This is a genomic window from Devosia sp. GW821-FHT12F11 (genome assembly GCF_058806655.1).
Genome location: NZ_JBXAPX010000005.1, coordinates 108,647 through 164,795, shown reverse-complemented (window position 1 = coordinate 164,795; position 56,149 = coordinate 108,647). Strand labels below are relative to the sequence as shown.

The 56,149-nt window shown below is 65.0% G+C and carries 52 protein-coding genes (1 of these 52 only partly in view); 26 read left to right on the top strand and 26 right to left on the bottom strand.

What is annotated here, in order from left to right:
• Positions 1-553, bottom strand: the 5' portion of a protein-coding gene (locus tag AC1ROK_RS16255) for a gamma-glutamylcyclotransferase (RefSeq protein ID WP_492848722.1). The gene continues 71 nt to the left of window position 1, outside the view; the window shows 553 of its 624 coding nt (coding positions 1-553); it begins with the start codon at positions 551-553; the stop codon falls past the left edge of the window.
• A gap of 95 nt (positions 554-648) precedes the next feature.
• On the bottom strand, positions 649-840 hold the full coding sequence (locus tag AC1ROK_RS16250) for a hypothetical protein (RefSeq protein WP_492848720.1): 192 nt from the start codon (positions 838-840) through the stop codon (positions 649-651).
• A gap of 122 nt (positions 841-962) precedes the next feature.
• Between AC1ROK_RS16250 and AC1ROK_RS16245 the strand changes: the two genes are divergently transcribed.
• Positions 963-2,474 carry a winged helix-turn-helix domain-containing tetratricopeptide repeat protein gene (locus tag AC1ROK_RS16245; RefSeq protein WP_492848718.1) on the top strand — a complete coding sequence of 504 codons (1,512 nt, stop codon included), beginning with the start codon at positions 963-965 and terminating at the stop codon, positions 2,472-2,474.
• Between the two features lie 241 nt (positions 2,475-2,715).
• Here AC1ROK_RS16245 and AC1ROK_RS16240 read toward each other — a convergent pair whose 3' ends face one another.
• Positions 2,716-3,504: an SDR family oxidoreductase gene (locus AC1ROK_RS16240; RefSeq protein ID WP_492848716.1), complete on the bottom strand. Its 789-nt coding sequence runs from the start codon at positions 3,502-3,504 to the stop codon at positions 2,716-2,718.
• The gene (locus AC1ROK_RS16235; RefSeq protein WP_492848714.1) at positions 3,501-3,830 is read right to left on the bottom strand and encodes a nuclear transport factor 2 family protein; all 330 of its coding nucleotides are present in this window, start codon (positions 3,828-3,830) and stop codon (positions 3,501-3,503) included. The genes AC1ROK_RS16240 and AC1ROK_RS16235 overlap by 4 nt, the downstream gene beginning before the upstream one ends.
• A 97-nt stretch (positions 3,831-3,927) precedes the next feature.
• Here AC1ROK_RS16235 and AC1ROK_RS16230 point away from each other — a divergent pair, with 97 nt between their 5' ends.
• Positions 3,928-4,839 (top strand): LysR family transcriptional regulator, encoded by a 912-nt coding sequence (locus tag AC1ROK_RS16230; protein ID WP_492848712.1) that lies wholly within the window; start codon positions 3,928-3,930, stop codon positions 4,837-4,839.
• 455 nt (positions 4,840-5,294) lie between these two features.
• Entirely contained in the window at positions 5,295-6,656 is a 1,362-nt protein-coding gene (locus tag AC1ROK_RS16225; protein ID WP_492848710.1) for an MATE family efflux transporter, read from the top strand.
• Between the two features lie 296 nt (positions 6,657-6,952).
• On the opposite strand, the gene adh is transcribed toward AC1ROK_RS16225, so the two are convergent.
• Positions 6,953-8,473 carry an aldehyde dehydrogenase gene (gene adh / locus AC1ROK_RS16220; RefSeq protein ID WP_492848708.1) on the bottom strand — a complete coding sequence of 507 codons (1,521 nt, stop codon included), beginning with the start codon at positions 8,471-8,473 and terminating at the stop codon, positions 6,953-6,955.
• A 282-nt stretch (positions 8,474-8,755) separates the two neighbouring features.
• Here adh and AC1ROK_RS16215 point away from each other — a divergent pair, with 282 nt between their 5' ends.
• A complete protein-coding gene (locus AC1ROK_RS16215; RefSeq protein WP_492848706.1) occupies positions 8,756-10,645 on the top strand; it encodes a sigma-54-dependent Fis family transcriptional regulator in 1,890 nt (629 codons plus the stop codon).
• Between the two features lie 66 nt (positions 10,646-10,711).
• Here AC1ROK_RS16215 and AC1ROK_RS16210 read toward each other — a convergent pair whose 3' ends face one another.
• Positions 10,712-11,659: a LysR family transcriptional regulator gene (locus tag AC1ROK_RS16210; protein ID WP_492848704.1), complete on the bottom strand. Its 948-nt coding sequence runs from the start codon at positions 11,657-11,659 to the stop codon at positions 10,712-10,714.
• Positions 11,660-11,771: 112 nt separating this feature from the next.
• On the opposite strand from AC1ROK_RS16210, the gene AC1ROK_RS16205 reads away from it, so the two are divergent.
• Positions 11,772-12,833 (top strand): nucleoside hydrolase, encoded by a 1,062-nt coding sequence (locus tag AC1ROK_RS16205; RefSeq protein ID WP_492848702.1) that lies wholly within the window; start codon positions 11,772-11,774, stop codon positions 12,831-12,833.
• Positions 12,834-12,913: 80 nt separating this feature from the next.
• Here the strand turns inward: AC1ROK_RS16205 and AC1ROK_RS16200 are convergent, their stop codons facing one another.
• The gene (locus AC1ROK_RS16200; protein ID WP_492848699.1) at positions 12,914-14,305 is read right to left on the bottom strand and encodes a helix-turn-helix domain-containing protein; all 1,392 of its coding nucleotides are present in this window, start codon (positions 14,303-14,305) and stop codon (positions 12,914-12,916) included.
• Between the two features lie 144 nt (positions 14,306-14,449).
• Between AC1ROK_RS16200 and AC1ROK_RS16195 the strand changes: the two genes are divergently transcribed.
• From AC1ROK_RS16195 to acs, 3 genes are all read left to right on the top strand, one after another.
• Positions 14,450-14,677 carry a hypothetical protein gene (locus tag AC1ROK_RS16195; protein WP_492848698.1) on the top strand — a complete coding sequence of 76 codons (228 nt, stop codon included), beginning with the start codon at positions 14,450-14,452 and terminating at the stop codon, positions 14,675-14,677.
• A 170-nt stretch (positions 14,678-14,847) separates the two neighbouring features.
• Positions 14,848-16,143, top strand: coding sequence for an isocitrate lyase (gene aceA, locus AC1ROK_RS16190; RefSeq protein WP_492848696.1), 1,296 nt, complete (start codon positions 14,848-14,850; stop codon positions 16,141-16,143).
• A 70-nt stretch (positions 16,144-16,213) separates the two neighbouring features.
• Positions 16,214-18,154 carry an acetate--CoA ligase gene (gene acs, locus AC1ROK_RS16185; RefSeq protein WP_492848694.1) on the top strand — a complete coding sequence of 647 codons (1,941 nt, stop codon included), beginning with the start codon at positions 16,214-16,216 and terminating at the stop codon, positions 18,152-18,154.
• A gap of 200 nt (positions 18,155-18,354) precedes the next feature.
• Here acs and AC1ROK_RS16180 read toward each other — a convergent pair whose 3' ends face one another.
• Complete coding sequence (locus tag AC1ROK_RS16180; protein ID WP_492848691.1) at positions 18,355-18,981, bottom strand: TetR/AcrR family transcriptional regulator; 627 nt, start codon at positions 18,979-18,981, stop codon at positions 18,355-18,357.
• A 125-nt stretch (positions 18,982-19,106) separates the two neighbouring features.
• Here AC1ROK_RS16180 and AC1ROK_RS16175 point away from each other — a divergent pair, with 125 nt between their 5' ends.
• Positions 19,107-20,108 (top strand): NADP-dependent oxidoreductase, encoded by a 1,002-nt coding sequence (locus tag AC1ROK_RS16175; protein ID WP_492848689.1) that lies wholly within the window; start codon positions 19,107-19,109, stop codon positions 20,106-20,108.
• Between the two features lie 62 nt (positions 20,109-20,170).
• On the top strand, positions 20,171-21,157 hold the full coding sequence (acuI, locus tag AC1ROK_RS16170; protein ID WP_492848687.1) for an acrylyl-CoA reductase (NADPH): 987 nt from the start codon (positions 20,171-20,173) through the stop codon (positions 21,155-21,157).
• Positions 21,158-21,388: 231 nt separating this feature from the next.
• Here the strand turns inward: acuI and AC1ROK_RS16165 are convergent, their stop codons facing one another.
• The 6 genes from AC1ROK_RS16165 to AC1ROK_RS16140 all read right to left on the bottom strand — a co-directional run bounded on the left by AC1ROK_RS16165 (position 21,389) and on the right by AC1ROK_RS16140 (position 27,515).
• The gene (locus tag AC1ROK_RS16165) at positions 21,389-22,006 is read right to left on the bottom strand and encodes a helix-turn-helix domain-containing protein (protein ID WP_492848685.1); all 618 of its coding nucleotides are present in this window, start codon (positions 22,004-22,006) and stop codon (positions 21,389-21,391) included.
• 19 nt (positions 22,007-22,025) lie between these two features.
• Positions 22,026-23,015 (bottom strand): ABC transporter ATP-binding protein, encoded by a 990-nt coding sequence (locus AC1ROK_RS16160; protein WP_492848683.1) that lies wholly within the window; start codon positions 23,013-23,015, stop codon positions 22,026-22,028.
• Positions 23,012-24,076: an ABC transporter ATP-binding protein gene (locus tag AC1ROK_RS16155; protein ID WP_492848681.1), complete on the bottom strand. Its 1,065-nt coding sequence runs from the start codon at positions 24,074-24,076 to the stop codon at positions 23,012-23,014. The genes AC1ROK_RS16160 and AC1ROK_RS16155 overlap by 4 nt, the downstream gene beginning before the upstream one ends.
• Positions 24,057-24,932 (bottom strand): ABC transporter permease, encoded by an 876-nt coding sequence (locus AC1ROK_RS16150; RefSeq protein ID WP_492849247.1) that lies wholly within the window; start codon positions 24,930-24,932, stop codon positions 24,057-24,059. Before AC1ROK_RS16150 ends, AC1ROK_RS16155 begins: the two co-directional genes overlap by 20 nt.
• A 5-nt stretch (positions 24,933-24,937) precedes the next feature.
• Positions 24,938-25,879 carry an ABC transporter permease gene (locus AC1ROK_RS16145; protein ID WP_492848679.1) on the bottom strand — a complete coding sequence of 314 codons (942 nt, stop codon included), beginning with the start codon at positions 25,877-25,879 and terminating at the stop codon, positions 24,938-24,940.
• Positions 25,880-25,940: 61 nt separating this feature from the next.
• Entirely contained in the window at positions 25,941-27,515 is a 1,575-nt protein-coding gene (locus AC1ROK_RS16140; protein ID WP_492848677.1) for an ABC transporter substrate-binding protein, read from the bottom strand.
• A 136-nt stretch (positions 27,516-27,651) separates the two neighbouring features.
• Here AC1ROK_RS16140 and AC1ROK_RS16135 point away from each other — a divergent pair, with 136 nt between their 5' ends.
• Together AC1ROK_RS16135 and AC1ROK_RS16130 are read left to right on the top strand one after the other, a co-directional pair.
• A complete protein-coding gene (locus AC1ROK_RS16135) occupies positions 27,652-28,278 on the top strand; it encodes an isochorismatase family protein (RefSeq protein ID WP_492848675.1) in 627 nt (208 codons plus the stop codon).
• Positions 28,279-28,340: 62 nt separating this feature from the next.
• A complete protein-coding gene (locus AC1ROK_RS16130) occupies positions 28,341-29,504 on the top strand; it encodes an MFS transporter (RefSeq protein ID WP_492848673.1) in 1,164 nt (387 codons plus the stop codon).
• 280 nt (positions 29,505-29,784) lie between these two features.
• Here AC1ROK_RS16130 and AC1ROK_RS16125 read toward each other — a convergent pair whose 3' ends face one another.
• Together AC1ROK_RS16125 and AC1ROK_RS16120 are read right to left on the bottom strand one after the other, a co-directional pair.
• A complete protein-coding gene (locus tag AC1ROK_RS16125; protein ID WP_492848672.1) occupies positions 29,785-30,138 on the bottom strand; it encodes a hypothetical protein in 354 nt (117 codons plus the stop codon).
• Between the two features lie 19 nt (positions 30,139-30,157).
• Positions 30,158-31,627, bottom strand: coding sequence for an exopolysaccharide biosynthesis polyprenyl glycosylphosphotransferase (locus AC1ROK_RS16120; RefSeq protein ID WP_492848671.1), 1,470 nt, complete (start codon positions 31,625-31,627; stop codon positions 30,158-30,160).
• 200 nt (positions 31,628-31,827) lie between these two features.
• Here AC1ROK_RS16120 and AC1ROK_RS16115 point away from each other — a divergent pair, with 200 nt between their 5' ends.
• A complete protein-coding gene (locus tag AC1ROK_RS16115) occupies positions 31,828-32,337 on the top strand; it encodes a response regulator (RefSeq protein WP_492848670.1) in 510 nt (169 codons plus the stop codon).
• 181 nt (positions 32,338-32,518) lie between these two features.
• A complete protein-coding gene (locus AC1ROK_RS16110) occupies positions 32,519-32,854 on the top strand; it encodes a hypothetical protein (RefSeq protein ID WP_492848668.1) in 336 nt (111 codons plus the stop codon).
• A 6-nt stretch (positions 32,855-32,860) separates the two neighbouring features.
• Here the strand turns inward: AC1ROK_RS16110 and AC1ROK_RS16105 are convergent, their stop codons facing one another.
• Positions 32,861-33,148 carry a hypothetical protein gene (locus AC1ROK_RS16105; RefSeq protein ID WP_492848666.1) on the bottom strand — a complete coding sequence of 96 codons (288 nt, stop codon included), beginning with the start codon at positions 33,146-33,148 and terminating at the stop codon, positions 32,861-32,863.
• Positions 33,149-33,428: 280 nt separating this feature from the next.
• Here AC1ROK_RS16105 and AC1ROK_RS16100 point away from each other — a divergent pair, with 280 nt between their 5' ends.
• Both AC1ROK_RS16100 and AC1ROK_RS16095 read left to right on the top strand, forming a co-directional pair.
• Complete coding sequence (locus AC1ROK_RS16100) at positions 33,429-34,070, top strand: SH3 domain-containing protein (RefSeq protein WP_492848664.1); 642 nt, start codon at positions 33,429-33,431, stop codon at positions 34,068-34,070.
• Positions 34,071-34,092: 22 nt separating this feature from the next.
• Positions 34,093-34,560, top strand: coding sequence for a DUF2934 domain-containing protein (locus tag AC1ROK_RS16095; protein ID WP_492848662.1), 468 nt, complete (start codon positions 34,093-34,095; stop codon positions 34,558-34,560).
• Positions 34,561-34,605: 45 nt separating this feature from the next.
• On the opposite strand, the gene AC1ROK_RS16090 is transcribed toward AC1ROK_RS16095, so the two are convergent.
• The 3 genes from AC1ROK_RS16090 to AC1ROK_RS16080 form a co-directional block, all read right to left on the bottom strand.
• On the bottom strand, positions 34,606-35,778 hold the full coding sequence (locus AC1ROK_RS16090) for a glycosyltransferase (RefSeq protein ID WP_492848660.1): 1,173 nt from the start codon (positions 35,776-35,778) through the stop codon (positions 34,606-34,608).
• A gap of 7 nt (positions 35,779-35,785) precedes the next feature.
• A complete protein-coding gene (locus tag AC1ROK_RS16085) occupies positions 35,786-37,318 on the bottom strand; it encodes a GumC family protein (protein ID WP_492848658.1) in 1,533 nt (510 codons plus the stop codon).
• A gap of 123 nt (positions 37,319-37,441) precedes the next feature.
• Positions 37,442-38,893 carry a glucosamine inositolphosphorylceramide transferase family protein gene (locus tag AC1ROK_RS16080; RefSeq protein WP_492848656.1) on the bottom strand — a complete coding sequence of 484 codons (1,452 nt, stop codon included), beginning with the start codon at positions 38,891-38,893 and terminating at the stop codon, positions 37,442-37,444.
• A gap of 203 nt (positions 38,894-39,096) precedes the next feature.
• Here AC1ROK_RS16080 and wecB point away from each other — a divergent pair, with 203 nt between their 5' ends.
• The 6 genes from wecB (at position 39,097) to AC1ROK_RS16050 (ending at position 46,271) form a co-directional block, all read left to right on the top strand.
• Positions 39,097-40,251 (top strand): non-hydrolyzing UDP-N-acetylglucosamine 2-epimerase, encoded by a 1,155-nt coding sequence (gene wecB / locus AC1ROK_RS16075; RefSeq protein ID WP_492848654.1) that lies wholly within the window; start codon positions 39,097-39,099, stop codon positions 40,249-40,251.
• Complete coding sequence (gene wecC / locus AC1ROK_RS16070) at positions 40,244-41,605, top strand: UDP-N-acetyl-D-mannosamine dehydrogenase (RefSeq protein ID WP_492848652.1); 1,362 nt, start codon at positions 40,244-40,246, stop codon at positions 41,603-41,605. The genes wecB and wecC overlap by 8 nt, the downstream gene beginning before the upstream one ends.
• The gene (locus AC1ROK_RS16065; protein ID WP_492848650.1) at positions 41,602-42,393 is read left to right on the top strand and encodes a WecB/TagA/CpsF family glycosyltransferase; all 792 of its coding nucleotides are present in this window, start codon (positions 41,602-41,604) and stop codon (positions 42,391-42,393) included. The genes wecC and AC1ROK_RS16065 overlap by 4 nt, the downstream gene beginning before the upstream one ends.
• A gap of 225 nt (positions 42,394-42,618) precedes the next feature.
• Positions 42,619-43,314, top strand: a complete 696-nt coding sequence (locus AC1ROK_RS16060) for an EF-hand domain-containing protein (protein WP_492848648.1) — start codon at positions 42,619-42,621, stop codon at positions 43,312-43,314.
• 176 nt (positions 43,315-43,490) lie between these two features.
• Positions 43,491-44,348 carry an aldo/keto reductase gene (locus AC1ROK_RS16055; RefSeq protein WP_492848646.1) on the top strand — a complete coding sequence of 286 codons (858 nt, stop codon included), beginning with the start codon at positions 43,491-43,493 and terminating at the stop codon, positions 44,346-44,348.
• Positions 44,349-44,456: 108 nt separating this feature from the next.
• On the top strand, positions 44,457-46,271 hold the full coding sequence (locus AC1ROK_RS16050) for an alpha-amylase family glycosyl hydrolase (RefSeq protein WP_492848644.1): 1,815 nt from the start codon (positions 44,457-44,459) through the stop codon (positions 46,269-46,271).
• 33 nt (positions 46,272-46,304) lie between these two features.
• On the opposite strand, the gene AC1ROK_RS16045 is transcribed toward AC1ROK_RS16050, so the two are convergent.
• A complete protein-coding gene (locus tag AC1ROK_RS16045) occupies positions 46,305-47,195 on the bottom strand; it encodes an SDR family oxidoreductase (protein WP_492848642.1) in 891 nt (296 codons plus the stop codon).
• A gap of 171 nt (positions 47,196-47,366) precedes the next feature.
• Here AC1ROK_RS16045 and AC1ROK_RS16040 point away from each other — a divergent pair, with 171 nt between their 5' ends.
• On the top strand, positions 47,367-47,984 hold the full coding sequence (locus AC1ROK_RS16040) for a general stress protein (RefSeq protein WP_492848640.1): 618 nt from the start codon (positions 47,367-47,369) through the stop codon (positions 47,982-47,984).
• Positions 47,985-48,176: 192 nt separating this feature from the next.
• Positions 48,177-48,818, top strand: coding sequence for a hypothetical protein (locus tag AC1ROK_RS16035; protein WP_492848638.1), 642 nt, complete (start codon positions 48,177-48,179; stop codon positions 48,816-48,818).
• A 36-nt stretch (positions 48,819-48,854) separates the two neighbouring features.
• Here AC1ROK_RS16035 and AC1ROK_RS16030 read toward each other — a convergent pair whose 3' ends face one another.
• The 4 genes from AC1ROK_RS16030 to AC1ROK_RS16015 form a co-directional block, all read right to left on the bottom strand.
• On the bottom strand, positions 48,855-49,214 hold the full coding sequence (locus AC1ROK_RS16030) for a response regulator (RefSeq protein WP_492848636.1): 360 nt from the start codon (positions 49,212-49,214) through the stop codon (positions 48,855-48,857).
• On the bottom strand, positions 49,211-50,686 hold the full coding sequence (locus AC1ROK_RS16025) for a sensor histidine kinase (protein WP_492848634.1): 1,476 nt from the start codon (positions 50,684-50,686) through the stop codon (positions 49,211-49,213). The genes AC1ROK_RS16030 and AC1ROK_RS16025 overlap by 4 nt, the downstream gene beginning before the upstream one ends.
• A gap of 122 nt (positions 50,687-50,808) precedes the next feature.
• The gene (locus tag AC1ROK_RS16020; protein WP_492848632.1) at positions 50,809-51,858 is read right to left on the bottom strand and encodes a flavodoxin family protein; all 1,050 of its coding nucleotides are present in this window, start codon (positions 51,856-51,858) and stop codon (positions 50,809-50,811) included.
• Positions 51,859-52,157: 299 nt separating this feature from the next.
• Entirely contained in the window at positions 52,158-52,814 is a 657-nt protein-coding gene (locus AC1ROK_RS16015; RefSeq protein ID WP_492848630.1) for a PAS domain-containing protein, read from the bottom strand.
• Between the two features lie 205 nt (positions 52,815-53,019).
• On the opposite strand from AC1ROK_RS16015, the gene AC1ROK_RS16010 reads away from it, so the two are divergent.
• The gene (locus tag AC1ROK_RS16010; RefSeq protein WP_492848628.1) at positions 53,020-53,514 is read left to right on the top strand and encodes a hypothetical protein; all 495 of its coding nucleotides are present in this window, start codon (positions 53,020-53,022) and stop codon (positions 53,512-53,514) included.
• 472 nt (positions 53,515-53,986) lie between these two features.
• On the opposite strand, the gene AC1ROK_RS16005 is transcribed toward AC1ROK_RS16010, so the two are convergent.
• Positions 53,987-54,112 carry a hypothetical protein gene (locus AC1ROK_RS16005; RefSeq protein WP_492848626.1) on the bottom strand — a complete coding sequence of 42 codons (126 nt, stop codon included), beginning with the start codon at positions 54,110-54,112 and terminating at the stop codon, positions 53,987-53,989.
• A gap of 204 nt (positions 54,113-54,316) precedes the next feature.
• On the opposite strand from AC1ROK_RS16005, the gene AC1ROK_RS16000 reads away from it, so the two are divergent.
• A complete protein-coding gene (locus AC1ROK_RS16000; protein ID WP_492848624.1) occupies positions 54,317-55,900 on the top strand; it encodes a DUF6600 domain-containing protein in 1,584 nt (527 codons plus the stop codon).
• The last annotated feature ends 249 nt before the right edge of the window (positions 55,901-56,149 follow it).

The following is a 56,149-nucleotide window of genomic DNA, read 5'->3' as shown; positions in this document are numbered from 1 at the left end:
GATCGTCGCAGAGGCCCAGCTGCTCGAGGTGTAGTGCCGTCAGATACACGTACTGGGCCATGGAGCCGACGATCCCGACCGCACTCGCGATGGCGTCGGCAACCGCCTCGTCGGATAGGTGGCCGGTGTAGTCAGTGCCCTTTCCCGGGTGGGTAAATGCAAAAGCCCGGACCTTGCCCACCGAAGTGGCAACCGTCACCCAGCGAGGTGGAAAGGGCGGCTCTTTCCGGAGCAAACCCTCGAGATTGGCGGCAAGACCTTCGGACGGAAGGCGATAGACCATGCCTTTACACTGCCCCCCTCGATCAAGGGACAGCATGTATCCCGGCGCTTGCGGGTTGCCCCGGAAGCGGATGTCGGGACCCAGACAAAAGTCGCGATGCCAGCCGCGGACCACACCGGTCCGCTCTTCGACGTGGGTGAAGCGCTTGTTCCAGATAAGCGAGCCACAAGCGAAGAGCCACATGTCGTCACCTGGAGGCACCGCACGGATCAGGTTCTCAGTTACCGCAGCGTAGTAGCTGTCGGGCCGCGGCCCGCCGTCGAGCAGCATAGGACTTGGATCCTCGATCTTGCCGGGCAACAGCGCTAGGTGCGCCTCCGTGAGCCGCATTTTCCGATCGCGTCGCGCCATTCTCCGGCCCCCCCTCAGCTCAGAACGTGAATGGTCGTGAAGATGACGCAAAGAGCTACGCTCATGATGACCAGCCAATTGAGGATCGCGGGCATCTGGATGGGCTCATAAGTCGAGTCGTCGTCGCGCCGGTCTCGCACCCTCACCTCTTCCAGAATGGCGCCGGTGTAATACGCGTCGCAGTAGCCCTCGTGGTAGATGTACATTTGTTCGCCCTCCCGTCTACGGATAGAATGACGGGGGCAGTGTCGCAGGGGCACGCGCTGTAGTATTGAAGCGGCCCTCAATTGTTCCAAAGGACTTCCAAAGCGAGGCAATGGACGGGCGATTGAAATACGGCCCCTTCGAGTTCGAGCGCCGGACCCAGACAGTCTGGCGTGATGGCTCCGTCCTGCCTGCTCTGGGCACACGCGCTGCGACCCTGCTCGAAGCGCTGTTGACGCGACCGGGCGAGGTCCTGACCAAGGCCGAGCTGATGGACGCCGCGTGGAACGGCTTGGCTGTCGAGGAAGGCAACCTCACTGTCCAGATCGCCAATCTTCGGAAGGCTCTTGGTCCCTCGCCCGCAGGCGGCGACTGGATCGTCACCGTGCCCCGCATCGGCTACCGGTTGGTTTCGCACTCGTCGGGTTCCTTAGTCAGGCATGAGCGGACCTCGATCGCGGTCCTGCCGTTCGTCAACCTCAGTAGCGACCCCGAGCAGGCCTTCTTCGCCGACGGGCTAGCAGAAGAGATCATCGTCGCCCTCGGCAAGCTCCCGGGGCTCACGGTGATTGCGCGGAACTCAAGCTTTGCCTACCGCGGCAACGACATCGACGTGCGTAAGGTCGGTGGCGATCTCGACGTGCGCTACGTGTTGTCGGGCAGCGTGCGGCGCGGCGGCAACCGCTTGCGTATGAGCGCGCAGCTCGCGGACGCCGGCAGTAGTGCTCACGTCTGGGCGGAAACCTTTGATCGTGAGCTGTCGGACGTCTTCGCCATCCAGGACGAGGTGACGCGTCGGATCGTCGATGCGCTCCGGCTCACGCTGACCTCGGCGCAAACGGCAAGCGCGGCCGACGGTGGTACCAATAACGTCGAGGCTCTGGATCTGCTGATGCGCGGCCGCGCGCTCCTCAACGGACCGACGCAGAACCTGGAGGTTCACAGGCGCACAACCGACCTGCTTCAGCGCGCCATTGAACACGATCCAGTCTACGTCGATGCGATGGGTGAGCTCGCAATCGCATACAACTTTGACTACCTGAACCGCTGGAGCGACGACCCCGACCGCTCGCTTGGGGACGCGCGGAGACTCGCGGACAGGATGGTCGAGCTCGCCCCGAACCACGCCTTTGGTCGCTTCGTTTCGGCACTTACAGCTGTTCTGACCCACGATTTGGACCGGTTTCGTCAGGACTCTTCGGTGGTCATCGCGCTCAACCCGCAGGCATTGATTGCCAGCGATATCCAAGGCCACCTTTGCCTAGTAGATGATGTGCCACTACAGGCTATTCCCCACTTTGAGCGGTGCATGCGCCTCGACCCGTCGCTAGGCAGGACCCTAGTGTGTCTCCAGTTCCTCGGCAGGGCTTATTTCTACGGCGGTCGCTACGAGACAGCGGCCGCCCTGTTCCGAGAACGCATCCTACTGATGCCCGAGACCGACACGTCGCGTGGCTACCTCGCGGCCGCTCTCGGTCATCTCGGCAAGATCGACGAGGCGCGGCGGGTCTGGGCGGAGCTGATGACGATCAATCCGAGCTATGTCATGGCGGAGCGGCTTAACCGCACCGCCGTGCGGCCAAGGCAGACCAAAATGGTCCTCGAGGGCGCACGGAAAGCTGGGCTGCAGGTTTGAGCGCAGAAGCCGCCGGCTCGCGACGACTCTTTATGGCGCTAAGCGGTCGCTCGTCACATCGGGGTATACCCTGAGGTGGCGTCACCGGTGCGTCGCTCTACCTGTCACATCAGAGTTGGATCGGATCATTTGTGACACGCAAGCAGCGGGTCAAAACCCTGATGTGACCTGGCCGGTGTTGGCTATCGCGATGGCGCCTTTTGGCCCAAAGTGGTCTCCGGTTCCAATGGATATCCCTTTCCTAAACGGTCCTGATGGTGCCGCCATCGATGACAAATTCCGCGCCATGGATTGCGGCAGCACGAGCAGACGCTAGGTAGGCGATGAGGTCGGCCACCTCTTCGGGCTCGGCGCCGCGTCCGATTGAGATGCCGCCCAAGGCGTCGAGGACGGACTGACGAGCCTGCTCGACCGTGCCGCCGTTGGCGGTCCGCAAGATTTCGAGAAAGTCTGCGGTTGCTTCTGTCATGATCCAGCCTGGCGAGACCGAATTGACCCGCACGCCCTTGGGCCCGAGCTCTTTCGAGATCGACTTGCTGTAGGTTCTCAGCGCGGCCTTCGCGGCGGCATAGCCCGTCGTGGATTCAGGCAGAGGCAGTACCGACTGGATTGAGGTGATATGCACGACAGTACCTTTGCCCCGCTCAAGCATCTTCGGGATCAGCAGGCGGTCGAGCCGAACGGTCGCCAACAGGTTCAGGTTCAGTTCTGCGAGCCAGTGGTCATCCGTCAAAGCGGTGAAACCACCCGCAGGTGACGTCGACCCACCGAGGACGTGAACGAGAATGTCAATGCCGCCCAGACGCTCAAGTGCCGCCTTGGTCAGCGCATCGCTGCCCTCCGCAGTGGTCAGGTCCGCCGGGACATATTCGACGCCTTCGATAGGGTCCTTGATCGTGCGGGCGGCGGTGACGACACTGGCTCCGCCGGCAACAAAGCGCTCGACCGTGGCGCGGCCCAAGCCCTTCGTGCCACCACTGACGAGCACGCGCTGGCCGGCGAACTCGCTGGGATCTGCCAGGGCGTTCATACCGTGGTCTCCAGGGTCTTGATGGCGTCGTTCGCCAATGTGAAGCGATAGGTGAAGTGGATCGGGCTGCCCGGGAAGTCGCCGTGAGCTGGACCTTCCAGTACGACATGGCCGTCTTCTTTCCGAACCGTTTCAGGCGTGAAGATCGCCTTTACCGGGATCACCTCCTGCTCGAACAAATGGCGGATCGCCGCCTTCCCTTCGAAGTGCTTGCCGTTGTCGATGAAGACGGCGTCCGGCAAAAAAGGCGTCAACATGCCGTCGAGATCGAGACGAGCATTTGCCTCGATAAAGTCGGCGATCGGCTTGGCTAAGTGCAGTGACATTGGTCATCTCCGTGGTGGTGATGACGCTAACTTAGTGATGGACTTTTCGCCTGATAATCGAGACAAAGCGGCATAGCGTGTCACGGAAACCGGGATAATGTCTCGTCATTCGCTGATCGAACTTGAGGCGGTTCTGGCCATCGTCCGCTGCGGCTCGTTTCGGGCAGCGGCGCTGGAACTTGGGATGTCGACCACGGCCGTCAGCAACGCCGTAGGAAAGCTCGAGCGGGCACTTGACGTGCGAATTTTCAATCGCACCACCCGCAGCGTCTCGCTTACCTACGCGGGGCGGATCTTCGTCGCACAGATCAAGCCGGCGCTCGAAGGCATCCAAAAGGCCATGAACACGGCACGCTCTCAACAGGAGACGCCGTCCGGGACCTTACGCATCAATGCCTTCGCGACGGCAGCGCGCGAGATCATGTCGCCACTGGTCTTGGGCTATCTGCGGCGCTATCCCCAGGTTCACATCGACATCGTGACCGAGGGGCGGCTCATCGACGTCGTAGCGGCGGGCTTCGATCTGGGAGTGCGCAGCGCGAATCTCGTGCCCAGTAATGCAATCGCGATACCGCTGGGGCAGACACGAAGCATTGTGGTTGCCGCATCGCCCGGCTTTTTCCAGGACCGCCCTATCCCCCGCGTGCCGCAGGACCTGCTCTCTCTCCCCTGCATTCGCGGGCGGCTTCCTGATGGCGCACTGCTCCGATGGCGGTTCGAGAAGGAGGGCGAGCAAATACAGCTCGACGTGGAGGGACCGATCACCCTGGACGAAGCCTCACTTACGCGGATCGCGGCGGCGAACGGCGTGGGCGTCGGGTACTTCATGGAAAGCGATGTCAGAGAAGACATCGCTGCGGGACGGCTCGTGCGCATTCTCGAAGACTGGACGCCGCCGCTCGTGCCGCTATGCCTCTACTACTACAATCGACGCAATTCTTCGGCGGCCTTCCAGGCATTTATTGCGCTCGCGCGGGACGTCTCGGCTGGAAAGCTGGCGCAGCCTTAGGTCTGGTGCGGGTCAGCGCTGCTGCGCTGTACGGTATCGCGTCAGGGACCGCTTTTGGCGCTGAGCGGACGCTGCCCGATGTCCGCTTCTGGCCCAAAGCGGACCTGTCACAGCGACGGCTGCTCATTGCGGTCGCTCAGTCTTGAGTCAGGTATCCCGAAGCGGGCATTCGTCTTCATGCCGGCGATTGCAGCTCTGCGCCCGAGTTCGGCGTCAGAAGCGCACGGCATCCTCCCCAAAATCGACACCATCCGCGCTCGCGGCTTTGCGTATCCGACGGCGCCTTGACAACGGCGTTGCTGTGGAGCACTGAGCATTCGGTTGCTGACGCCCGCCGCTCGCCGGATAGTCCGATGGTAAAGTTCAGCCCTGGAAGAACCTGATCGCTCCTCTTAAGGCGGTTCATGGCAAAGCGAGCTCCCATGAGATGACCCGCCCTTAACGAGGCTGCTCTCATGCCCCCCGCATCCGATGGGTTCACCCGGGACCCAATCGCGAAGGTTGTCCTTCGCACCGCACTTCCTATTGTTTTTTTGACCAGCATCAATGGTCTCCTGACCGTCGTCGACGCCATCCTGCTTGGCGCTTTTGTCGGTCCGGAGGCACTCGCCGCCGTCACTTTGATGTTCCCCGTATCCATGCTGCTGGTGGCGGTCTCCACCATGGTGTCGTCGGGCATGGCCAGCATCGTGGCGCGTCAGATCGGCGCCGGTCAACTGCAAGAGGCAAAGGCCACCTTTGCCGGCGCTCACGGGTTGTCCGCCCTGATCTGCTTCATCCTGGGCGTGGCTTTCCTGGCCTTGGGTCAACCAGTGATCGCCGCTGTTACAGCGGACCCGGTGCTCGTCGCCATGGGGCATCAGTTCCTGACGATTTCCGTGCTGACCTCACCAATCATGTTCCTCGTTTCCGTCCATTCTGACGCGCTGCGCGTTGAGGGCAAGATCGGCTTCATGGCCCTGGCGGGGCTTCTGGTCTCGGTCGGGAATATTGCCTTCAACATCCTGCTCATTGCCGGCCTCGGACTCGGTGTAGCCGGATCGGCTTGGGGCACGGCGGCGGCGCAAGGCGTCGCTCTTGTGGTGATGCTGGTGTTCCGCCTGGCCGGCAAAGCACGCCTGCCGGTGCCGGCGCCGGACCTGAACTGGCGGTCGAGGTGGATGGAAATCCTTGCGCTGGGGGCACCGCGCAGCCTGAGCTTTCTCGGGATTGCCCTTGGCGCTGCGGCGACCATCGCGTCGGTAAGGCTTCACGTCACGACCGGCGACGATGTGATCATCGCTGCTTATGGCGCCGTCACGCGGATGATGACCTTTGCCTACCTGCCATTGCTGGGACTGAGCCTTGCGATGCAGGCTGTGGCCGGGAACAACTATGGCGCTGGTCATAAGGACCGATCGGGCGCCGCTCTCCGGCTGTCGCTGCTCCTCGGCCTCACCTATTGCGGCCTGGTGGAGGTCGTCTTGCTGGCGTTCAGAGATACCCTGGGCGGCCTGTTCGTCTCCGATGCCGCGGTGGTGGCGGAAGTCGGCCGCATTCTTCCCTTCTACGCTGCGCTCTATTTTACCCTCGGGCCGATGATGATGATTGCCAGTTACCTGCAGAGCATAGGCGACGCCAAACGCTCAGCCCTGCTTTCGGTGGCGCGAACCTACCTCTTCGCAATCCCGCTCACCTTCATCCTGCCGTTCCTTATGGGTGAGACCGGCATCTGGGCCGCTCTGCCGGTTGCAGACCTGATGCTGGTTCTGACCACGGTCGTGATCCTGTCGCGGCGCGGCGGCGGCTTGCGCCAAGGCCTGTTCGAAACGGTCTAGCGTGGTGGATGCCGCCCCGCGGCGCGACTCCGTGCAGGTTGTGGCTCGACGCACTTCCTTGTGCCGGCTCGTCGAGCGCCTCCTGCCCTTTTCTCGCGAGCGCTGCATTCTCGCAGCCTCCCGAGTGTCGCGGCCCTCTGAACGAACGAAATTGGTGCGAAGCCGAGGTGCGGTTTTGCGCCAACTGTAGCTCAAAGGCCGGTTTCCGACCCCAAGCGGACGTCCCGATCAGGTGGCCGTAGTCTCAGACGCCGGGCACGGCGCTGGAGGAGCGGCGCCGTGCCCGGGTCGTCGGATCAGAAGAAGCCGAGCTTCTTGGGGCTGTAGCTGACCAGCAGGTTCTTGGTCTGCTGGTAATGGTCGAGCATCATCTTGTGCGTCTCGCGCCCGATGCCCGAGCCCTTGTAGCCGCCGAAGGCGGCGTGGGCGGGATAGGCGTGATAGCAGTTCGTCCACACGCGACCCGCTGCGATACCGCGGCCGGCGCGATAGGCCGTTGCTCCGTCGCGGGTCCAGACACCGGCGCCCAGCCCGTAGAGCGTATCGTTGGCGATGGCGATGGCATCGTCGAAATCCTTGAAGCGGGTCACCGAAACCACCGGCCCGAAGATCTCTTCCTGGAAGACACGCATCTTGTTGTGGCCTTCGAGGATCGTCGGGGTGACGTAGTAGCCGTCCTTCAGGTCGCCATCGAGCATCGCGCGCTGGCCGCCCGTTGCCACCCGTGCCCCTTCGTTGCGGCCGATCTCGATGTAGCCGAGGATCTTCTCGAGCTGCTCCTTGCTGGCCTGGGCGCCGATCATGGTTTCGGTGCTGAAGGGGTCGCCCTGGATGATGGCCTTGGTGCGCTTGATCGCCCGGTCCATGAACTCGTCATAGATCGACTCGTGCACGAGTGCCCGGGATGGGCAGGTGCACACTTCGCCCTGGTTGAGGGCAAACAGCGCAAAGCCCTCCATCGCCTTGTCGGCGAAATCGTCGTCCCTGTCGAAGATGTCGGAGAAGAAGATGTTCGGCGACTTGCCGCCCAGTTCGAGCGTCACCGGGATGATGTTCTCCGACGCATACTGCATGATGAGCTTGCCCGTCGTCGTCTCGCCGGTAAAGGCGATCTTGGCGATGCGCTTGGAGCTGGCCAGCGGCTTGCCCGCTTCGAGGCCGAAGCCGTTGACGACGTTGATTACGCCGGGCGGCAGCAGGTCGCCGATCAGTTCCATCACCTTGAGGATGGACCACGGCGTCTGCTCGGCGGGCTTGAGCACGATGGCGTTGCCGGCGGCCAGTGCCGGGGCCAGCTTCCATACGGCCATCAGGATGGGGAAGTTCCACGGGATGATCTGGCCGACGACGCCGAGCGGCTCGTGGAAGTGGTAGGCGACGGTGTCGTTGTCGATTTCGGCCAGCGTGCCTTCCTGGCTGCGCAGGACGCCTGCGAAATAGCGGAAATGGTCGATGGCCAGCGGCAGGTCGGCCGCCAGGGTTTCGCGGATTGGCTTGCCGTTCTCGAAGGTCTCGACCAGCGCCAGCTCTTCCAGATGCGCCTCCATCCGGTCGGCGATCTTGAGCATGGTGTTGGCGCGGGTGGTGGTGTCGGTACGTCCCCAGGCCGGTGCGGCCTTGTGCGCGGCATCGAGCGCCTTTTCGATATCGTCCGCGTCCGAACGCGGGATCTCGGTGAAGGGCTGGCCGGTGACCGGGGATACGTTGTTGAAATAGCGGCCGTTGACCGGGGCGACCCACTCGCCCCCGATATAGTTGCCGTAGCGGGACTTGTAGTCGACCTTGGCACCCGCGGTGCCGGGTTTTGCGTAGAACATTGTCTTCTCCTCACCGGCGCTGGATAATTCGCATTGGCGCCTCGCAGAAGACATCGCAAAGCCCGTGCCAAACGGGGGTTTCGAGGCCGCCGCCGATCGTGCCGGGGCTTGACGAAGATCAAGGAAAACAAACCGCTAGCGGGCGAGTTTGGACCGGCCGAGGGGCGAAGGGGATACGAGGGACCGGCAGAGGAGAGCCGGGCCGACTGTTCAGAAGCTGAACAGTTCCAAATGGACAGCTGACCACGAGCTGAACAGGAAGTGGACAGCGGGAGGGGATGGATGGACGAAATCGTCCAGGCAAAATACCGGTTCCTGAACGGCGGCGGCGCGCTCGAAGCGATCCCGCAGCCGGTGCTGCGCTCCTGGGTGCGCTGCCACGAGCAGCGCCTCGAGCCCGATATGCCGATCAATGCAGAGGTGCTCTCGGGCGCGCGCCTGGGGGAGGCCCAGGATGTATCCGGCCAGCTGATCGCCGACGCGGCCGCCGACATGGATGTGCTGGGGCGGCTGATTGGCGGGTCCAACTCGATGCTCATCCTCACCAACAACGAGGGGCTGGTGCTCGATACGCGCGGCGACGCCGAAATCGTGACGCCGGCCCAGCGTGTGGCGCTGAGTCCGGGCGGGGACTGGCGGGAATCGCTGAAGGGCACAAACGCCATCGGCACCGCGCTTCGGGAGCGACGGGCGGTCGAGGTGCACGGCGGCGAGCACTACTTCGACGCACTCGACTTCCTGACCTGCGCCTGTTCGCCGATCTTCGATCCGTTCGGCCAAGTGGTCGGGGCACTCGATGTCACGACGCATCGCGACGGCCGGCACCCACATACGATGGGGCTGGTGTCGCTGACGGTCGAGTTGATCGAGCAGCAGATGTTCAAGGGACGATTCCCGCGCGACATGGTGGTGGAGTTCTCGACCCGCGCCGGCTCGATCGGCGCGCCGGGCTCGGCCATCATGGTGGTGCGCGAGGATGGAACGGTTACGGCGATGAACCGGCACGCGTTCCTCGCGCTCGGCGCGGCGCCGCATCAGCTGGGGCATGTGCATCTCAACAGCCTCGTTGCAACACCCATCGAGGCGCTGCGCGCCCAGGTGATGGCGGGCGACGGCGTGCCGGTGACGCTTGCAGGTCCGGACGGACGAACCTTCTTTGCCCGCACGACCGGTTCGGTTGCCAGGGTGAAGGGCGTGGCGGCAACGCGGCTGCGGGCTGATGACCGGGTCGCCGATCTCGACCGGATGAAGGACCGGCTGAGCTTTGATGATCTGCACCGGGGCGACCCGGCGATCGCCCGGACGATCGAGCAGTTGCGCCGGCTCAGGGCCACCGACATCGCCATCCTGATCGAAGGCGAAACCGGGACCGGCAAGGAGTTGCTGGCGCGGGCCATCCACAACGAAGGGACGCGCGCCAAGGGGCCCTTCGTTGCGATCAACTGCGCGGCGATTCCCGAGCACCTGATCGAAGCCGAGCTCTTCGGCTATGTCGGCGGGGCCTTTACCGGTGCCTCGCGCACCGGCACACCGGGACGCATCCGGCAGGCGCATGGCGGCACGCTGTTTCTCGACGAGATCGGCGACATGCCGGCGCACCTGCAGAGCAGGTTGCTGCGCGTGCTGCAGGAGCGGGTCGTGGTGCCGGTGGGCGGCACCAGGGAAATGCCGGTCGACGTGCGGGTGATCAGCGCCACACACCGCGACCTGCCTCGAGCCGATGCCGGATTCCGCGCCGACCTTTACCACCGGCTCGCCGGGTTCCGCGTGAGCCTGCCACGGCTCGCCGAGCGTGGCGATTTCGACGCGCTCGTTTCCCGCCTGCTGCGCGAACAGCAGGACGACGGCGCACCCGCGACTCTGACGCCCGAGGCGCTCGCGGCGCTTCGGGCCCATGACTGGCCGGGCAATATCCGCGAGCTCAAGAACGTATTGCGGACGGCGGCGGCCCTGACACCGGCTTACGGGGCGATCGGGGTGGATCTGCTTCCCGCCTCGGTCACACAGACGCCGGCGGCGCCGAAGCCCGAGACCGCGCTCGAACTGCTGAAGCGGGAGGCCGCGCGAAAGGCCCTGGCCGAGGCAGGCGGCAACTACTCGGCCGCGGCCCGGGCGCTGGGGATCAGCCGCACGACGCTTTACAAGTACCTGAACGAGACGGCCGTGCATTGAGCTGCACGAGAGGGTGGGCCGCTTGCGGGAGCTTCGCACAACAAGGTGCGTTGTAACGGGGACGACCTATGATGTCCGGGTCTCGTCCATCAGATCGCCCGGGCTATAGGGGTAGCTGTAAAAGCCTCGAAAGTGCGTGATGAGGAAGCTGATGAACGCCCTGATATGGGCGTTCTGGTTGCGCTGCGGATGATGCAGCACCGTCACGGAGGCAGCACGCGTGCTCCAGTCGGGAAGCACTGGCACAAGTTCCCCCGTGTCGACGTGCTCGCGGGCGAAAAAGTCGGGGAACAGACTGATGCCCCTTGCTTGCAGGACGCACACCTTGGCCACCCATTCGTCGTTGGTCGAGAGCGGTCCCGCTGGCTCCACGACCACTTCGGCATCGCCCTTCTGCAGGTGCCAGCCGGTCAGCCCGCCCATCGCGTGGCTGCCGATGAGATCATGCCGTCGCAGGTCGGATGGTTGATCTGGAACGCCACGGTCGGCAAGATAGACAGGCGAGGCATAGAGGTGGCGGCGGTAGCGGTAGAACCCCTGCGCGACGAAGCTCGCCCCCTCTTCCAGTCCAGGCAGATCGCCACAAATCAGACAGTCGAGCCCGGAGTCTCGCCGCAGCAGTCGTTCAGCTGGCATCACCTGCAGGTCGAGCGTGATCCCACCATGCTGCTCGGTGAACTGCAGGGCCAGGGGAGTCGCGAGGTTGGTGGCCAACTGTTCAGTGACACCCACGCGGAGCAGGCCGCGCAGGACCGGGGTCATGGCTGTTGCTGCGTCGAGAGCACGACGATGAGCATGATCAACCTCCTCGGCGTGCGGCAGGAACCGCGTCCCCGCCTCGGTGAGCGACATCCCACTCCCGCTTCGCTCGAGCAGGCGGCTGCCGGCGGCGTTTTCGAGACGGGCCAACCGCAGGCTTAGCGTTGCCTTGGCGATGGAATGGTCCCGGGCCGCCCTCGACAGGGAACCGGCTCGGGCGACCGCGAGAAACGCGCGAATTTCATCGATCTCCACGCCAGCACCCCGTTCATATTTATGAACGAGGTTTCACATTTTGGCCGGACTGACAAGCGAACCCGCCGCCCATACGCTCTCTCGTCCACCTTTGTGAACGGAGTTGCACCCCATGCGACGTCTCTTTGTTGCCGCAAGCTTCCTCTGCTCGACGCTGGCCGCTCCATCTCTTGCCGCCAGCAAGTTTATCCTCGATCAAGACTTCACTGGGCCGGGCGGGTCGGATGTTCAGCCGATCGTCCTGTTTCTCAACGACCCGGGCGTGGAACTGCTTGGCCTCACGGGCGTGACCGGCGACGACTGGGCCGCCAAGGGCGTTGCCCACGCGCTTCGCTTCCTGGAGATCGCCGGCCACCCTGAGGTGCCGGTCTATCAGGGGGCAAGCTATCCCTTGCTCAACACACCGCAAAGGATGGCGCTCTGGGAAGCCGAGTACGGTCCCATCAGCTGGAAAGGCGCCTGGAACGATCCGGAAAAAGACGAAACGAGCGAGGGGGTCGATCCGCTTGCTATCCCGGTAATTCCCGAGGGGAACCCCACGATCAAGGCCCAACCCGGGTCAGCGGTGACCTTCCTGATCGAACAGGTGCGCAAGTATCCGGGTGAAGTCACGATCGTTGCCGCCGGGCCGTTGACCAACATTGCCCTCGCCGTTCGGCAGGACCCAGGCTTTGCCCCTCTCGTGAAGCGTCTGGTCATATCGAACGGACCGCAGGCAGACTTCGATCCTCAGGCGGGCAAAGCGCAGTCGACGGACGCCTTCAACACCGTCTTCGACCCCGAGGCCGCGCAGATCGTCCTGACAGCGGGCTTTCCTTCGATCGTTGTGACCGGGCACATCAACACCTCGGTCGTCGTCGACAAAGCGCTTGTGGACGATATCGCCAAGGTGGGAACGCCGTTGAGCGACTATCTTGCCAGCAATGCCTGGACAGACCTGCCCCTCTGGGACGAAATCATCGCCGCGGTCGCAATCGATGCGACGCTCATAACGCGCACCAGCGTGGTCGAGGCCACGATAGACACCGCGTTCGGCCGCTCCTACGGGCAGATGATCGTCTACGACGAGTCGAAAAAGCCCAGCAGCGGAACCGGAAAAGTCGAGATCGCGCTGGATTTTGACAGGACCCGCTTCCGGGAAATGTTCCTGGATGCAGTCCAGCGCGCCAGGTAAGCCGAGCGTCAGTGGCGCCTTATGCGACACAAGGCTGCCGGAGGCGATCCCGGCTTCGCCACCGGCGCTTCGCGTCCGGCTCACATCATCTTGCCGTAGATGCTCTCCGGCCGCACGGCGTCGTCCAGCCTGAACCGGTGATCCGCCGGCGGATGCGCGCGCTGGCCGCATTCCATCCGCGGGCAGATGCGGCAGCCGGCGCCGACCGGGACGATCTGGGCGGGATTGTTGAGATCGATGCCGTCCGAGTAGATCATTTGCCTCGCATGCAGGATCGAGCAACCAAGCCCGATCGAGAAGTGCCGGAGCGGCGCGTTGTAGCGATAGTCGCCCTTCGAGAACGCGCGGGCGATGCAGAAATAGCGCTCGCCATCGGGCATCTGCGAGATCTGCACGTTGACGCGCTCCGGGCTCAGGAACGCGGTGTAGACGTTCCAGCGCGGACAGGCGCCAGAGTGGCGCGGGATGTGAAGGCCCGAGAGCGAGAAGCGCTTCGAAATGTTGCCGGCGATGTCGGTGCGAATGAGGTGGAGCGGGATTCCCAGGGCGCCGGGACGCTGCAGCGTCGTCATGCGGTGGGCCACCTGCTCGAAGCTGGCCCCGAAACGGCGGCCGAGCCGCTCGATGTCGTAGCGATAGTCGCGGCAGGCGCGGTGGAACGGGCCATAGGGCATGATGAGCGCGGCGGCGAAATAGGCGGCGAGCACGTTGCGGCCGAGGGCCGGAGCGTCGCCATCGGGCAGTTCGGTGACCAGCTCGTCGATTTCGGCATTGGCGGCCATCTGCCCCAGTTGGTGGGCGATGAGGAAGGTGGCGGTCTCCACCGGCACTATGTCGGAGACCAGCAGCTGGTTGCGCGCCCGGTCGTAGGTACGAGCGATACCGTGGGGCAGCGAGGCGAGCCTCAACTCGGTGCCGAAGACGTTGAACAGATAGACCCTGAGGCCGGCGGCAAAATCGTCGGCGCCGTTGTCAATGTCGGCGCGGATGCGCTCGGCCGCCTCCTCGAGGCTCGGGAAATGGTTGGCATGCTCCTGCAGAAAGTCCGAGATGCGGTCGGTTGCGAGGTGGAAATGCTCCGGCTCCCCGCCCGATGCTGATGGCGCCTTGCGCGGGCCGGCACGGAAGCGTGCGTACAGCGTGAGCATGGCGCGGGCCGCAGCCGGGTTGGCGTGAGCGAGGTCACGCACCTCCACATTGGTCATGTCGCTGTCGGCGAAGACGTCGTCGCCGAACATTTCCATCAGGTCGCCAACCAGCCGGCCCTCGTCGCTGTCGGCCAGCTCGCCCGGCTCGACGCCGAAATAGCCGGCGATCTTGAGCAGCAGCGGAACAGTGATCTTGCGTCGGTTGTGCTCGATGAGGTTGAGGTAGCTCCCCGAGATGCCGATCGCCGATGCGAGGTCGGCCTGCGAGATCGAACGCTGGCGGCGCAACCGACCGATGCGGCCGCCGATCTGAAGCTCTTCCACCCTCTCCTCCTTTACAAGATTTACCGGCTTTACAGCATCGCTTTACAGCTGTTTTACTGCTTTTCTGCCGGCTATGTCGTTCCCTATTGCCGTCCTCCAGCAATGTGTCAAAGTTTTACAAACAACGCAACCGAGGAGGACGCCATGAACCAGACCCGCGCCGAAACCGAAGAATTCGTCACCATCATCGCCCGCACCACGGACGAGGCGATGCGGCAGTTCAAGGTGAGAGGGCTTGACCGCGAGGGCTTCGCAATCACCGGCCGCATTGGTCGCCACAAGTTCACGATGGTGAACGGCCCCTATGCCGACGAGCTGTTCCCCGGCCAATTGCTGATCGCTGCAACGTTCTCGCGGCGGGTGCCTGCCTGATGCCAGGTTCGACGCCAGGGGTCTGCTGATCCCCGCCCTGCCCCTCCCCCAAAACGGGAGGGGAGAGACCCCACACTGAAATCGAGGCCGTGGTCTCCGCCCCCGTCGAACGGGAGGCGACAGCAGTCGGCCGACACCACGTCTCAAGTTATCCAAGGAGGAGACCCCAAATGCTCGACAAGCCGACGCTTCCCGAAAGCTTCCCCACCCCGGACTACGCTCCGGACCGCTGGCGCAACATTGCCCGCAACTACACCCCGGCCGATGTGCGCCGGATCGCGGGCTCGCTTCCCATCCGCCACACGCTCGCCGAGAACGGCGCCCGCCGGCTGTGGGAACTGCTCCATACCGAGGCGTTCGTTCCGACGCTTGGCACCTTCACCGGCAACCAGGCCGTGCAGCAGGTGAAGGCGGGGCTGAAGGCCATCTACCTCAGCGGCTGGCAGGTGGCAGCCGATGCCAACTCGTCGGGCAACATGTATCCCGACCAGAGCCTCTACCCGGTCGACAGCGTCCCGGCCGTGGTCAAGCGCATCAACAAGGCCCTGCAGCGGGCCGACCAGATCCAGGCGATGGAACAGGCGGACGGGGTTGCCACCACCGATCTCGATTTCTTCGTCCCCATCGTCGCCGATGCCGAGGCCGGCTTCGGCGGCTCGCTCAACGTGTTCGAGCTGATGAAGGCGATGATCGAGGCGGGCGCCGCCGCGGTGCACTTCGAGGACCAGCTGGCGAGCGAGAAGAAATGCGGGCATCTGGGCGGCAAGGTGCTGGTGCCGACCAGCCAGTTCATCCGCACGCTTAACGCCGCGCGGCTCGCGGCCGACGTGATGGGCGTTCCCACCCTCATCATGGCGCGCACCGATGCCGAGGCGGCGCGACTCATCACCTCGGACATCGACGAGTACGATGCGCCATTCGTCACCGGCGAGCGTACGGCAGAGGGCTTTTACCGGCTCAAGGGCGGGATCGATGCCGCCATCGCCCGCGGCATTGCCTATGCGCCCTACGCCGACCTCATCTGGTGCGAGACCAGCAAGCCGGATCTCACCGAGGCGCGGAGGTTCGCCGAGGCGGTGCGCAAGGAGCATCCCGAGCAGATGCTGGCCTATAACTGCTCGCCCTCGTTCAATTGGGCCAGGCACATGGACGAGGCGGCGATGCGGGTGTTCCAGCGCGAGCTTGGCGCGATGGGCTACAAGTACCAGTTCATCACGCTGGCGGGTTTCCACAACCTGAGCCTCACCACGTTCGAGCTGGCGCGCGGCTACGCAGCAGAGGGCATGGCCGCCTATTCGCGCCTGCAGCAAGCGGAGTTCGCCGCCGAGGCGCACGGTTTCTCGGCTACCCGCCACCAGCGCGAAGTGGGCACGAGCTATTTCGATGCCGTGTCGATGACCATCAGCGAGGGGCGGAGCGCCACGACGGCCATGGCGGACTCGACCGAGACGGCGCAGTTCCATTGACGGCTGGCGCCGGGCCTTGGAGGGGCCCGGCGCCATCTCAGCCGGCGGTGTGATGAAGGAGGAGGAGAAGATGAGACTATCCAACGAGGATCAGGCCCTCGGCCCCGGCGCGGCGACGCGCACCACGGCCGCGGCGTATGAAGAGATCTATGCGCGCTCGGTGAACGACCCGGATGGCTTCTGGCGGGACGAGGCCAGGCGGCTCGACTGGATCAAGGCGCCGACGAGGATCAAGAACACCACGTTCGAATACCCTGATGTGTCGATCAAATGGTTCGAGGACGGAATGCTCAACGTCTCGGCCAACTGCATCGACCGGCACCTCGCGACGCGCGGCGACGAAGTGGCGATCATCTGGGAGGGCGATACGCCCGGCACCGAGGAAAAGATCACCTACCGCAAGCTGCACGAGCGCGTCTGCCGCTGCGCCAATGTCCTGAAGTCGCTCGGCGTGAGCAAGGGCGACCGGGTCACCATCTACCTGCCGATGATCCCGCAGGCGGCCTACGCGATGCTCGCCTGTGCCCGCATCGGCGCCGTGCACTCGGTCGTCTTCGCCGGCTTCTCGCCGGATTCTCTGTCGGGCCGCATCAACGATTGCGACAGCCGGGTGGTGATCACTGCCGACGAGGGCCGCCGTGGCGGCAAGACCATCCCGCTCAAGCAGAACGTCGACGCAGCGCTGAAGAATGCCCCCGGCGTCGAAAAGGTGCTGGTGGTGCACAATACCGGCGCCGACGTCGCCATGAAGGGGGCGCGCGATATCTGGTGGCACGAGGCCGCGGCGGGCGTCGAACCGTTCTGCGACCCCGAGCCGATGGGCGCCGAGGATCCGCTGTTCATCCTCTACACCTCGGGTTCCACCGGCAGGCCGAAGGGCGTGCTGCACACGACCGGCGGCTACCTGACCTGGGCGGCCTACACGCACGAGAAGGTGTTCGATTACCGCCCCGGCGAGATCTTCTGGTGTACCGCCGATGTCGGCTGGGTCACCGGCCACAGCTACATCCTGTACGGCCCGCTGGCCAACGGCGCGACCACCGTGATGTTCGAGGGCATCCCGAGTTACCCCGACGCCTCGCGCTTCTGGCAGGTCATCGAAAAGCACCAGGTCAACATCTTCTACACAGCGCCCACCGCCATCCGCGCGCTGATGGGGGCCGGCCCCGACTGGGTCGACAAATACCAGATGCGCTCGCTGCGGCTGCTCGGCTCGGTGGGTGAACCGATCAACCCCGAGGCCTGGCTCTGGTACCACAAGCACGTGGGCAAGCAGCGCTGCGAGGTGGTCGACACCTGGTGGCAGACCGAGACCGGCGGCATCCTGATCTCGCCGCTGCCCGGCGCCAGCCCCGTCAAGCCGGGCTCGGCGACGCGGCCGCTGCCGGGGGTGCAGCCGGTGGTGCTGTCGCCCGAAGGCAAGTTGCAGGAGCAGACCGAGGCCGAGGGCGTGCTCTGCATCAAGGACAGCTGGCCGGGGCAGATGCGCACCATCTTTGGCGACCACCAGCGCTTCGTTTCCACCTATTTCGAGACCTACAAGGGCTACTACTTCACCGGCGACGGCTGTCGCCGCGACGAGGACGGCTACTACTGGATCACCGGCCGCGTCGACGATGTGCTCAACGTCTCCGGCCACCGGCTGGGTACCGCCGAGGTGGAGAGCGCGTTGGTCGCCCACCCCAAGGTCAGCGAAGCGGCGGTGGTGGGCTATCCGCACGAGATCAAGGGGCAAGGGATTTACTGCTACGTCACCCTGATGGCCGGCGAGAGCGCGTCGGACGCGCTGAGGACCGAACTCAGGAACTGGGTGCGCAAGGAGATCGGCGCCATCGCCTCGCCCGACCTCATCCAGTTCGCCCCCGGCCTGCCTAAGACCCGCTCGGGCAAGATCATGCGCCGCATCCTGCGCAAGATCGCCGAGAACGATTATGGGGCGCTCGGCGACACGACCACCCTTGCCGATCCGGACGTGGTGACGGACCTGATCGACAACCGGCAGAACCGGTAGTCGGCAATCGGCGCGCCGAATTCTCCGAGGGTCTGCTTGTGGCACCAGGCAGACCCTGCCCCCGGCGGGCTACGCCGGCGCCCTCCCCCCGCCAACCGCCAGCCTCGCCCATGTTATTTCCGCGATCCTGCTGCTGAGCACGGCGTCTAGGGTGAATGTCGCGTGCGGCGTCGACGAAATCGCAAGGCGAGAACGCTGTTCTACTTGCGCGCTGAGGAACGGCGCGACCGGCTGCCCGACTTTGCGGAAAAGTCACCCTGTTCCATTCCGAGCAGCGTCTTGGCAGCGGTTCGGCCAGCCAACAGAATACGCTCGGAAAGTTGCGCTTCATCTGCGGCGCGCGACATCTCCAGCGTGCCGATCAACATGCCCAGAACGGCGAACGACCTTCCCTCCCGGTCATCGACGGAGTCCGGAAGCTCAGCGGCGATCATCTCGACGAGCCGGCGCAGGTAGCCCGTGTAGACCTGCCGCGCATCATTGGGCCCCCTGGCAATTTCGGGCAGCAAGGCCGCCGACGCACAGCCGGTCGCAGGATCATCCCGGTGCTCGACCGACAGATAGGCATCGATGACCGCTGCCGGACCGCCCGCTTCAAGCAGGCTCTTTACCCAGCCGAGCTGATCATCAAGCGCCGAGCCGACGCTCTCTCGGACCAGGGCGACCTTGGAGGCGAAGTGCGGGTAGAACGCGCCGTTGGTCAGGCCTGCGTCGCTCATGATGCCGGCGAGCCCCGATGCTGCGATACCATCGCGTCGGAAACGCTCCGAGGCCACCTCGACGATCCTCTGGCGCGAAGCTTCCTTGTGTCCCTTTTCGTAACGCATGACGTCTCCGGGTGGCCGCACCACGCCATCTTCACGGAGGCAGCCCATTGCATTATGACCATACGGTAACTAAGTGACCGTAATGCAATAGGAGCTAGGCGCCGACAAGGCGTCAGTCAAGTCCCATGAAGGCCTTCATAGTCGATCACTACAAGGCTGGCGTTCCGTTCCGGCTCGGCGACGTTCCAAAGCCGGACGTCGGCGACACGGATGTGCTGGTGGAAGTTCACGCTGCCGGCCTGAACCCACTTGACCCGCGCATCCGGGACGGGGAGTTCAAGCTGATCGTTCCCTATCGCCCGCCCTTTATCGCAGGTCACGACGTCGCTGGTGTTGTCGTCGCAGTCGGCCCTGAGGTTCGGCGCTTCAAGGTCGGTGACGAGATCTACTCGCGGCCGCGCGACGGCCGCATCGGAACGCTCGCCGAATACATCGCCATCGATGAAGCCGACGTCGCGCTGAAACCGAAGAACCTCAACATGGAAGAGGCGGCTTCTCTGCCGCTCGTGGCCCTTACCGCCTGGCAGGCGCTTGTCGAACGGGCAAACCTCAAGAGGGGGCAGAAGGTCTTCATCCAGGCTGGCTCGGGGGGCGTGGGCACCATTGCCATTCAGCTGGCAAAGCATTTCGGGGCAACCGTCGCCACGACCACCGGAGCCAGCAACGCGGCACTGGTCGAGGGTCTCGGTGCCGACGTGGTCATTGACTACAAGACCCAGGATTTTGAGAAGATGCTGTCGGGCTATGACGCAGTGCTCAACAGCCAGGACGTCAAGACGCTCGAGAAGTCGCTGCGAATCCTGAAGCCCGGCGGGACCGCGATTTCTGTTTCAGGCCCACCCACACCGGCCTTCGCCAGCGAAAAAAAGCTCGGCCCGATCGTGAGCCTCGTGCTCCGCTTCATCAGCGCCGCCATTCGCAGGCAGGCAAGGCGCGCGGGCCTGCGCTACTCGTTCCTCTTCATGAAGGCGAGCGGCGAACAATTGGGCAAGCTGACCGAACTCATAGAATCCGGCGCCATCCGGCCGGTGCTCGATAGTGTCTTTCCCTTCGCCCAGACCAACGATGCGATCGCTTACGTCGAGCGCGGACGGGCGGCCGGAAAGGTCGTCGTCAAGGTCCGCTAATCCCACGCGGCGGGTTCCGTGAATCATCCACCCAGCAAGGCCCAATCAAGAAGGGATGCCTCATGACGTTTAGAGCGCTGCTCGCCACCAAGACCGGTGAAGACATGTCCGTGAACCTGGTCGACTTGGAGGACGCCGACCTGATGCCGGGCGACGTCACAGTCCGCGTCGACTACTCCACCGTGAACTACAAGGACCTGGCCGCAGTCAGTGGGCGCGGCAATGTCATCAAGCAGTTCCCGCTCATTCCCGGCATAGACCTCGCCGGCACCGTCGAAGCCTCCAGCTATCCCGGCATTGAGGTCGGCGAGAAGGTCGTCGCCAATAGCTGGGGTCTCAGCCAGACTCATCACGGCGGCTATGCTCAGAAAGCACGCCTAAGCGGCGATTGGCTGGTCAAAATCCCGGAGCCGTTTTCAACCAGGGACGCCATGGCCATAGGCACGGCTGGATACACGGCCATGCTTTCGGTACTCGCCCTTGAGCACGGCGGGATCACTCCGGATAATGGCGACATCCTCGTCACTGGCGCCAATGGTGGTGTCGGATCGATCGCCATCGCCCTGCTGTCCGACCTGGGCTACCGGGTCATCGCGTCCACCGGCCGCGTGGAGGAGGCCTCATATCTCAAGGAACTTGGGGCCGCCGAAGTCATCGACCGCACCACGCTCTCGGAGCCGGGCGCGCCTATAGCGGCGGAGCGCTGGGCCGGAGTGGTGGATTCCGTTGGCAGCCATACGCTCGCCAATGCGATTGCGCAGACCAAATATCGCGGGGTGGTGACGGCTTGTGGTCTCGCGCAGGGCTTGGACCTGCCCACGACCGTTCTGCCCTTTATCCTGCGCAACGTCACACTGGCCGGGATCGACTCCGTGAATGCCCCGCAACATGTCAGGATGGAAGCCTGGTCGCGGCTCGCCCGTGATCTCGACCTCGAAAAGCTGGCGAGAACCACCAGCGTTGTTGGGCTTTCCGGTGTTCCGGACGTCGTCCAGCGCATGGCGGAGGGAAAGGTTCAGGGACGCACCGTGGTAGACGTGAACGCGTAGTTTGCGGAGGGGCCAGTCGTTCATCGATTGGCCCAGTCCCGGCGGGAGTGGACCGGGAGGAGCACGGAAGGGCCAGTGATCATCACTGCGGGCCTGACGCCATACGGGCTCAGCTCCTATCTCGGCCTGCAGGCTCCCGGAACGTTGTGGCACAACCCGAACCAGGCGGACCTCGATGGCCGACGCTGCGCCAGGACCAGCCCGCCAGCCTGGCGTGCGCCCCGCAGATAGCTAGGTTTCGGCGTTGTCCAGGTTGAACCAGATCGTCGTCGCCTTCCGGGTGCCGTAGTTCCAGATCTTGTGGAGGCGGCTGGATTTGAGGCTCACCACGTCCCCGCCGTGCAGGATCGTCTGCACGCCGTCGATCTCGATGGTCAGCTCACCCTCGACCACAAGGCCGTATTCGAACCCGGTATGGGTGATGCCCACTGGCGAGTTGCCGATATCGGGGCCGTACTCGTTATAGGTGATGGTGACCCCGCGCCGTCGATCCTGCCGCAACACTCGGCGCAGGATGCCATCGGGCGTCCTGAGCAGCGGCATGTCTTCGACGCGGGTGACAGCTTCGTCGGCCTCGCTCGACTGCCCCGACATCATCTCGGCCAGAGTGATACCGAGGTTGCGGCCTATGGCGGTGAGCGAGAGCAGCGAGGGCGAGGTCAGGCCACGTTCGACCAGGCTCAGCATCGAGGCGCTCATGCCCGAGGCATCGGCCAGCTGCTGGATGGTCATGCGCCGGCGTTGCCGCATCCGGCGGATCTGCAGCCCGATCATGGCGAAGGTCTTTTCCGTCTCTTCCTGTACGGCAGCCCTGGCGCTATCGGGTATCGACAGCATCTCGCTTTCCATCGTCATCCCCTCCGATCGGTCAGGCTGTCGCCAGTTCCTCCAGGCGAAGGCAAGCCGCACTGTGACTGCCGCTCAGCGAGCGGGATGCCGGAACCTGTTCACCACACGCATCGACTGCCCTGCTACAACGCGGTGCGAAGGAACAACCTTTCGGCAGGCGTCGCAAGTCCGGCGGGCTGCCGACAATGGTCTGCAGCGTCCGTCCTCGCATACCGGCATGAACGGTCGAACTCAAGAGACCGCTGGTATAGGGGTGGCGGGGATCGAGCAGTACATCCTCCACCGTCCCGGTCTCGATGAAGCGGCCGGCATACATGACGGCAACGCGATCGGAGATTTCGGCGGCGACGCCCATATCGTGCGTCACGAAGATGAGGGCCATGTCCAGCTCGCGCTGCAGCTTGCGCAGCAGCACCAGCAACTGAATCTGCACGGTAGCATCGAGCGCCGTGGTCGGCTCGTCGGCCAATAGCACACTGGGGTTGCAGGCCAGCGCCAGGGCGATCATGGCGCGCTGGCGCATACCGCCGCTCATTTCATGCGGAAAGTTCCTGAGCCGCCGCTCGGCGGAGGGGATGGCGACGAGATCGAGCAGGTCCCTGGCGCGAGCCAGGGCCGTGAGTTGCGAGACCCCCTCGTGCCGCACGATGGTCTCGGCGATCTGTTCGCCGATCGTGTAGACCGGGTCGAACGCCGTCGCCGGCTCCTGAAAGATCAGCGACACATCGCGTCCGCGCATGGTCGAGCGCTGCCCGGCATCGAGGCTTGCGATATCGATACCCTTGACCATCACCTTGCCGCCGATCGTGGCATAGCCGGGGATCAGCCCGAGCACGGTGCGCAGCATCACCGACTTGCCAGAGCCGCTTTCGCCGATGACGGTCAGCACCTCGCCGCGCTTCAGCGAGAAGCTGATGCCGTTGACGGCGCGGATGGCGTGGCCATCGCGCTGGAAGGTGACGGTGAGATCTTCGACCTCGACCAGCGAAGACGTCGAACGATCGATCATGGCAGCGTCCTCGAATGGCCTGAACCCGGTTGATACATGAGGCACGCGGCTACGTGGTCCGGCGCTCCCGTGGCGGTAGCGCTGAGCGGCGGCTGGCCGGCGGCGCAGACATCCTCGGCGAAGCTGCAGCGCGTGCGGAAGCGACAGCCGGACGGCGGATTGATCGGATTAGGCGGATCGCCGGTGATCGGCGGCTGCAGTGTACGCCGACGGGGATCGAGGCTGGGCTTGGACGACAGCAACGCCCGGGTATAGGGGTGGCGCGGGGCGCCATAGACCTCAGCCACGGGGCCGCTTTCCACCACCTGGCCCAGATACATCACCATGATGCGGTCGGACACGAACTCGATAACGTTGAGGTCGTGCGAGATGAAGATGTAGGTGAGGTTGAGCCGCTCCTTGAGCGATTGGAGCAGGTTGAGAATCTGCGCCTCGACTGATTTGTCGAGCGCCGACACCGACTCATCGAGAATAAGCAGCCGCGGCTCGAGCGCCAGGGCTCGGGCGATATTGACCCGCTGCCGCTGGCCGCCCGAGAGTTCATGCGGATAGCGGTTGGCGAACAGCCTGGCCTCGAGCCCGACCAGGTCGAGCAACTCGTTGACCTTGGCCGTGACCTCGGCGTCCTTCATGCCATGCATGCGGGGGGCAAAGCCGATGCAGTCGGCAATGGTCATGCGCGGATTGAGCGAGGCGTGGCTGTCCTGGAACACCATCTGCATGTTGCGGCGCAGCTGCGCTACGCTCATGCCTGCCCCACCGATCGCATCGCCGTCGAACACCAGGTTGCCGTGGTCCGACGGGATCAGGTGCATCAGCAGCCGTGCCGTCGTCGACTTGCCGCATCCGGACTCGCCGACGACGCCGAGCACTTCTCCCTTGCCGACCGAAAAGGAGACGCCGTCGACGGCGTGCACCTTGCCGGTGACCCGGCCGGCAAGGCCGGTGCGAATGTTGAAGTGCTTGGTCAACCCCTCGACGATCAGCAGCGGCTGCAACGGGCCACCGCGATCCTTGGCGGAAGCTTGCGGGACGGCGGACTTAGCCATTGTCTTTGACATCGATAGCGCTCCTGAGACCGTCGCTGATGAGGTTGAACGAGACCGAGGTGATGAAGATCATCACGCCGGGCAGCGCCGACAGCCACGGCTGGATGTAGATGGACTGGCGGAGGGAATTGAGCATCTGGCCCCACTCCGCATTGGGCGGCGGCATACCGAGGCCGAGGAAGCTGAGCCCGGCCGCCAGGATGATCGAGAGCGAGGCCAGCCCCGCGGCGTAAACGAGGATGGTGCCAACGATGTTGGGCAGCACCTGGTGGATGATGATGCGGAAATCCGCCACGCCGCTGGCCCGCGCCGCCTCGACATAGTCCATGTTGCGGATCCGCGTGGTGACCGTCTCGGTGACCCGGACCAGCGAAGGGATGAACACGACGGTCAGGGCGATCAGCGTCGATGCGATGCCGGTGCCGATCACGGCGCAAACCGCGATGGCAAGCAGCACCGCCGGGAAGGCGTAGAACACATCCATAGTGCGCATGATCAGCGTGTTGACCAGGCCGCCGGCATAGCCGGCGATCACCCCCAGGCCCCCACCGATCAACAGCGCCACCGCAACCGGCAGCGTGCCCGAGAGCAGCGAGAGCCGGGCGCCGTGGGCGAGACGGGCCCACATGTCGCGCCCGATTTCGTCGGTGCCCAGCCAGTGGCCGGGCGTGCCGATGGGCTTGAGGCGCGCGATGGCGCTGCCGGCATAGGGATCGGCGGAAATCCACGGCGCGAAGATCGCCATCAGCACGATGAGGCCGAGCACGACCATCGCACCGAGACTGACCTTGTCGCGCCGCAGCCGGTTCCACATCCGGCGGGCTGGCCGCGGCGTGGCGATGACCTGCTCGACCTGCACGGGGCTCATCTCGTTCATCGGCGCATCCTCGGATCGATAGCGGCCTGGGCAACGTCGACCATGAGGTTGACGAGCACGAACATGATCGACAGCACCAGCACCGTGGCCTGGATGATCGGCATGTCGTTGGTGAAGATCGCCTGGTTCAGCAGCTTTCCCGTCCCGGGCCAGTTGAAGACGGTTTCGACGAGGATCGAACCGCCGAGCAGGTAGCCGAACTGCAGGCCCATGACGGCCAGCACCGCCGGTGCAGCATTCTTCGCGATGTGCCGCCGGATCTCGCGGTTCCGCAGCCCCTTGGCGCCGAGTGCCTGCACGAATTCCTGGCTCAGCACTTCGAGTACCGAGGCTCGCACCAGGCGTCCGACCACGCCCATCGGGATAAGCGAGAGGGTGAAGATCGGCATGATCATCGGCCGCCACTGCTCCCAACTGAGGGGGAAGCCGGGCGGTCCCATGCCCTGGGCCGGCAGGACGTTGAACTGCACCGAGAAGATGGTGACCAGGAGAATGGCGAGCCAGTAGTGCGGCACCGACACGCCGGCGATGGACACGAAGGTGAACAGGCGGTCTGGCCATTTGCCGGCGTTGAGGGCGGCGAGCGCGCCAAAGAGGATGCCGAGCGAAAAGCCGATCACCGCGCTCATCAGGGTGATCTGCAGCGTGTTGAGCATGGCGGCGAAAATCTCGCCCGCCACAGGGCGGCTCGACACCAGCGACACGCCGAGATTGCCGCTCAGCAACTGGCCGAGCCAGAGGAAGTACTGCTCGAACAGCGAACGATCGAGCCCGTAGATGCGGTTGATCTCGTCTTTGAGGCTTTGCGGCGCGCTGGGCGGCACCAGCATGTCGGCGATGGAGCCGGGCATGATCTGCACCAGCGCAAAGGTTACGATGGTCACGCCCAGCAGAATGGGAATGACCTGCAGGATGCGGCGGAGGACGAATTGAAGCATCGGGGCTCTCCAGAGCGAGAAGGAGATGCGCCGCCCCGGGATGCGGGGCGGCGCCCGGGGATCACGGCTCCATGTAGACGGTGGTCAGGTCGGTGTACCAGGCCTGGGCCGGGGTGTAGCCCTTGACCGCCGGAGCGAAGGCCTTGGGATTGACGTCGTGGACAATCCAGGCCCAGGGCGCGAGGTCGACCAGGTTGGCGTGAATCTTGGCCATAAGGGTCACGCGCTGGTCCGCCGTGAGATCGAAATTGCTGCGGTACTCGTCCATCATGGCCGCGGTCTCCGGGTCATTGAAGTTCGGCCAGTTGGGCGGATAGAACGAGTAGAAGAACCAGGTCAGATCGGCCGTGGTGAAGCTGGAATTGACGGCCACTACGCCCTGCATTTCCGGTGAATTGGGGTTGGCGCGGATGGCACTCATCTGGCCCCAGTCGACCACCGAGAATTCCAGCTCGAACCCGGCCGCCCGGGCGCTCTGCTGCAGCAACTCGTTCATCGGCAGCGGCACCATCTGGCCCGAACCCGAAGTCGAGATCAGGATCTTGACCGGCACCATCTCCTCTGGGCCGTAGCCGGCCTCGCTCAGCAGCGCGCGGGCCTTGGCGGGATCATAGGTATAGTCGTTCTTGGGCGTGCCGAAGCGCGGGTCGCTTGGCTTCCAGAAGCCCTTGGCCGGTTCGGCCGCGCCGTTCAGCAGGGTGACGAGGCCCTCGCGGTCGAGCGCGTAGTTGAACGCCTGGCGCACCCTGACATCATGGAACACGCTGCCTTCCGCGGTCTGCAGCCAATAGGGCCACACATGCGGCATGGGCGAAGTGGCGACGGTGAAGTCCGCATCACGCAGGCTCGGAATGCCGTCGGGCGGCGGCACGTTGATCCAGTCGACCTGGCCAGACCGAAGTGCGGCAAGACGGGTCGTCGCTTCCGCCATTGGATAGACGACGACGCTGTCGAGCTTGGCAGCGCGCTCGGTGTTCCAATAGCCGGGGTTCCTGGCCAGGGTAAGCGAAGTCCGGTCCACCGCGGCGAGGGTGAAGGCGCCGGTGCCGGCCGGGCGGGCGGCGAAGGCCTCCCAGCTGCCGAGTTCCTGCCAGCGCGTCGGGCTGGCGAACAGGATCGAAGTCATCACCTCGGGGAAATAGGTCACCGGGACGGTGGTGTAGATCGCCACGGTCGCGTCATCGATCTTCTCATAAGACTTGAGGACCGGGATGCGGCCCTTGGTCGAGGCCGAGGTCGAGGCCTCGAACTGCGGGGCGTCCTCCTTGTAGAAGCGGTCGAGGTTCCAGACGACCGCGTCGGCATTGAACGGACTGCCGTCATGGAAGCTGACGCCGTCACGGAGCTTGAACACCCAGCGTGTGTGGTCCTGCGGGTCGACGCTCCACTCCGTCGCTAACCATGGGATCACCGGTGGGGGCGTATCTGTTACGCGCAAATCCCACATGACCAGCGGTTCGAAGATTGGGTAGCCTGCATAGCTCCAGGCCTCGAGACCCTGGGTCGGCACACCGGTCGTGGTGGGCACGTCGCTGGCGGTGATCGCGACCCGCAGCGTGCCCTGTGCCTGTGCCGGCCCGACGGCCATCAGCAGCACCAGGGCACCGGCTGTGATTGCGGATAAAACTGCACGCATTCATCGGCTCCTTTTTGAATGTCATTCAAATCCGATTGAATACACGCAATTTCCATGCCATTGATGCCGGGGTTGACGGCAGGCTGCTCTGACCGCGCATTTTTAGCTCGCTTTGCAGGGAAAAGGGACCCATCCGATGCAGGTAACCTCCAAGGACGTTTTCATTGTCATTGATGTCCAAGTTGACTTCGTAAGCGGCAGCATGGCCATCCCCGATGCCCAAAAGATCATCACGCCCATCAATGAGGCAGCCGGGAAATTCGCGCATCTGGTGGTGGTGACCGATTGGCATCCGGCCGACCACGTGTCGTTCTCTTCCAACCATCCGGGTACCAAGCACATGGACCGGGTACCGGTGGCCTATGGCGAGCAGGGCGTATTCCACGATCACTGCGTGCAGGGCACCGAGGGTGCCGCGCTCGCTCCCGGCCTCGAGCTCACCAAGGCCGAAATGATCTTCCGCAAGGGCTACCGGTCCGAGATCGATTCCTTCGGCGCGTTCTACGAGAACGACGGCACTGCGACCGGGCTGGGCGCGTATCTCAAGGCTCGCGGCTTCGAGCGCGTGTTCTGCGCCGGCCTCGCGCGATATGGTTGCGTAATGCAATCGGCGCTCGGCTCGGCCAGGGACGGATTCGAGACCTACATTCTTGCCGATGCCAGCGCCGGCGACCGGGATGTCGAAGCCAACAACGCCAAGCTCGAGCAGGCCGGCGTCAAATGGATCACCACCGGCGAATTGGCGACGGCCGCCGCCGCCTGATCCGCCACGAGTCCATTCCGGTGCGGGCGCCGCCTGCGGCCCCGCCCGTACAGGGTTGGCTGATGTCTGCCAGAATCTGGGTTTTGTTGGTGCTGGTCGCCTTCGTCATGGCCGGCAACGGGCTGATCGTCCCGGTCTTGCCGATCTATGGCGAGACGTTCTCGTCGTCGGCCACGCTGGTCGGCATGCTGATCACCATCTTCGGCGTCGCGCGGCTTGCCGCGAACTATCCCACCGGCCTCATCTATGATCGGGTCGGGCCGGGCCTGCTCATGGGTTTCGGCAATGGCCTGCTGCTGCTGGGTGCAATCGGCGCCGCCATTGCCGCCGATCTGTACTTCCTGCTGTTCTGCCGGCTGGTCCAGGGCTTGGGGTCAGGCATCTTCCTCACCGCCATGGGCGTCGTCGTCGCCCGCCAATCGCGCGCCGGGTCCCGCGGTCGGTTCATGGCGCTCTACCAGGCAGCCATCTTTGTCGGCGCAGGCCTTGGACCGGCGGCAGGCGGCTTCATCGCGCAGGGCTTCGGCCTTTCGGCGCCGTTTTGGGCCTATGCGGCGGTGTCGGCGCTGGCCATGCTCGTCTCGGTGACGGTCCGCCGGGACGCGTCGGCACCTGCGGCGCGCGCCGAGGAGCACGTGGCCAGGTCGTTCGCCGCCGCGGGCCCGGTATTGCGGGCCAACCTGCTGGTGTCGTTCGTCTCCGGCTTCGTGCGCACGGCGGCGTTGTGGCAACTCATTCCACTCCTCGCAGCCGCCCGCTTTTCCATGGGTTTTGACCGGATCGGCATCGCAGTGACGGTGACCTCGCTCGCCAATGTCGCCATCCTGCCGATTTCCGGCTGGCTGGTCGATCGGTTCGGCTGGCGGTTGTTGCCCGCAATAGCCAGCTTCGGCTTTGCGGCGTCGCTGGCGCTGATCGCCCTGGGAGAGCCGGAATGGACATTCTGGCTCGGTGTCACCCTGGCCGGCGTCTTCGGCGGGCTGATCGGGCCGGCCACCTCGACCGCCCTGATCGAGCTCACGGCGCCGGGCGCGCTGCCCGCCGCCATGGGTCTCCAGCGTACGGCCGCCGATTTCGGTTTTGTCGCCGGTCCCGTCGTCATCGGCGTGCTCGCCGACTCCCTGCTGGGCTCGGAGAGTTTCGGGCTGATCATCACCGCGTTGCTCCTGGCACTATCCGGGACTGTGTGGCTTGCAGCAGTTCGAAGAACGCCCAGCGGGGTATAGGTGCAGCGACCAGCTCTGCCATGCGGCGAGAATGCACGCCTTGGCCCAGCGACTGGGTTTTGTTGGGCCTGCCGTCCACCAGGCGTCGGGCGCGTGGGGCGTATACTGGGATCGTCACATCGCCAGACAGCGGTTGGGTCTCTTCGGCGGCGCGCGCAGAGACGTTGCATGCGCACGTTTATCGCCAAAGGAGAGCGTCGCCCTTGAGGTCAACTAGGGAGCGACTGCCCAAGGTCTGCTCCTGGCGCGGAAGCACCCCCCTGCCCCCCGGCAGTTGCGCCTACGCCGTTCGTCCCGCCACCACCCGCTGCCATAGCCGCCGCGCGGCAACACCCGCCGCGATGCCCAGCCCGCCGCCGGCGAGCTTGACCGCGAGGTCGAACAGCCGCCCGTGTCGCGAGGCCGACACCAGTTGCAGGGCTTCGAGCGCGATGGCGGCGCCCAGCACGAGGACGATGATCAGCCACAGCTGGCGCGGATAGGCGAGCGCGAAGAGGAGGCCCACCGCGGCGAAAGCGGCGAAGCGCTCGATGCTGGGCGAAAAGCCGCTATTGGGCCTGAGCCCGATCGGCGCCAGGGTGACGAAGGCCACGGCGGCGAGCAGCAACCAGGCGAGCACGGGTATCAGGCGCATGGGCAGGCGGGGCTCCGGATCAGACGGCGTTGCGCCGGGTCTTGGACGAGAAAACCGTCAAGACGATGATCCAGCAATCAAGGAAAATCGACCAGTTGTCGATGTAGTAAAGATCGTGCCGGGTGCGGCCTTCGATCTGCTCGAACGTCGTGGTCTCGCCGCGAAAGCCGTTGACCTGGGCCCAGCCGGTGATGCCGGGCTTGATGCGCTGACGATGGGCGTAGCTGGCGAGTTGCTCGCCGAGCTCGTCATCGTGGACGAGCGCATGCGGGCGCGGCCCGACGAGGCTCATCTCGCCGCTCAATACGTTGATCAGCTGCGGCAGCTCGTCGATCGAGGTGCGGCGGATGAAGGCGCCGATCTTGGTGATGCGTTTGTCGCCGACCTTGGCCTGCGTCATCTTGCGGCCGGATTCGGTGACGGTCATCGAGCGGAACTTCCAGATGTGGAAGGTGCGGCCGTTAAAGCCGCGGCGCTCCTGCCGGAAGAACACCGGGCCGGGGCTGTCGAGCTTGATCAGCAGCGCGATCACCGCAAGCAGCGGGCTGAGGAACAACAGCCCGAAGCCGGCGCCGGCGATATCGAACAGGCGCTTCATCAGCACCGCGCCATCGCTCATCGGTTTGCGCAGCGAGCGCAGTGCATTGTTGGGGCCGAGCGGCACCACGTCGAGGAACTTGAAGCTGATATTGTCGGTGGCCGGCACCGAGACGACGTTGATGGCGAAGCGCTTCAGCTCATTGGTCAGCCTCTCCAGCCCGTCGATATCACCGATCTCGCCGACGAAAACGATGAACTCGGCGCCATGCGACACCCAGTGCTGGGCGAAATCGACGACAGCACTCAGCTGGTAGGCGCCCTCGGCATTGACCGTATCCTCGAGATAGAGCGTGCCGGCGAGCCGGTAGCCGGTCTTCCACAGGTTCCCGTTGACGAGAAAGCGCACGGTATCGCTGCGGCTGCCCACCACCGCCACCTTCTGGAACTGCAGCCGCCCTGCCTTGATGCGCGTGGTGACCGCGGCATAGGCGATGGTGCGGGCGAGCAGCAATGCCGGCACGCCGAGGACGAACGCCGCAATCAGCGAGACGCGCGACAGATCGTCGGCGACGCCGATGAAGAAGGCGCCGAACAGCGCGATGGCGAAAGCCCCGGTCCAGCTGAGGACGCTCTGCACCAGCGTGGTATGCGGCGGCTGGGCGCGGTCGAGAAACTGGTTGGCCGAGATGGCCGAAAAGGCGCCATAGAGCACGCCCACCACCGCCGAGTAGATGCCATAGAGTCCGAACGGGATATCGATCGCCGCCACGTGGAGGACGAACCCGTGATAGAGCAGCGCCGGCAGCAGCATCACCATGGCGGCGAGAGCGCCTTCGCCCAGCCCGAAGGCCGTACACAAAGCCGCCTGGTTCGCCACCACACGGCGCGCTTTGCGCCGCTCTACACCCTGGTATCCAAGCTCGCCCTGCACCACAGCAAATTGCCTCAAATTGCTGGCATTGCTGGGCTTTGTTCGGCCCGCCGCCATGCCTCTCGTTTAGCAGGTCGCCGGCTTCGCCCCAAGGAGTTGGTTAAGCTGCGGTTAACGGAGTGGCACGGCGACCGCGGTTAAGGATACCGCCAGTTCGGGCCTCGACGCCACCCTGCCCTGTGTTAGGGAAGCATTAACCCAAGCCCGGAGCCGGACAGGTGACGACGTCCCACAGCAAAGCGGTAGCGATTTTGGCGGCGAACCCGGCGTTCGCGGCCATCCTCAGCCGTGCGCTGGAACAGGATGGCGGCTATCGCGTGGCCAGCTTTTCGAGCGTCGAGATGCTGACGACGTTCCTCCGCATCTCGCCGGTCGACGTGGTGGTGCTCGATACCGACCTCCCCGGTGCGCCGGCCATCGATATCGCGCGGGGCCTGCGCAGCCATCTGAAGCTGGCCAGCAGCGCCTTCGAGATCGTGGCGCTGACCCGCGCCGCCGTGGCGTTCCACAAGCCGCTGCTTGCAGCGGGGATCGACGCGGTGCTGGAAAAGCCGGTAACGCCGCAACAGCTGCTCAACTGCATCGACGGGCTGGTCGAGGTCGAGCGGATCGCCGCCGTGCAGCACCAGGCCGTGACCATGGTCCGCGCCTTTGAGCCCCGGCCGGTGTCGGCCGAGCGTATCGGCAACGTCATCCCGCTGTTCGGCGAAGGCCGGGTTCGGCGCTAGACGTGGGATAACACCGCGTCTGAAGAAGCGGCGATGGTCCTCTGCTTCATGCGGTGCAGTCCCGTGCACCGCGCCCCGCGCTGCTGCCAGCTTTTGCCCCTCCCCCCTGCAACCCACCATGCCCGACGCGTGTTTCAGCGCAAACCGCCGCTTTGACGGTGGGCAACACGGGAGAAGGTCCATGCAGAGCACTCAATCGGCCCCCCGGCGCAGCAGTGAAGGCTTCGTCGGCCGGCAGCGCGCCAACAAGGCCGTAAGGCCGTTTGTCGCGAACCTGGGGACGTGGAACGTCAAGGCGGCCCATCTCAAGGCGCGCGCCAGTTCACCCTACACCACCGAGGAGGAGCGCACCCTGGTGCGGCTCGAGGGTGGCGCGCTGCTGGCCGAGATCCGGCATCGCCAGAGCGACTATCTCAACACCATCAAGGGTGAACCGCCGCATGACCGGTTGACCGATGTCGCCACCGCGTTCGAGCGGCTGGTCGACCAGCTGGAGCAGGTGTCGCGCATCCCCTGAGGGGCGTTAGCCGGCCGGCATAGCGAGGTTCTCCGGCGCGTTCCAATCGGGCAGCGCAGTGCAGCGATAGAGCCGCGACCGGCTGCCTTCGGTGATATCGGGCGGCGCCCAGCCATTGGCCACCAGTTGCGCCTCGACGCGGCGCGGATCGGTGGTGATGATCACTTCCGAGGCGGCGGTGAGAAAGGCACTGAACTCCCGGCGAAGCGTCTGCTCGTCCTGCGCCACCATGACTTCGGCCCGGCCGGTGGGCTCATCGCTGCGGCCGAGGATGTTCACGGCAAAAACTGCCATTCGCGTCTCCAACTGCTGCTGAATTTCCTCCAATCTAGGTATCCGCCGAGGTGGATCAAGAGGGCCCGGGGCAGCCCGCCGATGGGCAGGTGAGGGGCGAAGATCATCCGCGCATTCCCTCGATTTCCCGTCGTTGTCACGGCACCCGCGAAAGCGCTGCGCAGGCGCTTTGGCCGGCGGCGACGCAAGCGCATGACGCTGCGCGGCTCGGGAACCGCCGGCTCAGCTGGAAGTTGACTCCGCGCGGCAAAACACCTCGTCAAGGAGGACGCATCTCGCCATGAAACTTCATCCGCTTTTCGGCTTGGCCCTCTTCGCCGGCCTTTTTTCGACCAGCGCCATCGCGGCGGAAGCGATCGGCGGAGCCAATGTCCGGTCGGGCCCCGGCGCCGGCTATCAGGTCGTCGACACGCTCGCCTCTGGCGAGAACGTCACCGTGACCGAGTGCGCCACCAACGGCTGGTGCATGATCAGCCATTCGGGGCCGGATGGCTGGGTCTCGGCCAGGCTCCTCGCCGATAACGGCAACGCCGCCGACTATTACAACCGGCCGGGCGGCCGCACGGCCATCGCCGAAGGTCCCGCTGCCGGCAATGACGACGGCGATTATCCCATACTGATCGGCCGGGCCGACGAGGTCGGCATGCAATTCGGCTTCGGTTTCGGCCGCGGCTTCTTCGGTTTCGGCGATCGCTTCATGATGGGCCGTCCGATGGACCGCGGCGACCTGGTCTGCCTCGTCACCTTCTTCAGTCGCGACGACGTTGCGGCCGGGCGCGATGCCGATGTGCAGCGCGCCCAGGTACTTTCGAGGCGCGTGGCCGAACGCCGCGATGGCCCGAACGACCGGCGCGCCATCTTCGAGTACGGCTCGGACCGCGAAACGATCCGGACCTGCCGCTATCTCGATCGCCTCAACTGAGTGCCCCATCGAGGAGGAACCGATGACCTTTCCCACCGACCCCACCGAACGCCAGCCCAAGGGCGACCACAACCGCCGCCTCTCGCTCGGCCTCGATCCCGATAGTTTTGCTGCCGCCGCCGGCATTACCGTCGAGGAGCTCAGGGACTACGAGAACACCTGGCCCGACCACGAGTTCAGCCCGATGGTCGCCGAGCGCGTCGGCGAGGCGCTCGAACGGCTGGAACGCCTGCTGCCGAATTCCGAGGCGGCGGGCATTCGGAAGGTAGTCGAAGGCGCAGAACCCGGCGAACCGGTGGTGCTGGCGCCGGAGCAGAGCTTCGAGCAGCAGGTCCGCGACACTGCCTATTTCATGTGGGAAACCGACGGACGCCCGTCGGGGCGGGACGAGGAATACTGGCACCGGGCGCGCGAGGCGTGCCTGGGGCAACGGCGCCTCGACCGGCAATTCGGCGAGGCGTTGCAGGAACCGGATGGCCAGTTGCACTAAGCCGGGGGCAACGCCTCATCCCGCCCACCAGCCCATCCACCTGCCCTAGCGCAACAGCGCCTCGTACTGGTCGCCGATCCGCTCCACCGTGTAGTCGGCCGCCCTGCCCCTGAGCAGGGCCACATCGGTCGGCTGGTCCAGTATCGCTGCCATCGCACCGGCCAGTGCGTTGGCATCGCCCACCGGGGTCAGCGCGCCGTATCGGCCATCGGCAAGGATTTCGCGCGGGCCATGCGGGGCGTCAGTGGAGACCACCGGCACGCCGGCCGCCATGGCTTCGATCAGCACGTTGCCGAACCCCTCGCTGGTCGAGCTGAGCACGAACAGGTCGGCGGCGGCATAGCAGGCGGCCGGGTCGTTCACGTAACCGGGGAACAAAACTCGCGAAGCGATTCCAAGGCCTCGGCTTTCCGCTTCGAGCTCGCCGAGCAGCGGGCCCTCGCCGAACACCACCAGCCGGGCCGGACGGGTTTTGAGCAGCGCCGCGAACGCGCGCAGCAACGTCTTGTGGTCCTTCACCCCGACCAGCCGGCCGGCAGTGGCGATCACCGGGCCATCCCCCAGGGCCGCGAGCTCCGCCTGCCAGGGGTAAGTCGCTCCCGGCCGTCCCGTGGCGGGCGGGACGAGATGTGGCCCGGGCGGGACGAGGTGTCGCCCGGGCGGGACGAGGTGTCGCCCGGGCGGCAGCGGATTGTTGATCACCACAATCCTGTCGGCAGACACGCCGCGTGCCGCGATGTCGCGCCCGACCCCGGCGGAAACCGCAATGGCCTTGCGGGCGCGAGCGGCAACGAGGCTGGACAGCACCACCGCCACCCTGGAGCCGAAATCGTTCGAAGGGATCGAGGCGGCGGCGTGAAAGCTCGGAAAGAACTTCGCCTTGCTGAGGCTGAGGTTCAGCGCCAGCGCAGTGATCAGGTTGGCGAATTCGGGGCCGCTGAACACGGCATCGGGCCTGGTGCGCCGGTAGAAGCCGGCGCTGCGCCAGAGCCCGGCGATGGTGGCGGGCTTGCCAAAACCCTCGCCGTGGATCCGCATCCCCAGGTCGACGAAATGCACTGTGTCGGAGCGGAGCGCCGCGTTGGGGCCTTCGCCGTTCCAGGTGAACAGCGTCACCTCGTGGCCGCGGCGCGCCATTTCGTTGGCCATCAGCACGAAGACGCGCTCGGCGCCGCCGCCCCGAAGGCTCGGGACGTGGAAGACGATGCGTCGTTGCATCGCCGGATCAGGCAGTGACGGAGGCGACACGCCGGCGCGGCGGTTGCTTCAGGTCGCGCATCATGCCGAACAGCGCCGCCAGCAGCATGCCGATGGCGAAGCCGCCCGCTGCGCCTGCCCCCAGCATCACCACGGTACGCGGCGGCCACGACCGGCCGGCCGGCGGCACGGCAGTGGAGATGACGCGCACATTGGTGGTGTCGAGCTGCTCACGCTCGGTCACCTGGCGAGCCCGGCTGAGGAAGGCCTCGTAGATCGTCGATTTCGAGGTGGCGTCGCGCTCGAGCTCGCGCAGCGTCACCAGCGCCTCGTTGTCGCTGAACACGCTGGTCTTCAGCTCATCGGCTTTGGCGGCAAGCGCTGCCGCCGCGGTCTTGGCCTCGTCGAGCGACACCTTGGCGGCGGCGACGATGCGGCCGATTTCCGCTTCGAGCTGCGCGTTGACGGCAGCGAGTTCCGTGTTGAGCCGCACGATCGTGGGGTGGCGCGGGCCATAGACCATAGACTGCGCGTCGAGCTGCTGGCGCAGCGCCCCGGCGCTGGCGCGCAGCGTCGTCAGCGCGCCCGAAGCCTGGGTGTCGGCAGTGGTGGCGTTGCGGCCGGCGGCAACCAGCTCGTCATAGCTCGACTGCGCGGCGATGACGCGCGACTGCGCTTCGACCACCTGCTGGTTGAGCTGCGCCATGGTCTGGGTATTGACCAGTTCGCCCGAGCTGGTGGCGAGGTTGTTGTCGCGCTTATAGGCCTCGACCTTTTCCTCGGCCAGCTTCACCGAGGCCTTCAATTCGTCGAGCCGGTCGTTGAGCGCGGCGGCGGTGCGGCCGGCGCCATCGGCTTCCGCCGTCGCCAGCTCCGCCTTGAAGGCCTCGAAGATGGCCGACGAGAGCATGATCGATTTTTCCGGGGTCTCCGAGGAGACGCGAAGCGTCGCGACGAACGACTTTTCGTCGGCCGTGGTGCTGACGCGCCCGCTGAGCGCTGCCAGCGCCGCGAGCTTGGGGTCGGCCGGCTTTTCGTCCTTGCTGGAGCCCATTAGCCCAGAGAGCAGACCCGGGGTCGGATCGAAGAATTCCTTGTCGGCGACGAGGTTCAGCTTGTCGACGACGCGCGACAGCACGTTGCCCGAGGTAAGGACGCGCAGCTTGCTGCCGGCCGTCAGCAGGGCGTTATCCACCTGCCCCGGCTGCTGGAACAGATCGTCGGTCACCACCTGCAGGTTCGCCGGGTCGATCAGGATATCGGTCGAGACGGTGTATTTGGCTGGGCTCAGCACCGCATAGGCGCCGCCGGCTACCGCACCGAGCCCGGCCAGCGCCACCGAGGCGAGGAGGCCCTTTTTCAACCAGACGAACAGCCGGCCGAAATCGAGCTCGAGGAAATCGCCGATCTTGCCCAGCGTCACCGTCGCCACCGGCTCGGGTTGTGGCGCCGGCGGGGCGGCGATCTCGTCATTAGCCGGCCGCGTCCCGAGGCGCGCGAAGGCGCGAGCCCCCGAAATGGTCGGGCTCTGGGGATGCGGCGCGTCGGTCAGCAAAGCCATGGCGTTAACATCTCGTTCTGCAAGCGGCCTGTCGTTAGGGCTTTATATACCAGTGGCCATCCGACGCTTCCGGAATGGGGTTTCTTGGTAAATCCCGGGGTGGTGGCCACCGCCGAAGCCCCCTCACCCGCAGCTGTCCACCACCTCCAGCCGGCCCGAGCGCGACAGCGTGTGGATGCCCTTGCGGGCCCAGGCCGTGCCTGGTGTTACCGGGTGCACCGGCCCGAACTGCACGTCGTCGTCGTTGAGCGTCAGCAGTTCGGCAATGCCCAGGCCACCGCCGTAAACGTCCGTGCCATCCTGCAGCGGCAGCAGGGTGCGGCCGTCTGATGTCTCAATGAACGGCCCACCCGGGCGCGCGGCGCGACGATCGATCAGGATCGGGTTCATCGGGTGCGGCGACCACGGGCCGGCCAGCGCCTTGGCGGCATAGACCACCATGGTGTCGGACGCGCTTCCCGCTCCCCGCTGCTCGGTGCCGAACAGCCAGAAGCGATCGTCGCGGACCAGCAGCGTCATGTCGTTGAGCCGCTTGCCTTCGACCAGCACAGCCTCGCGCACCCAGGCATGCGGGAACTGTTCGGCGCGGTAGAGCACCAGTTCGTTGCCGCTGCTCGACTCGGGGATCATGTAGACCTCGCCGTCATGAGCGAAGACCTGCGGGTAGCTCAGGTGGTGCGGCTCCTCGAGCACGGGGCGCGGCACCTCCATGCTGCCATCGGGGCGGCATTCGGCCACCGAGATGATGCCGCGGCCGAGCGCGTAAGGATATTCCTCGACGAACAGATAGAGCCGGTCCTGCCATTCGAAGACGAACGGATCGGCATAGAAGCGCTTGCCGTCATCGACGAGTTCAGTGAACGGCACACCCGAGGCCTGCCGGGTTTGGGCGATGCCCGGGCCCTCGATCAGCCGGTGCGCCGTCCGCCAGTAGAACGGCCGGTTGTTGCCGACGCGGCCAAGCGCCCGCTTGCCGAGACCGGCGGCAAGGTGCGGCAGGTAGCGCCAGACGAGGTCGCGGCCATCGCGCTGCGGCGCCGGCGGGATTGGCGTCGGCAGCGGCAGCAGCTTGCCCGCGGCAAAGCGGGTGACGCACATTTCGATGAGCGTCACCGCGCCGGCGAGGAGATCCGAGGCGGCGCGGCTGAGCCAGACGCGATCGCCGATCATCGGCCGCGCCTCGGCGACGGCAACGCCGTTGAGGCGCGCCGTGAGCGTGGGCCGGATGCCGCCCGCCAGCATGGCGGCAAGGCCGGCGGCGAGCTCGCGTTGGCCCTCGAAATCCACGGTCAGCACCGGCGCGTGGCCATGGGCGTTGCGGCCGGTGAGGTCGATGGTGAGGTCGTGGTTGCCCTGCTCTGCTACCGCAGCCAGCGCCGCCGCCGGGCGCATGAGCGAGCGCGGCGCCCGCGACTGCTCGAGCTTCACGATCAGCTCGAGCGGCCCTGACCGCCTGCCGGCCGTCGCCACCTGCTGCACGGCGATTCGATGACCGGCGGCACTCAGGCGCTCAAGTAATTCCGCCTGCCAGGCGCGCGAGGCAGAAGTCTCGCCGATGATTAAAATTGTAATCAAATTGTTATGACCACGATTCCGCCTCAGCTGCGGCCTGTAGCGCGCTGCAACGGCGTGTACAAACCCCGAAGCGCATCTGGGTAAACGTCTTTTTGGTATTAATCATAGCTTAAGAGTTAAGGCGACCACGGGGCAGAGTCGGGAGTATGTGCTGCAACACCAGCGCGTAGGTGACACGCGAACATTTCGTAGTGCGGTGCGACATGAACTTCCACTCCCCTCCTGAGCGCCCCCGGCGGCAGCGCCTGTTGATCGTGTTTGGCACGCGGCCGGAAGCGCTGAAATGCTTCCCGGTGGCGCGGGCGGCGCTCGAGAGCCCGCATTTCGACACCCAGATCTGCGTCACCGCCCAGCACCGCGAAATGGTCGACCAGGTGATCGCGCTCACCGGCATGCCGGTGGATTACGATCTCAACGTCATGTCGCCGGGCCAGACGCTGTTCGACGTGACCTCGAAAGTGCTGCTCGGCATGGCCGAGGTGCTGGATAAGTCGAAGCCCGACATCGTCATGGTGCAGGGCGACACCACCACCGCCATGACCGCGGCGCTGGCCGCCTTCTATAAGCGCATTCCGGTGGCCCATATCGAGGCGGGGCTGCGCAGCCACAATATCGACAGCCCCTTCCCCGAGGAGCTGAACCGGCTGATCGCCGGCAATATCGCCAATTGGCACTTCGCCCCCACGGCCGAAGCGCGTGAGAACCTTATCGCCGAGGGCAAGGACCCGGCGCGGATCTTCGTCACCGGCAACACGGTGATCGATACGCTGCTGCATTTTTCCGGCGCCATGGACGCCGACAAGCCGCTCAGCGCCGAGCTCGCCGCGCGCTTCCCGTTTCTTGATTCAACAAAGAAGCTGATCCTCGTAACCGGCCACCGGCGCGAGAATTTCGATGGCGGCATCGAGCGCATCTGCACCGCGCTGAAGGTACTGGCGACGCGCGGCGACGTGCAGATCGTCTACCCGGTGCATCCCAACCCGAACGTTCGTGGCGTGGTCAACGCCGCGCTCGGCGGAGTGCCGAACATCCACCTGATCGACCCGCAGGATTACCTGCCGTTCCTCTATTTACAGAAGCAGAGCTACCTGGTGCTGACCGATAGCGGCGGCGTGCAGGAAGAGGCGCCCTCGCTCGGCAAGCCCGTACTTGTCATGCGCGAGAATACCGAACGTCCCGAAGGGGTGGCCGCCGGGACGGCGCGCCTCGTCGGCACCGATATCGAGCAGATCGTTTTGAGCGCCACGCGTCTGCTGGACGACCCGGCCGCCTATCGCGGCATGGCCGAAACGCACAACCCCTATGGCGACGGCCGGGCCAGCGCCCGGATCGTCGAGGAGCTATCGCGGCATGTCTGAGCTGAAAACCACTGCAATCAACACCGTTTCCGTCATCGGCATGGGCTATATCGGCCTGCCCACCTGTGCGGTGTTCGCCAGCCGCGGGCTCGAGGTGATCGGCATCGACGTCAACCCGTCGGTGGTCGAAAAGGTCAATCGCGGCGAGATCCATATCGTCGAGCCCGATCTCGACGGACTGATCCAGAAGGTCGTGGCCAATGGCAAGCTGCGTGCTTCGACCACGCCGCAGCCGGCCGATGCTTTCGTCATCGCCGTGCCCACCCCGATCACCGAGGACCACAAGCCCGATATCAGCTATGTGCTGTCGGCCGCGCAGTCGATCGCCCCGGTGCTGAAGGCAGGCGACCTGGTGGTCCTGGAATCGACCTCGCCGGTCGGCACCACCCGCAAGATGACGGCTCTGCTCGCCGAGCTCCGCCCCGACCTGAGCTTCCCGCCAGAACATGGCGAGGATGCCGACGTGCTGGTGGCCTATAGCCCCGAGCGCGTGCTGCCGGGCAAGGTCCTGACCGAGCTCACCAACAATGACCGCTCGATCGGCGGGCTGTCGAAGCGCTCGTCGGCCCGTGCGGTCGAACTCTATTCGAGCTTCGTTGCCGGCGACCTGTTCATCACCTCGGCCGAAAGCGCCGAGCTGGTGAAGCTGACCGAGAACGCCTTCCGCGACGTCAACATCGCTTTTGCCAACGAGCTGGCGGCGGTGTGCCAGGACCTGAGCCTGAACGTCTGGGAAGTGATCGAGCTGGCCAACCGCCACCCGCGCGTCAACATCCTGCAGCCGGGCCCGGGCGTCGGCGGCCACTGCATCGCGGTCGACCCCTATTTCATCATCGACGCAGCGCCCAACAGCACAAGGCTGATGAGCTCGGCCCGCCGCATCAATTCCGACCGGCCCTTCGCCGTGGTCCGCGATATCGAAGCGGTGCTCGACCCCACCCGGCAGCAGACGGTTGCCTGCCTCGGCATGAGCTTCAAGCCCAATATCGACGACGTGCGCGAGAGCCCGGCAGTCGAAGTGGTAAAGCTCTTGGCCGATGTGCCCAACATCAAGCTGATCGCCGCCGAACCGCATATCCAGGCCCTGCCGCGCGAGCTCGAGGGCAAGGGGATCGTGTTCACCGATGCACTGAGCGCCATCGACAAGGCCGATATCGTGGTGCTGCTGGTCGACCACCGCCAGTTCTCGCTGATCGACCCCGAGGCGCTCGCCGACAAGGAGCTGATCGATACCCGGGGCCTCTGGACCTGGCGCAAGGCGAAAAAGCCCGATGCCCGTATCGAGGGCAAGAAGGCCCGCGACGACCGCCAGCGCGGCTTCCCGCTCCGCCGCGTCACGGACCGCGCCGCATGAGCACCGAACCTCTCAGCTGGCGCGAGCACCCGCTGCTCGCCGAGCGGCGCCGCGAGTTTCTCGGCTCGCCCATGCATGTGCTGACCATGCCCGAGACGCTGGCGCTCGCCGATGAGGCGATGGCCAGCCGCCGGCCGCTGCACCACACCGTGGTCAATGTGGCCAAGCTCGTGAACATGAAGCAGAACGCCGAACTGCGCGAAGACGTCGCCAGCGCCGACCTGATCAACGTCGATGGCGCCGGCGTCGTCTGGGGCGCTCGGCTCTGCGGCGTCGAGGTGCCCGAGCGGGTGGCCGGCGTCGACATCATGACGAACCTCTTCGCGCTCTGCGCCAGGAACGGCTATCGCCCCTATCTGCTGGGCGCCGAAAGGCACGTGCTGCAGGCCGTCGACCGGCAGCTCGCCAAGGATTATCCGGACCTCGTGGTCGCCGGCATGCAGGACGGCTATTTCAAGCCCGAGGATGAGGCGGCCGTGGTCGAAGCGATCAACGCCAGCAAGGCCGATTGCCTGTTCGTCGCCATGCCGACGCCGCGCAAGGAACGGTTCCTGAAGCAATATCGCGACGTGCTGACCCCGAGCTTCGTGATGGGCGTCGGCGGCAGCTTCGACGTCTATGGCGGCAAGGTTGCCCGCGCCCCGGTGCTGGTTCAGAAACTCGGCCTTGAATGGCTGTTCCGCGTCGCACAGGAACCGCGCCGGCTATGGCGGCGCTACTATGAAACCAACACCGCCTATGTCGGCCTCTTGTGGCAGGAGCTGCGCGAGCGGCGACGCTCGGCATAAGTCACGGTGTTTTGGGGGAGCGAGGGCCTTCCGCGAGAAGCGGAGGGCCCTCTGCTTTTCCGGGAGTCTCGATCGTGCCCCACGCACCGGCGGGGCACCTCCCCCCAATGGGAAGTGAAGGGCGAAGTACGGCGTGTCCAAGCCATCCTCAAGCACCCCCGCGTGCAACCATCGTTGTCGGGGCAAGTTGAGTGCGACCGGGCCCCCCGGAAGGAAACAAGAACAATGACACGCATTTCAATCCTCGCCCTCGCCACTGCGCTCGCGCTGACCATGACCCCCGCTGCCTTCGCCCAGGCCGGCGCAGCGGTGGACGCTGCCGCCGCCGTCACGGTCGATGCCAATGGCGACGGCAATGTCTCGGCAGAAGAGCAGACCGCGGCCGACGCCGCGGCTTCCGCAACTGCCGCGGCCACTGCTTCGGCCAGCGCCTCGGTTGGCCTCACCATCGATGCGAACGGTGACGGTTCGATCAGTGCCGACGAGGTCGCCGCTGCCAATGCCGCCATCACCGCGAGCGGCAATGCCAGCATCGTGCTCGATGCCAATGGCGACGGCACGGTTTCCCTCGAGGAGGCTACCGCCGCGCAAACCGCCCTGGCAGCTCTGTCCGGAGACACCATCACCTGCGATGCCGGTGGACTGGCCGCGTTGACGGGCAGCATGACCATGGCCGATGCGAACGCGCTGAGCGCGGCAACCAACGTCAAGATCGTGCTGGTCTCGAACTGCGCCGAGGACGAGGTTTCTTCGGCACTGGCCACCGAAGGCGCGACCAACATCCGCAAGTCGCTCGAAGCCAATGCGGCGGCGGTCGCGGCGATCCAGACGCGCGGCGCCACCATGGCGGATGTGCTCGGCGCCACTGCAGAGGGCGAGACGGTGACGGTCTACGTGGCCTCGAGCGCCACTGCCGGCTAACCCTCCATCACTAGCAAACCGCAGGTCCCCGGTTCGGCAACGGACCGGGGACCATTCGTTCTTGCCCGCTGATGCCGGTCGCGGAGTGAAGACTGGGTGATCGCGTCGAAAGCCTGCACCCGATCCGGAACCCTCCCTGCCCCCGCTAGTTCCCGAAGGGGACACAATGGAGATGCATGATGGACAAGTACGCACCCACTTCACCGCCCGAGATCGAGCTCAGCGAGTTCGTCTCCATCCCGCAACTGGGACTTGGCGTGTGGCAGATCGAGAACGACAAGGTCGTTCCCACAGTGGCCGCTGCCCTCGAGGCCGGCTATCGGCTGATTGACACCGCACAGGGCTACGACAACGAACAGGGGGTCGGCGAGGCCCTCAGATCGAGCGGGGTACCGAGGTCCGAGATTTTCCTCACCAGCAAGCTGCGCACCAAGGCGATGGGGGGCGAGGGGGCGCTGGCCGGGGTACAGGAGTCTCTCGCGGCGCTGCAGCTCGATTATCTCGACCTCATGCTCATCCATTGGCCCACGCCGGCGCACGACAAGTATGTCGAGACCTGGAAAGGGCTGATCAAGGCCAAGGAACAGGGGCTGGTCAAAGCCATCGGCGTTTCCAACTTCACCGTCGAGCAGCTCGAACGGATCATCGGCGAGACCGGGATCGTGCCGGCCGTCGACCAGGTCGAAACCCACCCGCACTTTCAGCAGAAGGAGCTGCTGCCCCATCTGGCGGCGCGCGGCATCCGGCACGAGTCCTACTCACCGCTGGGCAGCGGTGAAGTGCTCGATGACCCGATCATCGGCGAAATCGCCGCGAGCCTGGGCAAATCGCCGGCGCAGGTCATCATTCGCTGGCACCTGCAGCGCGGCTCGATCGTCATCCCGAAATCGGAAACGCCCGAACGCATCCGCGAGAATTTCGACGTCTTCGGCTTCACCCTGTCGGACGGAGAAATGGGCAGGATCGCCGGATTGGACGATCCGGCAAACGGCCGCACCGGGAGCGACCCCGAGACCTTTAACGACCTCTACTGAACAACGCGCCTCCCGCCTTGTGCCGCGGAACGGTTGCACATCAGGCAAGTTCACCAAAGGCCCCGACCCCGCAACGATGCCGGGGCGGGCCTAAGGGACAAGTAAGTAATGACCATCGAACTCGAGCGTACCGCCAGCAACGACGACAATTCGGGCGCGGCGGCGTCGAACCGCTTCGGGCCGTCGGTCGAGGGAGACAGCACCTGGTTTCGGCTTTGGGCGCCAAACGTTTCGTCTGCCCAACTGCTGGTCGACGGTCGGGATCCAGTGACCATGACGCGCGGCCTCGATGGGTTCCTGCTGGCCTCGCTGGACCATTGCGGGCCCGGTGCCCGCTACAGGTTTCGCGTCGGCGATGTCACTTTTCCCGACCCCGCGTCCCGGCAGCAGCAGGACGACGCCTCCGGTTGGAGCATCGTTCGCACTGCCCTGCCTCAGGCCGAACGTCGCGACCCGGTTCGGCCGTGGCACGAGGCGGTGATCTGCGAAGTGCATGTGGGCGCCGCGACCCCGGAAGGCACGTTCCGCGCCCTGGCGGATCGGCTCGAACACTTCCGCGATGCCGGCTACACCTGCCTCGAGATCATGCCGGTCAACGAGTTTCCGGGCGCCCGCAACTGGGGCTATGACGGCACGCTGGTCTTTGCACCCGAGCATAGTTACGGCACGCCCGAGGAGCTGCGGCAACTGGTGGATCGCGCCCACCAGCTCGGGCTGCTGATGATCCTCGACGTGGTCTACAACCATTTCGGCGAGACCGACAATTTCATCCCGCACTACGCGCCGCAGTGGTTCCGCGACGATATCGAGACGCCCTGGGGCCCGGCGATCGACTTCGACGAGCCGATGGTCCGCCAGTTCTATTACGAGAACGCGGTGATGTGGCTGACGGAGTATGATTTCGACGGACTGCGCTTTGATAGCGTGCACGAGATCAAGACCGACAGCCGCGAACGCTTTCTCGGCGAGCTGGCCGCGGCGGCGCGGGCCAGCAAGCCTCATGCGGCGCTGATCGTCGAGAACGTGCGCAACAACTTCGAGCTGCTCGAACGCGACGATCGCAACCGGCCGCAGCAATATTCGGCGCAGTGGAACGACGACATGCACCACGTGCTGGTATACCTCGTCACCGGCGAGGGACCGAGAACCGGCTATGACGATCCGAACAAGGACCCATATGCCGACCTAGAAAAGGCGCTGGCCGACGGGTTCGTACACGACCCCAGCGAAGGCGACGGCAGCGACGGACGCACCAGGGGCGGCAAAGCTGCCAAGCTCCCGCCCGACAGTTTCATCACCTATGTGCAGAACCACGACCAGCTGGGCAATCGCTCCGACGCCAAGCGCCTATCGGAGAGGATCAGCCCCGAGCAGCTGGATTTCGTGCATTTCGTCAAATTCCTCGCGCCGCAGATTCCGCTCTGCTTCATGGGCGACGAGGCCAACCTCAGCAGCGGCTTCCCGTTCTTCGTCGATCTCGATGAAACCGCCGCCAAGGCAAAGAGCGACGAACGCTACAAACAGATGCGGGAGATGTTCAAGGATGATGTCGGCCCGGGCGGGCTGCCGGAGCCTAACGATCCCGCAACGTTCGAGATGGCCAAGCTCCCTTGGCAGGACTACGAGACCATGCCTGAGCGGCGCGCCGCGCTCGAGCGGTTCCGGACGCTGGCGCACTGGCGTCGGGACAGGCTCTGGCCGTTGGCAGCGACGCCCTGCCTCGATGCCCAAACGGCGCGGCAGGGCAATTGCCTGGTCGTCAGCTGGGTGTTCGAAGCCGGGACGCTGTCGATGGCGCTGAACCCTACTGCGCAGCCGGCGGATATCGGTTGTGTCGTTACCGCTTCGCCGGTCTCGAGCGGGCAGTTCGAGCAGCACGGCGAGGTGCTTCGGCTTGGCCCCTGGTCGGCTGTCGCCTGGTAGTGGAAGGGGCGGCCGAGGCCGCCCCAAACAGTCCTACATCACAGGCTTGCCGCCGGTCACCGCGATAGTGGCGCCGGAAATGTAGCTCGCCTCATCGCTGGCGAGCATCACATAGGGCGGCGCCAGTTCGCGCGGCTGCGCCGGGCGCCCGAACGGCACCTGCTTGCCAAACTCGACGACGTTGGAAACCGGCAGGCTGGCCGGCCCAAGCGGGGTCCAGACCGGGCCGGGCGCCACCGTGTTGACGCGGATGCCCTTCTTGGCCAGCAGCTGCGCGAGACCCGCACTGAAGTTTTGAATGGCGCCCTTGGTGACGGCATAGGCGAGCAGTTCGGGGCTCGGCTCATCGGCCTGCTTGGAAGCCGTGTTGATGATCGAAGCGCCGGGCTGCATGTGCGGAACGGCCGCCTTGGTGAGGTAGAACATCGCCGAGATATTCACTGCCAGGGTCTTTTCCCATTCGGCGTCGGGGATCTCCTCGAGGCTTTCGAAATAGCTCTGGTGCGCGGCGTTGTTGACCAGCACATCGATCCGCCCGAAAGCCTCGACAGTCCTGGCGATCAGTTCGCGGCAATGCTCCGGACTGGCAATGTCGCCGGGAAGCAGCAGACAGCTGCGACCGGCAGCCTCGATGACCCGTCTCACGTCCGCCGCATCCTCCTCCTCACTGAGGTAGGAAATGGCGACGTCGGCGCCTTCGCGGGCAAAGGCGATGGCGACGGCGCGCCCGATGCCCGAATCGCCGCCGGTGATCAGCGCCTTCTTGCCCTCGAGCCGTTGCGAGCCGCGATAGCTGTCCTCGCCGTGATCGGGAACCGGATCCATCCGGCTGGCAAGACCGGGATAGGGCTGCTGCTGTTCGGGAAAGGGCGGACGGGGGAAATTCTCGAGCACGGTTGCACCTCTGTGGTTGGGGGAAGCCATATTCGATACGTGCTGAAGCCCGCGGGGTTCCGCCCTCCCCGCGAGTTTCGTCGCCGGCCCGATCGCGGGGGTCAATGGGCAGCGGCATGTCGGCCACGGGGAACGGATGCCTCCCAGACTAGTTGGTGATGCGGGATCCACGAGATCCGAACCCTAAGGAGAAACGCCGCCATGAAGACAATCACAGGGCTTTTTGACTCCCACGACGAGGCCGACCGCGCCGTGCGCTCGCTCAAGGATGCAGGCATCAACGGCGAGGATATCTCGATCGTCGCCAACAATGCCGACGGCAAGTATGACACCGAGACGGGCGACGACGTTGCCGAAGGCGTTGGCGCCGGCGCGGGTGTTGGCGCCGTGGTCGGCGGCACAGGCGGCCTGCTGGCCGGGCTCGGCATGCTGGCCATCCCCGGTGTCGGCCCCGTGGTAGCGGGCGGCTGGCTGCTGGCGACGGCGATCGGCGCCGTGACCGGTGCTGCCGTAGGTGGCGCTGCCGGCGGCATTATCGGCGCCCTGACCGATGCCGGCGTCGACGAGCGCGACGCGCATGTCTATGCCGAGGGCGTCCGCCGCGGCGGCATCCTGGTGACTGCGCGGGTTGAGGATAGTCGCGCCGACGCAGCTGCGGCCATCCTGCGTGACTCTAGCGTTGTGGACATTGAGGCGCGCCGTCGCGACTACGAGGCCGAGGGTTGGGAAGGCTTCGACGAGGCTTCGGAGCCCTACCCCAGCGACCAGATCCGCGACTATCGCGCCGGCTCCGCTGTGCCGCCGATCCTGCGCAGCTGAGGTCTCGAGTCTGCGCGCCCGCAAGGCGCGCAGACCCCTTCTCGCCGGCGGCCGTGGGTCGACCCGGCGAGGCAGCCGACCAATGACCAACCCGCTCGCAACACCTTTCCGGCCAACGGTTTTCCCGGCTTGTCGGCTGACGAAGGTCGCTGCCTCGTTGTGGCGCCCCCCAGGAAGGCCTACCTAAGGCCCATGAAGCCGGAAACAGATATCGCTGAGTTGGTCGAGGTCTGGACGCTGCCCTTTGCCGCCCGGCTCGGCTCGTCGATCCGGTCCAGGGGCCTGTATCTCGAAATCCGCGCCCGTCTCCCCGCAACGGCAAGGAAGTCGCTTTCGGTGAAGGCAGGCGAGCTCACGCTCCACATGCCTCACACCGCATCGAAGCAGTTTGCGGCAGCATCGGCGATCATTGCGAGGGCGCTCGAAGACATCGAGAGCCTGCCGGTGATCCCCCGCGAGATCGAAGATATCCTGGCGATCTCGACCACCGAGCGACACCGCTGGCTGAAGGACGGCCGGTTGCCGAGCGCCGGCACGCGCAGCGTGAAGCTGCGCGGCCGCGCCAGGAAAGTGACCTTTCACGTCTTCGACCCCCGCATTGTCGAAGACATTCTCGACCGGGGGTTGATCGACAACTGGCGCGAGGACGATGCGGTGACCGCCGCCGAGAACCGGCGCAAGGCCGCCTGGAAGGCGAAACTCACCAGGGCGCGCAAGACCGAGGGCGAGACCGCGGCCCCCAAACCCGACGTCGAACCTTCGGTGCAAGACGAAGAGGATCGCTTCAAGCTGCGCGGCTGGGCCGAGTTCGAACGCGACGGATTACTCCGCTGAACTGCCAGGAATGGCGGCAGGCTTGACCGTGCCGCGCTAGCGTCCGTTGATGGCCGTGAACAGTGCGGCGGTCATCTGCTCGAGAGTATAGGGCTTGTCGATAATGGCTGAGCCGGGAGCGACATCGGCCTGCACTCCATAGCCGGTCGCATAGACGATCGGGATGCCAAGGTCGCGGAGGCGGTTGGCGACCGGCGTGCTCGGCAGACCGCCGATGTTCACATCGAGCAAAGCTGCATCCATGCGATGGCCGTCCACCAGGCCCAGCGCGACGTCGATGCGATGGGCCGGCCCGACGACCACCGCGCCAAGCCCTTCCAATGCATCGACCACCTCCATCGCCAGGAGGTATTCGTCTTCGAGGACGAGAATATGTTTGCCGGCGAGCGTCGTCATGCAGCAGGGGCTTCGTGTTGGCGGGCGATCACGGTGCACTGCAGCCCTTCGGGGCGGTAGTCCATCCTGACATCGGCGTTGAACTCGGCTCCCAACGCCTTCTCGATCATGGTTGAGCCAAAACCGCGCCGTGTCGGCTTTGGTACGGGCTCGATCCCATGCTCGAACCATCTTAACGTCAGCCACCGGTCGGGCTGGTCGGTGGTTTCCCAGGAGAAATCCACCAAACCGCCGCTGGAGCGCAGCGAGCCGTATTTCACCGCATTGGTGTAAAGCTCGTGCAGCGCCATGGCGGTCGTTACTGCCTGCTTGGGGGCAAGTTGCACGAGCGGACCGCTGATCCGCACCCGGATGTCGGCGTCGCCATTGACCGATTTGCGGGCAACTTCCTCCAGTGAAGCGCTTTGCCAGCTCTCGGCGGCCAGCAGGTTATGCGCCTGGGCCAGGGCGGACAGCCGTCCTTCGAAAGCCTTGACCTTCGGCTCTCCCGTGGAGAGCCCCTTGAAGGTCTGGCGTGCCACCGACTGGACCACCGCGAGGGTGTTCTTCACCCGGTGGTTCAACTCGTTGATCAGCAGCTGTTTGTGGAGGTCGGCTTCCTCCCGTTCGGTCACGTCAACATTGACGCCGATCATGCCGTCGAACCCACCGCCTTCATTGAGATGCGGTCGGGCCACGGTTTCGAGCACTCGGTAGGTGCCGTCGCTGCGCCGATAGCGACCCTTGACGTGCGCGCTCGAATTCTCGGTCGCCGCGGCCTGCATCGCTTGCATGATGCCGCTGCGATCCTCCGGATGGATGGTTTGGCTCCAGTCGAATGCACTGAGGTCTTCAACTCCCCAGAAGGTGCGCAGCATCTGGTTGAGGTGGAGACAGCGCCCGGTGTTGTCGGCGATCCAGATCATGATCGGCGCGTCCTCGGACATCCGCCTGAACCGATCCTCGCTCTCGCGGATCTGCTGCTCGGCCGCGCTGCGCGCCTGTTCGGCCCGGTAGCGCTCGAGGCTGAAGCCCACTTGCCGTGCAATGGCAACTGCCAGGTCGCGCTCGTGCTGGCTGAAACCGTGCGGGTCCGGCAGGTAGGTCATGAACTTGCCGACGACTTCGCCCTTGGCCATCAGCGGGATGAACCCAAGGGCGGTGATGCCCTCCGATCTTATGGTCCGCTTGAGCCAATCCGCCTCATCGGTCTCGCCGATATCGGAGACGAAGATCGGCACGGCGTTCCGGTCGCCGGGTTTCCACGGCGTATGCCCATCGACGGCCTTGCGATAGCCCTCGGACAGGCCGCGCCAGGCCACAAACCGCATCTCGCCGCGGGAGTCGAAAAGCAGGATGGAGGCGCGCTGGCAGCCGAGCATATCGCCGATCGCATCGAGGGCGGCCTCATACACATCGTCGAGCGCTTCGGCGCGGTAGAGCCGGTCGGTCAACCGCAGCAGTGCGGCGGTATCTTCGCCATCGGTGCGCACCAGAACACTATCTGTGGCAGACATTTCACCCCTCGCACCGCCCAAGCCCAGCAACGCGCCTTGCCGGGATAAGTTCCCGCCCCGCAGTTTAGTGCGTCGTGTTGCCGATCGAGGAGGTCGGCCTATTTGCGACGTGGTTCCTGCAGCTTATCCCCTGCGCCCACCCACTTGCCGGCCCGCTTCAGCTTCACCGCTTCCAGCAGCGTCGCCGCGGCGTTCCGCACTTCGCCCTGCATACCGATATCGGCGTCGAGCTCGTCGTGGCTGGTCGCATAGGGCTTCCAGTAGCCGATATAGCGGTCAACCTCGGCCTTCGGCCCGGCCGGCTCGAGCTTCATGAAGCGCAGCCAGTCCGAGATCGAGCGGCGCACATTCTCCGCTCCCTCGACATCGCCGTGCGAGACCACGGCGTAGAGCCGACCGGCGAGGTGTCGCGGATAATCCCAGTGATCGAGCTCGATCGCCTTGGCGGTCTCGGCATCCTTGCCATGGGTGAGCGTCGGATCGGGGTTGCCGCCGTCGGCGCAGACCAGCCGGTCCATCAGGAGCTTCAGCGGCGAGCTCACCTGGTACCAGTTCACGGGCGAGATGATGAAGATGCCATCCGCCTTCACCCACATCGGATAGATGTCGTTCATCCAATCCTGCACCTGGCCCAGAGCGTGGTTCGGATAGCACGAGCATGGCCAGTGGCAGAGCGGCGCCGCGGTGGAAAAGCAGGCCTTGCACGGATAGATGTTGCGGCCATACTCCGAGGTGAGCCGGGACAGGTCGAGGATTTCCACTTCCGCCCCACCCGCTTCGGCGAGGTCGGCCGCCATCTTCACCATGCGCCAGCTCTTCGAACTTTCACCGGGGCAAGTGTGCTCGCTGCGCGGCGACGCGTTGATGAACAGCAGCCGCGGCGGGCGATCGACGCCCTCATACTCCCGCTGCGCCGCGTCGATAGCTGCCTTGGCCGCGATCCAATCCACCGACAGGTCGTAGTCGGGATCGGCATAGCCCGGTCCCGCCTTCGCGGTTACCGGCGCCTTCCGGCTGTTGGTGTAGGCGTGCCAGGCCACCGCGCTGATGCGGTCGAGCTCCTGTTTCAGATCGTCGAACATCGGGTCGGCGAACTGCTGCAGGTAGCGCTTGCGGAACTCGGCTTCACCCAGTTCGACGGACGGCATCTCTTTTCGGGGGGCGGGGAAAGGTTGGGGCATGAACGGTCCTCTTGTTGGAGCAACAAGCGTTCCGGAAGTCGCCGGGTTCCAGCGAACAGCAAATCCGCGCCATCCCGCCCAATGCGTCTACTTGCGGTCGGGTGCGCCGAGCACGTGAGGCTCATCTCGTCAGGCGCACACCGCTATCGGGTCGGTGAAGGGAGTTCCCCACGGAAGATCTGATCGCCGTTCGCAAAGATGGGGCGCGGTGTGTTCGGCTATCTCGGGCTGCTGAATCAAAACCAGCATCGCAACGCAGGTCGCGCTTAGTTGCCCCTGCCGGGCATTTGATCCCCCGCGAGATCACGCGCCCACTGCTCCAGATTGTCTTGCAGGTCGAGCAGGCGGGAAATGTCGGACTGGATGCCGATCACGTGCGTGACTTTCCCCTCGCGCGACAGGACCGGCTTCAGCGACACCCGGTTCCAGAAGGGCGAGCCGTCCTTGCGATAGTTGAGCAGGTCAAGCAGCAGCGCTTCGCCGGCGGAAATCGCCGTGCGCATGCGGGCGACACTGAGTGGGTCCGTGTCCGGCCCCTGCAGAAAGCGACAGTTGCGACCAACCACTTCCTCGCGCGTGTAGCCGGTTAGGCGCTCGAAACCCTTGTTGACATAGATCAGTGGGCAGTCAGGTCGGCGCACATCGGCCAGACTTACCGAATGCAGGGACGGATCGATGCGACGATCGGTGGGAAGGGATGAGGGAATCATGCCGATTCGGTGATTAAGTTCCGCAATGTTTGCTTTGCCGAACGGCAGGTAGGCAATCGTCTTTCTCTCCCCGGCCTCATCCTCCGCCTCCAGAGTGATCGGTCGGGCGCCCGCGTAGAGCAGTCCATCGACAACTGTTCGCGCCTCCTCGGCGGTCTCGACATAGCGCTCGACCATGCCGGTCATCATCCGATAGCTGATCAGGAAACGCACGCTGAAGCCCCCTCGACGCAATCTGTGCCGGTAACGCGTACGGCAGCCCTGAAGTTGCAGCCGGGAAGCTCCAAGCGGCCCCCTCCCTTGGGAGCGCGCCGGCACAATGATGCCGGAAAAGGGACACCGCTCGACCTGCAAGCCCGGAACGCAAGTCTGCAAGTCTCGTTGAGAAGGTCCTCACTCTCAGGATCGGACCCGGGTCATGCGCGCGCTTTTCGTTCTCCTGTTCAGCTTGATCGCCGGCACGGCCCAAGGCCGGGAGGGGTGGACAGTCTATCAGGACGCCGCATGTGGTTACGCTCTCGAGCATCCCGTGGCGGGTTTTGACGTCACCGTCACCGATACAGGTCTCACACTCATCGAGCAGGGTGCATCAGGCCAGATCGACATCTACTGCGCCACAAATGCCGAACGCCGCTCACCCGCCAGTTTTGAGCGGGTCCTCGCCGGTGCGGAACGTATCCGGGAGATTACCTACAGCCGAAACGGTCGCTCCTGGTTGGCCGTTTCGGGCTATTACCAGGCTGATCAGCAGAGAGGCGATGACCTGATCTTTTACGCCAAGTTCATGTTCTCGGCCGATTTCTCACGGCTTGCCGCCTTCGAGGCAAGCTATCCGGCCAGCGAGCGACAGCACTTCGACGCAATTGTCGAACGAATGGAAGACAGCCTTACTGCCCCGCGCCCGTCGGACTAGTTCACAAAGATGGGTAAGCTCACCTGAGAGGACGCTCCGCGGAGCGACGCAAACTACCATGGAGTCCGACGACGCCTGGCAGTAGCGCCAAACGGCAGCCGGAACTGCAGCCATCGGCAGGGACTAGAAGGTACGCCCTGAGTTTCAGAGCATGTCCAGTGCCAGCTTGATAATCATTGCCCAAGTAACGGCATTGAATGCTACCCAGCCTAGCAAGATCCAGGCCTTCTGCGTCAGGTGCAGTCGCGGCCGCGGCGGATCGTTCGGCACGTAGCGAGAAATCGGTCTACTAGGTGTTGCCATTCCGCCCGTATAGCCCACCTCGCATCTCGCAAGCGTTATTCAAATCGGAGTGATTCAAAGTTACGCATGAACGGCAACCATATTTCCTGCCGCTAGCCGGTGCTTGACTGTTCCATTGGCTCGCTTGTCGGCGCCTGATGTGCCGGTTTGGCCGGCAGGCGGTCCAACTTCAGTGAACCGTCCAGCGCTGTTTGAGGAGCTGGAAGCGAAGCAGTTGCAGCAGCGCCTCCTCGCGAGTAACCCCGGCCTTGGCTGCCAGCTCGTCCACCACCTCCAGGTCGGATCGGGTGAGCACGGCTGTAACCGGGTGTGGCGCGAGTTTTACTGGTCTAAACATATCACGATATATACACCCCGCCCTCACCGTAAGCCACGATTACCGGAGTTAGACTGCACCGCGACGCCAGCAGTTTACTCATTCAACTCAACAATACTTACCCACAGCGTGTAACGGTTGCAGCACCCCCGAGCGGGCGCCGACAGTAGCGGCTGCTCGCCAATGCCGCAGCGAGAGGTGCCGGGCGCGGCGATGTGCTGCGTCCTCCATAGCCCTACGACGAGCCGGGACTCCAGACGCTCGAACTTCCGCGAGGGGACGAGGGAACCGGTTGCCGTTGCGGAAGTTCAGCACCCCGGCGGAGAGCAATTGGAGGAACAACCAAAAATGAAGAAGACCAACCTTCTCGTCAGTCTGGCGCTTGCCGCCTTGCTGGCCGGAGCACCTGCCGCAATGCAGCTGCCGTTGACAGCGTCTGCCGCTCAGGCCCAGGAGGCCAGAGTGAGCTTCAGCGTGTTTTTCGATGAGCTCAAGCCGCACGGCATCTGGGTGAAGCACGCCAAGTACAAGTACGTATTCTGCCCCAAGGTGGACGCAAAATGGCGCCCTTACACCAATGGCCGCTGGATCTTCATCCGCGACCGCGGCTGGTACTTCGATTCCCGCGAACCCTTCGCCTGGGCGGTCTACCATTATGGCCGCTGGGTCGACGACGACCGTATCGGCTGGTGCTGGGTACCGGGCAATCACTGGGCTCCGGCTTGGGTGAGCTGGCGGCGCAGCAACGACCACATCGGCTGGGCGCCGCTGCCTCCGGAAAATGACGGCTTCCAGATCACCATCAACGTCACCGTCGGCGAGCCGCCCGAGCATGACTGGGTGTTCGTGCCGGTGCGCTCGTTCCTCGAACCCGACCTGCGAGTGACCGTCATCCTCGCGGATCGCGACCCCGAAATCTTCCGCCGGACCGAGTTCGTCGGGCCGGTGGTGATCCAGAACAACGTGGTCATCAACAATGTCATCGATATCGACTTCATACAGCAGCAGACCAACCAACAGGTGACGGTGGTCGAGGCGCAGTCGACAACCGATCCGGCCGCGGTGACCACCGACCCATCCGCCGGCACTATCCAGGTCTTCGCGCCAACGGTTGACGAGCCCAAGGAGCAGGAAGCACCGCCCGAAGCTGTCGAGCCTGAACAAGCCCAGGAGCAGCTTGGCAAGCCGGACGAGGGCGAGGCACCCGAAGCTGCAGCGCCTGCGGAAGGCGAAGCCGCACCGGCAGACCAGGCTCCCGCAGCCTCCGCCACCGAGTGCCCCGAGGGCCAGCAGCTGGTGGATGGCAAGTGCGTGCCCGCCGACCAACAGCAGCCGGCGGCCGAGCAACCGGCGGAGCAGGCTCCTGCTGAAGGTGCTGCTCCGGCCCAGCCGGCCGACCAGAACGCTGCGCCCAGCGATCAGGCGCCCGCCGCCGAACCGGCGGCTCCTGCCGAAGAGCCGGCCAAGTGCCCGGAGGGTCAGCAACTGGTCGAAGGCAAATGTGTGCCGATGACCAGTGAGGAACAGCCGCCCGAACCGGCGGCGCCTGCCGAAAAACAGGCGGAACCTGCCGAACAAGCCGCACCGGCTGAACAGGCGGCGCCGGCTGAACAGGCAGCGCCGACGGAGGAAGCTGCGCCTGCCGAAGACGCTGCCCCGGCCGAAGATGCAGCCCCGGCCGATAAGGCTCCGCCCTGCCCCGAGGGCCAGCAGTTGGTCGAAGGTAAGTGCGTGCCGATCGAGGGCGAGGCCGCTCCGGCCCAATAATGGAAGAAGCGGCGGGCTAGCCCCGCCGTTTCGACCGGAGGTCGCGAGATCGGTGCCGGCGGCGTCGCGAGTCCCCAAGGCGCCAGGTCCACTGGATGCGCTGCCGGCGCCGACCCCCACGACCCCATCGTGAAGGTCGTGGCCGAGTATTGGGCGCAGTCCCGACCGCTTCCGGCCTCCCTTGGTCCGGAAGCCAGATCCGACGGGTATCGCTGCGTGCAGGATGCCTGTCGGATCGCCCGACAAAAA

What these genes read in the sequence shown, in the direction of transcription:
- AC1ROK_RS16045 (WP_492848642.1), bottom strand. Translation starts at nt 47,195, where the DNA reads ATGGCTTCCCCCAACCACAGAGGTGCAACCGTGCTCGAGAATTTCCCC.
- AC1ROK_RS16125 (WP_492848672.1), bottom strand. Translation starts at nt 30,138, where the DNA reads ATGCGCCTGATACCCGTGCTCGCCTGGTTGCTGCTCGCCGCCGTGGCC.
- AC1ROK_RS16160 (WP_492848683.1), bottom strand. Translation starts at nt 23,015, where the DNA reads ATGATCGATCGTTCGACGTCTTCGCTGGTCGAGGTCGAAGATCTCACC.
- AC1ROK_RS16235 (WP_492848714.1), bottom strand. Translation starts at nt 3,830, where the DNA reads ATGTCACTGCACTTAGCCAAGCCGATCGCCGACTTTATCGAGGCAAAT.
- AC1ROK_RS16175 (WP_492848689.1), top strand. Translation starts at nt 19,107, where the DNA reads ATGAAGGCCTTCATAGTCGATCACTACAAGGCTGGCGTTCCGTTCCGG.
- AC1ROK_RS16040 (WP_492848640.1), top strand. Translation starts at nt 47,367, where the DNA reads ATGAAGACAATCACAGGGCTTTTTGACTCCCACGACGAGGCCGACCGC.
- AC1ROK_RS16250 (WP_492848720.1), bottom strand. Translation starts at nt 840, where the DNA reads ATGTACATCTACCACGAGGGCTACTGCGACGCGTATTACACCGGCGCC.
- AC1ROK_RS16165 (WP_492848685.1), bottom strand. Translation starts at nt 22,006, where the DNA reads ATGGAAAGCGAGATGCTGTCGATACCCGATAGCGCCAGGGCTGCCGTA.
- adh (WP_492848708.1), bottom strand. Translation starts at nt 8,473, where the DNA reads ATGTTCTACGCAAAACCCGGCACCGCGGGTGCCAAGGTCGACTACAAG.
- AC1ROK_RS16010 (WP_492848628.1), top strand. Translation starts at nt 53,020, where the DNA reads ATGCGCGCGCTTTTCGTTCTCCTGTTCAGCTTGATCGCCGGCACGGCC.
- AC1ROK_RS16090 (WP_492848660.1), bottom strand. Translation starts at nt 35,778, where the DNA reads ATGCAACGACGCATCGTCTTCCACGTCCCGAGCCTTCGGGGCGGCGGC.
- AC1ROK_RS16215 (WP_492848706.1), top strand. Translation starts at nt 8,756, where the DNA reads ATGGACGAAATCGTCCAGGCAAAATACCGGTTCCTGAACGGCGGCGGC.
- AC1ROK_RS16155 (WP_492848681.1), bottom strand. Translation starts at nt 24,076, where the DNA reads ATGTCAAAGACAATGGCTAAGTCCGCCGTCCCGCAAGCTTCCGCCAAG.
- AC1ROK_RS16055 (WP_492848646.1), top strand. Translation starts at nt 43,491, where the DNA reads ATGATGGACAAGTACGCACCCACTTCACCGCCCGAGATCGAGCTCAGC.
- AC1ROK_RS16085 (WP_492848658.1), bottom strand. Translation starts at nt 37,318, where the DNA reads ATGGCTTTGCTGACCGACGCGCCGCATCCCCAGAGCCCGACCATTTCG.
- AC1ROK_RS16000 (WP_492848624.1), top strand. Translation starts at nt 54,317, where the DNA reads ATGCCGCAGCGAGAGGTGCCGGGCGCGGCGATGTGCTGCGTCCTCCAT.
- AC1ROK_RS16060 (WP_492848648.1), top strand. Translation starts at nt 42,619, where the DNA reads ATGACACGCATTTCAATCCTCGCCCTCGCCACTGCGCTCGCGCTGACC.
- AC1ROK_RS16135 (WP_492848675.1), top strand. Translation starts at nt 27,652, where the DNA reads ATGCAGGTAACCTCCAAGGACGTTTTCATTGTCATTGATGTCCAAGTT.
- wecB (WP_492848654.1), top strand. Translation starts at nt 39,097, where the DNA reads ATGAACTTCCACTCCCCTCCTGAGCGCCCCCGGCGGCAGCGCCTGTTG.
- AC1ROK_RS16065 (WP_492848650.1), top strand. Translation starts at nt 41,602, where the DNA reads ATGAGCACCGAACCTCTCAGCTGGCGCGAGCACCCGCTGCTCGCCGAG.
- acuI (WP_492848687.1), top strand. Translation starts at nt 20,171, where the DNA reads ATGACGTTTAGAGCGCTGCTCGCCACCAAGACCGGTGAAGACATGTCC.
- wecC (WP_492848652.1), top strand. Translation starts at nt 40,244, where the DNA reads ATGTCTGAGCTGAAAACCACTGCAATCAACACCGTTTCCGTCATCGGC.
- AC1ROK_RS16180 (WP_492848691.1), bottom strand. Translation starts at nt 18,981, where the DNA reads ATGCGTTACGAAAAGGGACACAAGGAAGCTTCGCGCCAGAGGATCGTC.
- AC1ROK_RS16145 (WP_492848679.1), bottom strand. Translation starts at nt 25,879, where the DNA reads ATGCTTCAATTCGTCCTCCGCCGCATCCTGCAGGTCATTCCCATTCTG.
- AC1ROK_RS16205 (WP_492848702.1), top strand. Translation starts at nt 11,772, where the DNA reads ATGCGACGTCTCTTTGTTGCCGCAAGCTTCCTCTGCTCGACGCTGGCC.
- AC1ROK_RS16105 (WP_492848666.1), bottom strand. Translation starts at nt 33,148, where the DNA reads ATGGCAGTTTTTGCCGTGAACATCCTCGGCCGCAGCGATGAGCCCACC.
- AC1ROK_RS16030 (WP_492848636.1), bottom strand. Translation starts at nt 49,214, where the DNA reads ATGACGACGCTCGCCGGCAAACATATTCTCGTCCTCGAAGACGAATAC.
- AC1ROK_RS16240 (WP_492848716.1), bottom strand. Translation starts at nt 3,504, where the DNA reads ATGAACGCCCTGGCAGATCCCAGCGAGTTCGCCGGCCAGCGCGTGCTC.
- AC1ROK_RS16230 (WP_492848712.1), top strand. Translation starts at nt 3,928, where the DNA reads ATGTCTCGTCATTCGCTGATCGAACTTGAGGCGGTTCTGGCCATCGTC.
- AC1ROK_RS16050 (WP_492848644.1), top strand. Translation starts at nt 44,457, where the DNA reads ATGACCATCGAACTCGAGCGTACCGCCAGCAACGACGACAATTCGGGC.
- acs (WP_492848694.1), top strand. Translation starts at nt 16,214, where the DNA reads ATGAGACTATCCAACGAGGATCAGGCCCTCGGCCCCGGCGCGGCGACG.
- aceA (WP_492848696.1), top strand. Translation starts at nt 14,848, where the DNA reads ATGCTCGACAAGCCGACGCTTCCCGAAAGCTTCCCCACCCCGGACTAC.
- AC1ROK_RS16035 (WP_492848638.1), top strand. Translation starts at nt 48,177, where the DNA reads ATGAAGCCGGAAACAGATATCGCTGAGTTGGTCGAGGTCTGGACGCTG.
- AC1ROK_RS16195 (WP_492848698.1), top strand. Translation starts at nt 14,450, where the DNA reads ATGAACCAGACCCGCGCCGAAACCGAAGAATTCGTCACCATCATCGCC.
- AC1ROK_RS16110 (WP_492848668.1), top strand. Translation starts at nt 32,519, where the DNA reads ATGCAGAGCACTCAATCGGCCCCCCGGCGCAGCAGTGAAGGCTTCGTC.
- AC1ROK_RS16150 (WP_492849247.1), bottom strand. Translation starts at nt 24,932, where the DNA reads ATGAGCCCCGTGCAGGTCGAGCAGGTCATCGCCACGCCGCGGCCAGCC.
- AC1ROK_RS16095 (WP_492848662.1), top strand. Translation starts at nt 34,093, where the DNA reads ATGACCTTTCCCACCGACCCCACCGAACGCCAGCCCAAGGGCGACCAC.
- AC1ROK_RS16130 (WP_492848673.1), top strand. Translation starts at nt 28,341, where the DNA reads ATGTCTGCCAGAATCTGGGTTTTGTTGGTGCTGGTCGCCTTCGTCATG.
- AC1ROK_RS16225 (WP_492848710.1), top strand. Translation starts at nt 5,295, where the DNA reads ATGCCCCCCGCATCCGATGGGTTCACCCGGGACCCAATCGCGAAGGTT.
- AC1ROK_RS16100 (WP_492848664.1), top strand. Translation starts at nt 33,429, where the DNA reads ATGAAACTTCATCCGCTTTTCGGCTTGGCCCTCTTCGCCGGCCTTTTT.
- AC1ROK_RS16020 (WP_492848632.1), bottom strand. Translation starts at nt 51,858, where the DNA reads ATGCCGTCCGTCGAACTGGGTGAAGCCGAGTTCCGCAAGCGCTACCTG.
- AC1ROK_RS16140 (WP_492848677.1), bottom strand. Translation starts at nt 27,515, where the DNA reads ATGCGTGCAGTTTTATCCGCAATCACAGCCGGTGCCCTGGTGCTGCTG.